We start from the raw sequence: 57671 nt of genomic DNA on the forward strand, positions 1-57671 counted from the left end.
ACGGGCGTGTGCTTGGAACCCCGCGCTACATGTCCCCCGAACAAATCCGTTCGGAGACGACCATCGACGGTCGCAGCGACGTTTTCAGCGTCGGCGCGGTGCTGGTGGAGATGCTCACGGGCCACTCGCCCTTCGCGGCCGAGACGCCCAGCGCATCGCTCGCGAGCGTGCTCGAAACGATGCTCGATCCGGATCCCAGCATCGATCCGAGGCTTTGGCTGGTGCTGCAGCGCGCCCTCTCCAAGCGCGCCTACGAGCGCTACGCACACTGTGCCGAGTTCTCCCAAGCGCTGCGCGACGCCATCGGCGTGAGCGATCACGCCCTCATCGCAAACCTTCGCCGCAGCAAGCCACCGCCCCGCATCTCGACGACCCTCAGCATCCACCGCCCCGACGATCCGGCCGGCGTTCACGCCGCGTCGCTCGGCCTACGCCAAGCGCGCCGTCTCGAGACGGACTACGACGACGAGTCGGTCGACGAAGACAGCAGCGACTACGCCATGGACGTGGTGAGCTCGCAGTCCGACAGCACGGGCAACACCGGCAACACGGGCAGCGAGTCCATCTCCGGCTATCGCGCCAGCAGCGGACTTTCGAGCGCATCCCACGGTGTGCCGATGGCCACGGGGTCCCATGTGCAGCCCGCCCAGGCAGCGCCGGCGCTGCACCATCCGCACGTGCGGCTGTCGCGGGGGCGCGTTCTGGTGTTCGGGGCGGTGCTGCTCACGATTTTGGCGCTCGTGTTCTGCGGGGGCATCTTCTTCCGCGAGGCCGCGGATCGGGTGACCAACCGCAAGCCGACCGCTCCGGCGGAGGCGCCCACCTCACCGGCCGTAGCTCCCGTCACCGAATCACCGGCGGTCGCAGCGGACCCGGGCGCGGTCATGAACAGTCCAGTTCGCTCGGATTCCACGGCGGGAGTTACGGGCACAGCTACGGCCCCTTCGGGTGGCCCGGCTGGCTCGGCTTCGGCGGTCCCCTCCGGTCCGGCAATTCGGGGGCCCCGTCCGGGCACGGTCGTCAAAAAGAAGGTCGCGACGCAGCCGGGCTTCTGATGGGTCTAGCCGTAAGGCCAAGGTCTGATATAGGTTTCTTCCGTCTTTCGGGCATCGTCTAACGGCAGGACAGGAGATTTTGGATCTCCTTATCAAGGTTCGAATCCTTGTGCCCGAGCCCCTGCTTTACACTGGGTGTAAAAGCATTCGCACGACTCTTCGTCGATCCGGTACGGCGTGCCGCGTAGTACGGGACTCGGGCGAATCCTTGTGCCCCGCGCCTCTGCGCTTCGTTTTTGCGGTGCGCGCGCGCGACTCTTCGTCGATCCGGTACGGCGTGCCGCGTAGTACGGACTCGGGCGAATCTTTGTGCTCCGCGCCTCTGCGCTTCGTTTTGCGGTGCGCGCGCGACTCTTCGTCGGTCCGATACGGCGCGTCGCGTGGTACGGGACTCGGGCGAATCCTTGTGCCCTGCGCATCGTTTTGCGGTGCGCGGGCGCGCGACCCTTCGTCGATCCGGTACGGCGCGCCGCGTGGGTACGGACTCGGGCGAATCTTTGTGCCCTGCGCCTCTGCGCCTCAAAACGGTGGGTTCCCGCGCGTGCACGTGAGCGAATCTTTGTCCCCCCTGCGCATCGCACGCGGGGGGGGTTCACGCATCGGTCAGAAGGTGACGGCGGCGGGGAGCTGCGATGTGGTGTCGTCGTTTGACCACGGGTTCGCGCGTTACGGCTTGGGGGGTGCGGCACGGGGAAATCCGCGCCGTTTGCGGGGTGATGCGCTGGCGCACGCTTTGCGATGAGGCCGGACATGATCGCGTTTCGAAGGCGGATGGGCGCCATGGTTCTTAGCGTTGCCGCATTGACGGCTTGCTCGGGTTCGGACGACGGCAGCGTGAACTATTGCGCGACCACCGTCGACGTGAACGTCAAGTGCGACAAGGCAGCCGATTGCCCCGGCGCGGGCCGGCCGAATACCAATGTGGACTGCGTCAATGCAGCATGCACCTTCTCGTGCAAGGGTGACACGTACGACGTCAATGGGAACACGTCCGACGGTTGCGAGGTGGTCGACCCGCGCCCCGGCTACCACTACATGGATAGTGGCTTCAATCTCGGAGACGACTCGTGCCTCGACTCGAGCAGCCGCGAACAATTCTCCGGCGTCATCGCCAGCGATCGGCGACCGCACGAAAACCCTGCCGTCTATGGCTTCGACAGCGAGGTGGGCGCCGCCCCCGACTGGTATGTCATTCGAGCAAATGGCGGCCAGTGCGAAAATGACATCGACTTCCAGATCCAGATCCGAGGCGCCGCCAACCCCGATCGCTACCTTCTGACCGTCGTCACCAATCGCGATCGCTTCGAGTGCCGAACGAACCGCGAAGGCTGGTGCAGGGTCCGCGACGGCAGCGGAAGCTACTCCGACGATTCGTTGGTCCGCATCCGCATCGCCAAAATCCCCGACCGCGACGCCCTCTACTGTGCCCCGGACACAGCCGAGTACACGGTCACCGGACACCTGTGACGATGCGCCGCCGGGCGCCCTCCGAACCGACGGGGGTCTCGGTGAGCGCACGACCCTCCGGCACCAACTCGAGCCTGACGAGGATGGTATCGAGCGGAGTCTCGCGATGACGGGCACGCGGCCCCGTCCCCTCCCGTACGAGGCTGACCCCCGCATCTCGAGATCGGCCACGATGCGATCGAGCGCCGCTTGAATCTCGCTCTCGGTGTGCCCCGGCCCCACGTTGCACGAGATGGTCGTCTCACCCGTTCGCGCGTCGCCGATGACGCTGCTCGGGTACTGCGGTGAAAGCGGCGCGAGGGCAATGGTTCGTGCTCCCGCGCCGCGCGTCCGCCCGAGACCATCCGAGCCGCGCGCTCGGACGCGCGTCGGGCGAGAATCAACGCGCGAACTTGCCCGCGCACCACCGCGTCGAATCCATCCACCCTCCGGCCGGGTACAGCCACTCTTGCTGCACGAATGAGGAGCCGTTGGACTTACGCACGGTGAGCACGTTCTGCTGACCGTAGTTCCATATGGCTGCGACATCCCACTTACCATCGCCGTCGAAGTCGCCCGCGGTCCAATTTGCAGCGTCTATCCAGCCGCCGCCGGAGTAGTCCCATTGCGCCCAACCGTTGAAGGTCGCGCCCGTCGATGGATAGACGGCGACCCTCGCGGTCCCGCCCTCGTTCCATACGGCCGCGAGATCGGTGTAGCCATCACCGTTGAAATCTCCCGCGAGCCACCTCGTCGAGTCCATCCAGCCACCCATGTTGGGCACCGTCGGTTGCTCCACGAACGAGGAGCCCGTCGAACGGCGGATGGCGATGGCGTTCTGCCCGCCGAGGCTCCACACGGTGGCCAGATCCGCTCGACCGTCCTTGTTGAAGTCTCCGACCGTCCACTTATACGAGTCGTTCCATCCCCCCTGCTTCGTCGACCAGGCTTGGTACGCACCGAAGCGAGTCCCCGTCGAGAGAAACACCCCTACGGACGTCCGACCGTGATCGTTCCACGCCACGGCCAAGTCGACCCGGCCATCGCCATTGAAATCACCTGGAAGCCATTCGCCCGCGTCGAGGAATACCCGATTCGTTTGGAGCCACGTCGAGTGCGTGAACCGGGTCCCCGTGGACAACCGTACCGCGATCGTGCTGTTCCCTCCTTCCGTCCAGATCGTCGCGATGTCCGTCAAACCATCGGCGTTGAAGTCGCCCGCTGCATACTTGGAGCGGTTGTCCCATCCACCTTCGGTGAGCCCCTGGTACCAGCCATTGAATTTGCTTCCCGTCGAGGGATAGACCGCGACGGAGGTCGTGTTGCCGTTGGCCCAAGCCGCCGCGAGATCGCTCCGCACGCGCGTGGAGGTCGCGGTCGGCGGCGCCGAGCGACAAGCGCTCTTGATGGATGCGGCGGGGGGGAGGCCATAGAGTTGGGCCACCCCGATGCTGTCGACGGCGCTGAGATACCCCGCGTTGTTCCACGTGGTATTGCAATAGTTCATCACCGAGCGCGCATCCCAGACCCCAATCGTGGTGTCGCCGTTCGTGCCCTGGGGAGCGTCTCGGCAGGTCGTGCGATCGGTATCGGGGCGATTCTGCTCGTGGGAGAAGCCGAGCGCATGACCAAACTCGTGCACCGCGATGCTCCGGATACAGTCCTCGCGGCCACCGCCCGAGCCGTTCTGACAACTGGCGAACGGTTGATACCGATTGCCATGTTCGTCCGTCGCCCAGAAGTTGTACCAAAAGTTGAGGAGCATACCGTTTTGCAGACCATCGATCTGCGTGCCGAGGCCGCCGGTAGCGGGCCAGCCGTCGACGGTTTGAATTCGGATGCCCCTTGCATTGGACGCGCAGACACCCCAACCCGTGAATCGAAGCCTCGATGCGGCCGCCCAGGTGCTCTCGACGGCATCGCGCACCAATTGCTTTTGCGCGTCGTTCCCCGCAGTCTCCCAGCACACCGCGACGTCGGCCGAAGGCCAAATGGAAGACGATAAATAGTATAGCTCGTCGGAGAGCTTGCCGACGGCCTCCGTGGACGAGATCTCGTCGTGGGCACCGCATGCCGTCGCCGTACCAGCAACGACGATTGCCATCATGGACACATAAACGTTGCGCAACATGAGCGTTCGTCCTCCTGAGTGGCATCGCCAATCGACGATGCACGCAATCGTGTTTTTACCTTCGCCACCCCACTCGTTCTCTCGGTATTCCCTGCGGTGCCGAACGACAATTCCCTCAAATGAGGGAGCCCCCCCGTACGGGTCTACACGTCGCGCGCTTCGAATGCCGCGCGGGAGGAGCCCTTCGCCTCATGAACGACCCTCCAACGGGTTGCGCACCGCGAGCGATGCGGTGATGGGTCGTACGCATGCACGGCGCCAAACGTCCCCCTCGGGAAGAGAACTTTTCGTTGCCACGGCATGGTCGTTTCCGGCCTCGCCCCCGAACGCGCCCCCGAGCCGAGTCGCAAACACATCCAAGCTCGCTCCCCCTCCGCCTCGCAGCCCAGGACGATGCACACAAGACGACGCAAACGATGTCGAAGATACGAAAGTTTCCGGCCGCGCAATCGACCCGACAGGCGCGATGCGCCTCATCATTGGCGCAAAGGCCCGCACGAGCACGCGTACGCACCACGCTTTAGGAAGATGTTAAGAAGCGTCGCGGCGCGACACCAAATTGGTAATGGGTCGTCATCAAAACAAACGACACCAAAGGCTTGCACGATGTTTGCCAGATGGCGCAGATCGTTCCATGCGTACGATGGTCGACCCTCGAAGAAACGTGGGATATGTTCGAGGGCAGAAGCAGCGCGCACGCGGAGACGAGCTATGGTTGGTGAAGCGTCTCCGACGCGAGGAGGTCTTATGACGAAGATAATTGGAATCGACGCCTATGCGGTTCATGTACCGCGCCTCTACGTCGATATGGCGAATGAATGGCCGGTGATCCGGGCCCCGCAGCTGGGAGAAGAGTCGCCCGAGAAGCTTCGCGGCAAGGTCATGTCGGGCGTCGGCTTGAGGAAGATGGCGGTGCCGGACGGTCACGAGGACGCCGCGACCATGGCGGCCATGGCGGCCAAGCGGCTCATCGACGAGAGCGGCATCGATCCCGCCGACATCGAGACCTTGGCCATCGGCACGGAGACCACGGTCGACCAGTCGAAGTCGATGGCGGCGTACGTCCTGGGCATGCTCGAGACCCATTATGGAAAGAACCTCCAGCACGTGGGGACGCCGCAGGTGCAGTTTGCATGCATCGGCGCCACCTACGCCCTCGAGGCCGCGGTCAACCAGCTTCGCGCCGGGGAGAACAAGCGTCCTTATTCGATTGTCATCGCAACGGATATTTCGAAGTACCCCCTGCGCTCCGCCGGAGAGTATACGCAGGGCGCGGGCGCGGTGGCGCTCCTCATTTGCGAAAACCCCAGGCTCCTGGAGCTCGAGCCGGGGATCACGGGCACCGTCACCCGCAACGAGCGCGATTTCTTTCGCCCGAATTGGAGCTCCACCGCCGTCGTCGACGGCAAGTACTCGATTGACGTGTACCTCGACTGCATCGAGGGCGCCCTCTCCGAGTACTCCGCGCGAAGCCGCGCGCGGCGCAATGGCTCGGCGCCGAGCAGCATCTACGGCGAGCTCGATCACCTCCTCTTCCACGTACCGTTTCCGCGCATGGCCGAATATGCCGCCGCGCGCGTGTTCGCGACCTTGTGGGAGACCGATCCCGCGTTCGCCCCCGTGCTCCACGAGGTGCGCGCCACCCTCGACTCCCCCGACGACCGCCGCGAGCTGCAACGGCGCTTGGTGAAGACGGAGGCGTTCAAGACGGAGTTCGAGCGGCGCATCGCGCCCTCGCTCGAGCTGTCGCGCGAAATTGGAAATGTCTATTCGGGGTCGCTCTATCTGGCCTTTGCGAGCCTGGTCGAGCAGGCGGCCACGCAGGGGTTGGAGCTCCAAGGCCAGCGCGTTCTCTTCTGTTCGTACGGGAGCGGCGCCAGCGCCAAGGTGTTCAGCGGGCGCGTGGCCCCGCGGTGGCGCGAGGTGGCGACGCGCGTGCGTTATGGCGAGGAGCTTCGAACGGTCGCGGACGGCGGTCGCCGCGTCGAGATCGATGTGGCGGAGTACGAGCGCCTGCACGGCCACGTCGAGGTCGGAAGCGACGCCGCCATCATCGGCCCGCCCCGGAGCGTCGTCCCCCCGCGGGGCGAGTTCGTGCTGGCCCGTCTGGGCGAGACCACGACTCCAAAGCTGACCGATTACGGCTATCGCTATTACGCGTTCACGGCCTGATCCGCTCCTCTTGCGCCGTCGCCACCGCCGCCGGCGGCCGCGCGACGCGAGGAAGAAGAAGGCAAGCACCGGCGGTCACGGCGGCCGAAGCCCAATAGGGCGCGCCGGGACCGCTGCGCGCATAAAGCTGCGTGACCAGAATGGGAACGATGGCGGTGGTCAGCTCGGACAGCGCGTGATTCCCACCTTGCACCCGCCCTTGCGCGCTGGGGCCCGCGGCCTCGGACAAGCGCGCATTGAACGACGAGGTGAACATACCTTCTCCGCCCGCAAATCCCACGATGGCCGCGAGGAAGAGCGGCACGCTCGGATAAATCGCGACCAACGCCATCGACACGAAGCCGAAGAAGGTGAGCCCCAACCCGATGAGGAGCAGCCGCGCCCCGCCGAAGAGCCGCTCCAGGTGCGCCAGCAAAAAGCCTTGGACGAGGATGTCCGTCGCGCCGACCAAAATCACCACGAAGCTCACCCTATCGGCGCCCCAGCCCAATCGATCTTTGGCCAAGAGCGGAAATGTCGTGGGAAGGCATACGAGGGCGGCCGTGCAAAAAACGCCCGCCAGGAGCAGGCGCGAGAGGTATTTGAACTCGAACAACCCCAAGAGCTGCGAAAAGGGATTCAGCTTCGCCCACGATACGCCGTGCGCGCGATTCTCCGGGGAGAGGCTCTCGGGAAGAAAGACGAGGCCCCAGAGCACGTTGAAGGTCACCAGCGCGGCGGCGAAGAAGAACGGCGCCCGCACGCCCCCCAGCTTCACGGCAAGGCCGCCGAGCGCGGGCCCCACGATCAACCCCGCGCCGGAGACCGCCCCGAGCTTTCCGAAGCGCGCGGTGCGCTCCTCGGCGGGTGCGGTATCACCGACATAGGCGAAGAGAGCGCCCATATTTCCTGCGGTCAGTCCATCGATCAGCCGTCCCAAAAATAGAATCGAAAGCGCGCCGGCCAGGCCAGACAGCAAATAGCCGGCGGCCGACCCTGCGAGGCTCAAAAGGAGCACCGGACGTCGGCCCACCCGATCGCTCAAGGCTCCCAGCGCCGGCGCGGCGAGGAAAGCGCCGAGCGAATAGGAGGCGGCCAACCAGCCGACGGCGCTCGCCAGCTTCGCGGGATCCCCGACGTGCCGCTCGGCGAGAAACGGCAGCACGGGGATCACCAGGCCTACGCCCGCGGCGTTGAGGAACGCGGTGGCCTGGAGAAAAAGAAACGTCGCGCGGCCCGATCCACGCGACGGAGTCGTCGTCGTCATCGCGTAAAAACCTAAACGCGGGCGGCGCGCCGGTATTGAACAAATGCGACGCGCGAGCGCCCTACGTGAAGCTCGCCACGTATTTTCCGGGGCTCATGCCGGCGAAGGCCCGAAACTCGCGCGTGAAGTGCGCTTGGTCGGCATAGCCCAGCTCGAAGGAGAGCGCGGTGAGGCTCACCCCCGGATCGAGCTCCAGCCGCTCGCTCGCCCGCGTAAAGCGCATCAACCGCGCAAACGCCTTGGGCGCAAAGCCCGTTGCGCTCTTGAAGCGCCGCTCGAGCTGCCGCATGGACAGCCCCTGGGCGGCCGCCAGCGACGCGATGCGCGCGGCTCCATGCGTGCGATCGAGCTCGAGGCCCACGACGTCGACCTCGTCGAGGGATTGCCGCTGAACGCGCTGCCGCTCGAGCAACGCCGCCTCGACCCGTTCGAGCGCCAGCTCGGTGGCGCCTCGTTCGAGCAAAGGCCGAACCCGTTCCCCGAGCTCCCGCAGCTCCGCGCCGACATTCACGTAATAGCCATCCACCGGCGTACCGAGCTCGGGGAGCAAGCCGATGCGCCAGGGACGGAGCTTCATGCCCACCACCCGCGCCAGCCCGCACAGCTCGAAGCTCGAGGAGGTCGAGCGTGGTCCCCGCACGAACACGGGCGGCAAGGGCATGAGCGGCCCGCCGGGGAGGCCGAACCATCCGTCGCCCGTGTAGAAGACCAGCTCCACGTCGGCGTCCGGAAGCACGAGGTGCCGCTGGTTCTCCGGCGTGTGCATCTCCACGTGCGTCCCATAGCTGCGCACGGCAGCGTCCAGTCTTGGATGCGGTCGGTACTCGCGCGACTCTTGGTGCATACGCGTGGCAATGTGAGGCACCGAGGGCGCGCCGTCCACTGCCGCGCGCGCTTCTTACTTGAAATACGGGTGCGTCGCCGCGTCGATGCGGGCCACCAGATCGTCCCTCAGCGCCGCCTCCGGGCTCCCGGCCGGGTAGGTCGCCCCCGCGATCGATGCGCGCGCCGCCAGGAGCGCATGGTAGGAGGGCTGCGCTTGCAGCTTCTCGAGCACGTCGACCGAGGTACGGCGCGTATTCCAACCTCGGTATTTGTCGCTGTTGGTGATCACGCCCTGGAGCTCGTTCACCACCGCCGTCAGCGCGGCACCCGTCAAAACGGGATCCGCGACGATATCCCCGCGCATGTCCGCTGGGTCGAAGAAGAGGCGCTGGAGCAGGCGATTCTGGAGCTCGCTCACGCGATCCGTGTAGCCGGGATAATTGAGATTGTCCGCCGCGTGGTCGGCGCCGAGCGCGAGCTGCTTGTCGAGCTCGGCCCATGCGCGCGCTTGGTCGGCCGCGGTGCCCGCGCGAAGGAACGCGGCCGTCCCGCTCAAATCGCGATCGAGGCGCTGCTTCGCGATGCCGCCCGCGTCTTGTCCGCGCAGAATCACGGTGAGCCGCGCGTTGTACGCGGGCCCCCAGTATTTGCCGAGGGGATCGCCCGTGCGATCGTAGGTGGCGCACATCGGGTCGACCGCCAGATCTTCGTCGGTGCAAAACGGCTGCGCAGGATCGCCCTTGGCCATGCCATAAAGGCGCTTGATGGCGTCGTGATCGTAGGGACCGGGGAGATCGCGGTTCGCGGCCACCGCGTCGGGGTCGATGATGTACTCCATGACGGAGCTCTGCCCGGCCAGCAGCGATCCTTTGAAGTTGTGGCGAAGGCCGAGCGTGTGGCCAATCTCGTGCACGGCCACGTGGGTGATGAATTTCTCCACCTCCCGCGGGCCATGTTGCTTGACCCCGCGGGGCGCACCCGCGGGGTCCAAGTCGTCATGGGCTTTGCCCGACGCGGGCGCGGCGAAGGTGCACAGCCGCGCCGAGCGGAGGCCGCCCCACGTGACGCGCGGGACCTTCGGGCGCGCGGATCGCGCGGGCGCGTGCGCGGCCACGCCGGCGGGCGGGTCGAACTCGTCGATGGCGTCCTGCAAGGTCGCCGCGTTGTAATATACGCTGGCGCCGCGGATTTCCCCGGTGTTGGGGTTTACGCGCGCGTCGGCGAACGCATAATCGTAGGTAGGGTCGCCGTCGTAGATGAAGTAGTTCTTGTCGTCGTCCGCAAAGGAGTCGCGCGGGGCCGCAATTTGCGTTTCGAACACCTTGAACCCGAAGACGGCATTCCAGTTCTCCACGCCGGCTCGAACGGCGCCCACGATATCGTATTTTGGATTTTCCTTGGCGACCTGAACGAGCTTATCGGAGATGAGCCACGTGATGGGCTTCATCCCGGGGTGAATGTTCCATTTGGTGGCCCAACTCACCGCGCCGCCCGTGTTCTTTTCCATCGACGGATCGGCGACGAAGTAATAATCCTTCGCGACCTTGGCCACGTCGAACGGCTGAAACCCCTCCCCTTCCGAGTACCGGCGCAAGGCCAAGCCGAGGGTGCCCGACGCGGTGTACGCGTTGCCCGCGCCGGAGCCGGTTCCGGGTAAGGTATCGTTCACCGCCCCCGTGAACACCTGCTCGAAGGTGGTGCCATCGTCGATGCGGCGGCGCGAGACCATAGCCACCACGAAAAACGACGCTAGGCGGATCTTCCGACCTCCACCCGCCCGGCGCGCGGTGCGCGCGAATTCATTTGTTGCTCAAACAACAAATAAATCGACGTATTCGTGCACCGGGGTAACGTCGAGCCGGCCTGGGTCGACGGAGAGGGCGAGGATGGCGTCGCGCGGTTTGTCGGCGAACCGTCGAGACAGGTTGTTTCGGAATTTCTCGTGCAGCAGCGGAGCGCTCTCGGCGCGGCGGCGCGCGTGCCCGAGGGGGTATTCGACGACCACCTCGGGGAGCACGGTCCCGTCCTTCAAGGTGACGGTGATCCCATTGGCGATCGAGCGCTTCTCCGGATCGTGGTAATCGCGGGTGAACGCCGGGTCCTCGGTGCACACGATCTTCGCGCGCAGCGCGTCGATGCGCGGATCGGCCGCCACGGTGTCTTCGTAGTCGGCCGCGGTGAGGCGCCCGAAGAGCAACGGCACGGCCATCATGTATTGGATGCAGTGATCCCGATCGGCGGGGTTCCGGAGCGGCCCCTTTTTGTCGATGATGCGAACGCACGCTTCGTGGGTGCGCACCGCGATGCGCTCCACGTCCTCGGCCGCGCTCTTGCCGCGCCGCGCGAGCTCGAGGTGCAGCGCCATGGCCGCCTCCACCGCGGTCTGCGCGTGAAACTCGGCGGGCGCCGCGACCTTGAAGAGCACATTCTCCATGACATACGAGCCATAAGGCCGCTGAAACGTGAACGCCTGCCCGCGAAACGACGCATCGTAGAAGCCCCACGTCTTCGCGGTCAGCGCGGACGGATACCCCATTTCCCCCGTGCGGGCGATGAGCGAAAGTCGCACGCCGCGCGCGGTCGCATCGCCGGCCGCCCACGATTTGCGCGACCCCGTGTTGGGCGCGTGCCGGTACGCGCGCAGGCTCTGACCGTCGACCCACGCGAGCGATACGGCATTGAGAATTTCGTCTCTGGAGAGACCGAGCATGCAGGACACCACCGCGGTCGTCGCCACCTTCACCAGCACCACGTGATCGAGGCCGACCCGGTTGAACGAGTTCTCCAGGGCGAGGCACCCTTGGATCTCGTGGGCTCGAATCATCGCGGCGAGCACGTCGCGCATGGTGAGCGGCGCCTTGCCGGAGGCCACGGCGCACCGCGAGAGCCAATCGGCGGTGGCGAGGATCCCGCCGAGGTTGTCCGAGGGGTGCCCCCACTCGGCCGCGAGCCACGTATCGTTGAAGTCGAGCCAGCGCACCATCACCCCGAGGTTGAAGGCCGCCTGCACGGGATCGAGCTGGAACGAGGTGCCCGGCACCTTGGCGCCGTGCAGAACCATGGTGCCCGGTACGATGGGGCCGAGCAGCTTGGTGCACGCCGGGTAATCGAGGGCCAGAAGACCGCAGCCCAAGGTATCCATCAGGCAATGGCGCGCGTTCGCGTAGGCGAGCGCGCTCAGCTCCTCCGCGCCGTGAGGGCGGGTCACGTAGTCGACGATGTCGACCATGACCCGATCGAAGGGAGGCCGGTCGGTGGAGAAGGCGGTGCTCATGTTCGATGTTCCAATGCAATGAAGGGGCGATTCGCGGGGCCGACGTAGCGCGCGCTGGGCCTTATGATTTTGGCGTCTTCGCGCTGCTCGAGGACGTGCGCGCTCCAGCCGGTGGTCCGCGCGATCACGAACAGCGGTGTGAACATGGCCGTGGGAATACCCATTTGCGCGTAGCTGACCGCGCTGAACCAATCGAGGTTGGGGAACATCGTTTTCAGCTCCCACATCACCGCCTCGAGCCGCTCGGCGATGGCGAACATCCGCATCGAGCGCGCCGATTGCGAGAGCGAGCGGGCGACCTCTTTGATGATCGCGTTGCGCGGATCGGCGACGGTGTAGACGGGGTGGCCAAAGCCGATGATGACCTCCTTGCCAGCCACCCGCCGCCGGATATCGGCCTCCGCCTCGTCCTCCGAGCCGTAGCGCTTTTGAATCTCCAGCGCGATCTCGTTGGCGCCCCCGTGCTTGGGCCCCCGCAGCGCCCCGATGCCGCCGCCGATGGCCGAATAGATATCCGACCCGGTTCCCGCCACCACGCGGCACGCGAAGGTCGAAGCGTTGAACTCGTGCTCCGCGTACAAAATCGAGCTGGTGTGCATGGCCCGCACCCACTCGGCGGGCGGTCTGCGCCCGTGCAGCAACCGCAAAAAGTGCCCCCCGATGGAGTCGTCGTCGGTCTCCACCTCGATCCGGCGGCCATTGTGGGCATAGTGATGCCAATAGAGGAGCATCGCGCCGAGGGACGCGAGCAACCGATCGGCGATATCCCGCGCGCCCGGCGCGTTGTGATCGTCCCGCTCCGGCTCGTTGCAGCCGAGCACCGACACGCCCGTGCGCAAAACGTCCATGGGGTGCGCGGACGGCGGGAGCTGCTCGAGGGCGGCGCGCACGGCGGTGGGCAGCCCGCGCAAGGACGCGAGCTTCGTTTTGTACGCGCGGAGCTCGGCCACATTGGGGAGCTTGCCGTGGATCAACAAATGCGCGATCTCTTCGAACTCGCAGCGGGTCGCGATATCGACGATGTCGTAACCGCGGTAGTGCAGATCGTCCCCCGTGTGCCCCACGGTGCAGAGGGCGGTCGTCCCCGCCTCCACGCCGGAGAGCGCGACGGACTTCTTCGCTCGGGCGAGCTTCGCCTCGGGCCGCTCGGCGCTCACGGCCCCGTTCCTTTCGGGTTCGCGGCGCTCGAATCGTTCGGACGCTGCGCGAACAACGCGTCGAGCTTTTGCTCGTAGGCGTGGTAGCCAATGACGTCGTACAGCTCGGCGCGTGTTTGCATGCTGGAGAGGACGTGCTTTTGCGTGCCGTCGCGGCGGATGGCGCGGTAGACGTCGTCGGCCGCCCGGTTCATGGCCCGAAAGGCGGACAGCGGATAGAGGGCGATGGCGACGCCGGCGGAGGTGAGCTCGCGGGTCGTGAACAAGGGGGTCGCGCCGAACTCGGTGATGTTCGCCAGAATGGGGACCTTTGCGAGATCAGCGAAGCGCCGATACTGCTCCAAATGCGTTATCGCCTCGGGAAAGATCATATCGGCGCCGGCCTCCACGCAGGCCACGGCGCGCTCGAGGGCGCCCACTTCGCCTTCCACCGCCAGCGCATCGATGCGCGCCATGATGACGAAGCTCGCGTCGGTCCGCGCGTCGACCGCCGCCTTGATGCGGTCGACCATTTCGTCCTTCGAGACCACCTCCTTGTTGGGGCGGTGGCCGCAGCGCTTGGCGCCCACTTGATCCTCCAGGTGCATGCCGGCCGCACCGGCGCGGAGGAGAGCCCGCGTGGTGCGCGCCACATTGAAGGCGCTGGCGCCAAATCCGGTGTCGGCGTCGACCAAAAGCGGAAGATCGCAGACGGCCGTCACCCGACATGCATCGGTGAGGACGTCGTCGAGGGTGGATATGCCGAGATCGGGCAGGCCGAGGGAGCCGGATGCGACGCCGCCGCCCGAGAGGTAAATGGCTTTGAAGCCCGCACGACGGGCCAAAAGCGCGTGGTTTGCGTTGATGGTGCCGACGACTTGGAGCGGCGTCTCCTGGGTGACGGCCGCGCGAAATCGTGCGCCGGGCGTGGGGAACGAATGAGCCATGGTGCTGTCGCAAAGTACGCAGCTCACACCGCGTCCGCCATGACTGAAATAGCGTACGTTTGCGGGGTATTTACTGCAAATTTGCGAATCTTGCGAACACCCGCCCGCGCTGCGCGGGGGTGGCGCAGCCCACTATGATGGGCAGACGTCCATGGAAAACCCTCAATCGGCCAAGGAAGATCTCGGCTATTGCGTTCCACTGCGCCGCCCATACACCACCGCGCGGGGAGCGCCGGCGATCACCCATGTGGCGCCGCGCATCTTTACGCTCACGTATTTTCAGACGTGCATGGAGTGCACCTTCTGCAACGACACGTGCTGCCAATACGGCGTCGGGATCGACCTCGACAACAGGGCGCGCATCCTCGCGCACGCGGAGGGCCTTCGTCCTTATGTCGCGGCCCCCGCGTCCGAATGGTTCCTGGACGAGGAGTACACCGATAGCGACTTTCCTGGTGCGCGCGCCGTCGATTCGAAGGTCGTCGGTCGCGGTTGCGTCTTTTTGCGGCCCGATGCGCGCGGGTGCGGCATTCACGCCTATTGCCTCGACAACGGGATCGATCCGTATTCCGTGAAGCCCGTTTACTGCTCGCTCTTTCCGCTGACCGTCGATGGCGATTGGCTCGTCCCCTCGATCGAGGTGGACGAAAAGAGCCTCATTTGCGTCGATCGCGGGACCACCTTGTACCGCGGCAGCCGCGACGAGCTCCTTCGCTACTTCGGCGAGGAGCTCATCGCGGAGCTGGACGAGTTGGAGGCCGCGACGCTCGGCGGCCGGGTGGCGAATCCCCACTTCACCCCGCCGCCATACGAGTGGCCGTAACGGCCTTTTATCGCTACTTCAGCTTATCGACCCACGGTTTCCAGGTGCCGTCCTCGTTGACCATGCTGAAGACGTTCCGATCGTAGTATTCCCACCACGCGTAGCCCACGCCCTTGGACTTGTAGAGCGCCACTTTGTCGGCGATGAACGCATCGTGCCCGGGGGCCGTCCGCCCGATGCCGAGCTCGCCGACCCAGAGGGTCATTCCCTGCTGCTTGGCCGTATCGAGGCTCACTTGCAGCCCCGCCGCCATATCGCGCCGGCGCTGCGCCGACGGCTGGTAGCCGCGGGTGCCATCCCATGTCGCATAGTTGGCGTCGCCCAACCCGTCCGACTTGAAGCCGTCGCCGGCGCCGCCCGCGTAATAGTCGTGAATGGACCAAATGAGGTTCGCGCGGCTCCTGGGCTTGAACGACGCGAAGTGCTCCGGCTTCACCTTCGAGAGGCCGCCGGTCGGCTCGATCATGATGGGCGTGGCCGTATCCTTCTCCCGAATGGCATCTACGATTTTCGTGTAATCTGCAAGCACCGACGCGCTGTCGATCGGATAGCGGAATGGCTCGTTGACGGGATCGTACGCGCCCATGGCCGGGTGCTTTCCAAAGCGGACCGCGAGTTGCTGCAGGAACGGACGGCCGTGGAGGGTGACGGCGGTCATGCCATCGTCCTCCCGCGCCCACTGCGGCACGCGCGACTGGCCCTCGGGCTGGCCGTAGAGGTGAACGGCGTCGACGATGACCTTCAACCCCGCGGTGCTCGCGCGATTGAATCCGACCTCGAGCGACGCGAAGGCGTTCTCGTTCCACCTCCCCTGCGCGGGCTCGAAGTCGTCCCAGAAGAGTACGAACCGAACACACGTAAACCCCTTCTGTCGGATATTCGTGTAAACGGACTGCCCCCACGTTCCATCCGAATCGTTCGGATCCCACACGGGTTGAAGATTGGTACCGGTGCACGTCGAGAGATCCGCCGCGCGCCCGTTCAAACCGTCGCTGCGCGTGCCCGTTTCATCTTCGGGGGCCGATGAATCTCGGGCTTGCGAGGAGCAGCCAGCCGCCAATACTCCCAGACCGAGCGCTGCAGCGATCATCGGGCTCTTCACGACCGAGAAGTTTCGTTGGAATAGCATGCGCGGCGCTCTGCAAAGGATATGCACCGCGCGACCATCGACGGGCATTTCTCAGTGCATACTTGCATGAAGCCGTTTCATGGTAAAAATGGTGAGCAACGAGGTATCCCTGGATCGAGGAGAGTATCGGCCGCGATCCAGCGATCGTACGATTCTCATGTGCGACCGCCTGAAATAAGGCCGATTGCTCGTTTCGAGATCCCACCCGACCGCCGGTGCGATCCAGGGAACGCCCTGTTCTCGCGGCGGCCGCCGCGCGCTCGGAGATCTCCTCCCGCGCAGCGTGGACTTATTTGGCCACCCGCCACACGGAGCCATAGGTCCTGAAGAACGACGTTACATAGTAGATGGCGCGATCGTCGAGGGCGATCCCGACGACGCCTCCGATCTCGGGGGTGGCGAGCGTGGTTGGCCTGGAGCCGTCGAGGTTGGCGCGCATGAGGCCACCCATTGGGTAATTGCCCCAATAGAGCGTGTTCCCCTCGATGGTGAGCGCGCGCGCGTTTCCGACGAACTCCGAATCGACGACGACCTCCGGGCACGTCGTTTTGCCAGGACATTGGCCGTCGTGGTTGGTGCGAACGATGGCCTGCGGCGTCAGCGTCGAAAAATAGAGCTCCGTCTTCGTCACGGCGAGGGTCAAACCCGGCGAGGGCGAGCCCGCCGAGGATACGAGCTTCGGCTCGGCGCCATTTTTTTCGATGCGGTGAACGCCATCGCTGTCGAGCCAGAAGAGACGTTCGCTCGGCCCCGGCTCCGCCACGAGCGCCGTGAATGTGCGCGCCCCCGCGTCGCTCGTCTTCGCGTCGAGCCACCAGGTGGCCATGGTGGACGCATCACCGCCGAGTGGCCAGCGCCGGACGGCGGCCCGCGGATGATAGACCGTCCAATACATGGCCGCCCCATCGTGCGCGACGGCGCCCGCCGAACCTTCGACCTCGAAGCGCTGCGAGGACGTACCGTCCTTGTTGGCCCAGTTCACCTTGGTGCGGTGCGCGCTGGTGGTTTGCTCGTCCGTGAGCCAATACAGGCGGCCCCCCTGCATCCCCATGCGCGGGGAAAAGAACGGCGCGCCGCCGTCCGCGACGATCTCGGGGGGTTTTCCGAGGGATTTTGCGCGGCGCATGATCCGGGAGCGCGCGGGTTCGGAGCCCGTGGCCCAATACACGTACCCTTCGGGCTCGGGCTCGACGAGCACGTCCACCGGGTATTCCTCCTGCGAGACCAGCACGGGCGTGCACCCGCCGTCGACGCACTTGCCCCCCAGGCACGAACGTCCGCACCTCCCACAATTGTTGTCCGGATCCGTGACCATCGCGTCCCCGCAGTCGACGATGCATGGCCCATCGCACGCGTCTTGGCCGCAGGTGCCTCCGTCGCAAAGGTCGAAGGTCGGGCCCTTCCCGCCATCGGTCCGACCATCGCGCCCAGGTGGATCCCAGCGAGTCGGCTCCTCATTTCCTACAATCTCGTTGCACGCCGCCACCGCGAGCACGACCCCCGCGACGATGAGGCCTGCCAGCGCGGCGCGCATCTATTTGGCCATCCGCCACACGGAGCCCTTGCCGGACCGAGACCCCGATAGAAAATAGATGGCGCGATCATCGAAGGCGATGCCGACCACGCCTCCGTTGTTGACCTTGGCCAAGGTCACCAGATGGGTCCCATCGAGGTCGATCCGCATGAGATAGCCATCGGGGTAAACGCCCCAATAGAGCTTATCGTCATCGATCGTCAACGCGCGCACGTTCTTGGGGGAGTACGACGGGACGATGACCTCCGGGCACACCTTCTCACCGGGGCATTCGCCGTCATGGTTCATGCGCACGATCTGATTGTCACTGGTCACGAAATAGATATCGCTCTTCGTCACGGCGAGGTACGAGCCCGGCGCGGAGTAGAAATCGTGAGCCAAGAGCTTCTGCCGGGTTCCGTTCTTCTCGATTCGGTAAACGCCATCGCTCTCGAGCCAAAAAATTCGCTCGTTCGGCCCCGGCTCCGCTTCGATCGCCAGGAACCTGCGCGATGCGGGGTTACCCGGGCCCGGCTCCAGCCACCAAGCTGCGACCTTGGAAGGATCCGCGCCGAGCGGCCAGCGCCGGATGGCGGGCTTCGGCTCCAAGGCCGTCCAATACAATGCCGCCGGGTCCTGGGCTACGGTCGTCCACACGTTGCCCTCGGGCTCGAACGACTGCCACGATGAACCGTCCTTGTTGGCCCAGTTCACCGTGGTGCGACCATTCGCGGATGGGCCGTGCATGAGCCAATACAAATGATCGCCCGCCATGCCCAAGGGCGGAGAAAAGAGCTGCGTGCCGCCCTCGAACACGGTCTCGGGCGGGCTCTGGAGCGACTTCGGCCGCCGCAGAATGCGGGATGGCCCCGAATTGTTGCCCGTTGCCCAGTACACGTACCCGTCACTCGCCGGATCGACCAGCACGTCCAGGGGGTACGAACCCTCGGAGACCTCCACGGGCGTGCACCCGCCATCTTCGCACTTGCCCCCCAAACACGACCGCTCGCAACTTCCACAATGGTTGTCCGGATCGGTGACCATCGCTTCGCGGCAGTCGATGACGCACGGACCGTCGCATGCGTCCTGGCCGCAGGTGCCCCCGTCGCAACGGGCGACGGGCGCGTCCACCTCGCCATCGGGCCCAGATGGATCCACCCGGGTCGGGCTCTCATTTCCGACGATCTCGTTGCACGCCACCCACGCCGCCGCGATCCCGATCCCCAGCACGGCGACGCCCACCATCGCCACGCGTTGCGCGCGACGTTCAACGCGGCGCGTGACGTCTACGTTGCGCCCGGTCGCCATACGGCCCCCGATTCGCAATCGATGTGCTTCATCTCCACGCGATGGCGATTGATATGAATCACGCCAAAGAGAATGGGCAACTGAAAGCGGCGCGGCCCGATCGAGCCGGGGTTGAACATCACCAGCCCGCGATCGCGACCCAAGAACGGTACATGCGAGTGCCCGCAGACCACCACCGATGCATCTTCGGCTTGCGCCAGCCGCACGGCGTCGGCGCGGAGGCGGGGGCCGTTGACGGCGATGTGGAGCAAGAGGAGCTTCAACAGAACCGCGTCGCCGTCGCAAATGTCGAGAATTCGAACATCGGGGATATCGGCCCCATGGCCGTCGATGTTTCCGCGCACCGCGGAGACGGGCGCGATGGTGGCGAGCGTTTCGAGGACGGACATGTCACCAATGTCACCCGCGTGCAGGATGCGATCCGGCCGCTCCTTGGAAATGAGCTCGGCGCTTCGCGGATGGGGTTTGCCATGCGTGTCCGCCACCACCACCAGACGCAACGCTCCTTCCTCGAGCCCGCCGCCGAACGCGATGGACTCGCGCACGGTCGATGGCTTCGGTTCGGTGTTCGTTCTACCCATTCCAAACACAGTAGATCGTGCGCCTCGAAATACCAAACGGCCCTGTCGATCTCTTAGACGGCCCGCCTTCGCCGGTGTGCTCCTTTTCGACGCTCACCACGAACATCCTTGGGCATTCTCGAAATGCCCGCGCGGGCCCCCCGATGGCGTCCGTTTTGCTCGCGATACGTCCATCGTGCGCCAGCATCCCTGCGGGCGCACCCGATCTCGCGTTGCGCGAGGCCGATCCCAATTGTCCATCCATCAGTACGAGGAAAATGTCATGCCTGTTCTCGACATTCAGACATTGACGGCGGACCTCTCGCACGCGCGCGCGCGGTGGCAGCCCCGACACACCGGTCACTCCAACTTGAGCGACGCGGCCAAGAAGAACCTGCTCGGGGTCGTGGTCGACCCGGCGGCCCTGGCGGCAGCCATGGCACCGCAGGCCTCCGCCGCGCCCAACTTTGCGCCCGCCGTCGATTGGCGGAATCGCAATGGAAATCATGTCACGCCCGTAAAGGACCAAGGCGGCTGCGGCTCGTGCGTCTCGTTTTGCACGACCGCCACCGTGGAGTCGATGGCCTCGATCGAGAAAGGGCAGCGGCTCGATCTCTCGGAGGCCGATTTGCATTTCTGTTCGAGCCATGGCGCGAACTGCAACGGGTGGTGGCCGGACCAGGCCATCGCGCAGGTGAAGGTGCGCGGCATCCCCGACGAAGGCTCGTTCCCGTATTCGGCCGCCTTCGAGGCGCCGCCGCCCAACCCCAAGTGCATCGTCGTTCCGGGCCGGGACGAGAAGGCTGTCAAAGTCACGACCTCGGGCACCCTCTCCAATGTGGTGGATCGCAAGAATTACCTGACCAACGTGGGGCCGTGCTGTGCGGTCATGCACGTGTTCAATGATTTCTTCTCCTATGCGAGCGGCGTTTATCATCATGTGAACGGCGCGGACATGGGGCTGCACTGCGTTCAGGTGATTGGCTATTCGGAGGCCGAGAGCTGTTGGATCTGCAAAAACTCCTGGGGCTCGAGCTGGGGCAACGGCGGCTATTTCAAAATTGCGTACGGCGAGGCCGGCATCGACACCGAGTTTCCCTTCTGGACGGCGCAGGGCGTCGTGCTGCCATCGGGGCGCGGCTGGCAAGGATGGGAGAACCTGGGCGGGCAGATCACCTCCAAGCCCAGCGCGGTGTCGTGGGGACCGAACCGCATCGATGTGGTGGCGCGCGGCCTCGACTCCGCGGTGTGGCATCGCTGGTGGGATGGCTCCGCGTGGCGAGGTTGGGAGTCGCTCGGCGGCCAGATCCAGGGCGCCCCGGCGATTTGCGCGTGGGCCAGCGGCCGGCTCGATATTTTCGCGGTGGGGCTCGATCATCGCCTCTACCACAAGTGGTATCAGGGCGGCTGGAGCGGATGGGAGAGCCTGGGCGGGACCTTGTCCTCGGACCCCGCGGCCGTCTCGTGGGGACCCAATCGCATCGATGTATTTGCCAAAGGCATGGATCAGGCGATGTGGCATCTCTGGTGGGACGGCACCGGCTGGCACGGTTGGGAGAGCCTGGGAGGCGGCTTGAGCTCGGCCCCCGCCGTCTCGTCGTGGAGCGCCAATCGATTGGATACTTTCGTGCGCGGCTGCGATATGCACCTATGGCATAAATGGTGGGACGGCTCGCGCTGGAGCAACTGGGAAGATCTGGGCGGCGTTCTGTCCGATGGACCGGGCGCGGAGTCGTGGGGGCCCAATCGCATCGACGTATTCTATCCCGGTCAAAATTCGCATATGTGGCACAAGTGGTGGGATGGCTCGCGCTGGAGCGGCGAAGAAGACCTGGGCGGCACGTTGAGCTCGGGCGTTGGCACCAGCTCGTGGGCGGAGGGCCGGCTCGATTGCTTCGTGGAAGGCACGGATTCGGCCATGTACCATAAGTGGTACGTTCGATAACCTGCTCCCGAGGAGTCATCCCGTGACACCGCAGACCGTCACCGCGGCCGCCGGCGAGGAGTTCGCCGTGCGCGTCGAATCGAACCCCACGACGGGATACGTGTGGAAGGTGCACGCGCTCCCGGACGGGGTCGAGCTCCTGTCGAGCGAATACGAGCACGAGGTGGGCCCGGGTCATCCGGGCCGGCCCGGTACGCAGATCTTTCGATTTCGTGCCCTCGAACCGGGGGAGCATGCCATCGATTTGACGCTCGAGCGGCCTTGGGAGGCCAAGGCCATCGATTCGTTGGCGGTGACCGTAAAGGTCATTTGAGCCGGCGTCGAATGGGCAGCGCGTTCGCCGGATTCGCCGATCATGCCATTAAAATCGAGCACCGATGGCGATGCCGCTCGCGTGGGGCAAGGCGAGCGGCGTCACCATCCAGCGGACGGATTCGCGCGCCTCGTGCGAAGAGCTCAGGTCGCCCGTGAAATAGCGCTTGCGGGCGCGAATGGCGCCCACGGGCTGCGTGAAGAGCTGTGACTCGACCAGGACGATGGCGGCGCCGGCGGAGATGGAGTTGTCGACCCAGTCGTCGAGCGCGTACCCCAAGGTCACGCCGATGGCCACGTTGAGCCCGATCTCGAGGGCGTGGTTGTACCAAGCGATGCCCGACTCCTCTTGCTCGGCGTCGCGCTCGAGGAGGGCTTCGGCGCGCCCCACCGTGGCGCAGGTTCCTAGATCGCTCGAGGAAACGCCATCGAGCTCGCGCGAATCCTTCATGACGGAGAGCGGAAAGAACACGATCAGGGCCGGCGGGATCAGCGCCGCGCCCGCCCATATGAAATCCCATGTGCGCTTGGTTTTATCGGTCTCGAACACGCCGAGCGTAAAGCTCGCCGCGCCCGCCGCCACATTGCCGAGGCCCCAGCCCCACGACCAGATGCGCGCGTTCGCGGCGTCGTGATGCAAGCGATCGCGAATGAACCGCGTGCGCTCGGCGGGGTCGATGTCGGCCAGCGCGGGATTCGCACCCGCCGGTACCTCGCACTTCGCTGGAACGGCGCTCGCCGCGGGAACGGGATCCGCGGGACTCGCTTGGTCGGCCGCCCACGCTTGACGGGAATGAACGCACGTCCAGGCCAAGGCGAGGGCACTTACCGCTCGAAAGGTCGCTCGCTTCATACCTGGTACGCATGTTCGGTCGAAGCGGTCAGGAGTCATGTCACCCCAAGGGGTGACGCGGTGCGCGTCACACGCGACTACGAACGCTCACCCAACGAGGCGGCGACCCCGAGCTGCCCGAACGATTTGCAAGCACGCAGGATTTCATCCGAAAGGCGCGTTCCTGCGACCGCGCGCGACAGGCAGAGGCCTCCGAACATCACCGCGATGAGCGCGAGGCCCAGGTGGCGCGGGGAAATTTGGTCGACGGTGGGCGCTCGATCGCCCATTTCAGCGGCCCACTTCGAGAGCTCGTCGGCGAGGCATTCGCGATGTTCGGGCACCGCCGCGGTGGTGGAGAGCTCGCTCGCGACGGCCGGGAGCGGACAGCCCATTTCGGGATTATCGCGATGTTTGGGGGTCAAATACCGCCGGAGCATCTTTTTGAGCCGCTCGGATGACCCGTCCTCTTCGAGCCCATCGAAGAGGAGCGCGCTCATTTCCCCCAATGCTTGACGGAGCACGTCGGCCACGAGGGCGTCTTTCGACGCGAAATGGGCATAAAAGCCCCCGACGGTCAGACCCGTCCCTTTCATGATGTCGACGATGTTGGCCCCTGCGATTCCGCGGGTGCGCAAAAGCTTCGAGGCTGAGGCGAGTATCGCGTTGTGCGTACGCTCTTTCTGCACCGCTTTTGCATTCATTAAGTCGAAAATATGACGCTCATCTCGCGCTCGTCAAGGATTCCGCTCGCCGATTGCAACGAGAAAAAACCGCGATTGACCATTGTGCGATTGACACTGCCAAATCGACCAAATGTGCCGTTAGATGTGCATTATGCACGGATCTCGCGGCCGCGTGCGACAAACTCGATTGCCGCGGCTATCACCGCGTCGTCTTTCAGGATTCGCCGGTGTCCCAGGCTGGGCGGCGCCAACAACTGGGCACCTGGCCACGCCGCCGCGATCGCCTCGCCCTCTTCGAAGGGAATCATCCGGTCGTTTTTGGCGTGGACGATCAACGCGGGCTGGGAGCGATCGCGGGCGCGCAGGGCGACGTCGAGCGCCTCGAACGATCCGATGCGGCCGCGCACCAGCTCGAGCATGCCATGGCGGCGCGCCGGCGCGAGGCCGAGGGAGTCGGCGATGCGGCCGAGGACCCCGCCCGGCTCACGAACCGGTGCGATCAAAGCCACGCGATCGACACGCAAGCCATCGGCGACGGCCAGCGCCGAGGCGGTGGCCCCCACCGAGTGGCCGACGATGGCATGCAACGCGCCGAGGTGCTCGCCCATGCGCCTCACCGCGTCGCGAAAGTCGACCACCGACGCATGTTTGCCCGAGGACAGGCCGTGCGCCGGCTGATCGAAGCGCACGATGCGAAAGCCGGCGCGGAGGAGCGGGCCCACGAAGGGATCCAATTGACGCGCGTCGGCCTCCCAGCCGTGCACCAGCAAGACCACGGGCGCGTGGGCGGGCCCCTCTTCCCAGGCCGCGATGAAACCGGATTGAAAGGGCACGCGGAACGCGCGCGACTCCCCGTTCGGGAGCTTCGACTTTCGCCGTTTGGGCCGCGGGGTGAAGAAGAACGACGCCGCCTTCTTCTCCACGAAGCGCGGCGCCACCGCGCTCAATCCGCGGACGCCGAGATGGACGAGGGTGACGGCCGCTCGGGTGGCGAACGGGTTCCGGTTGTCGGTGGCCATGGGACTCCGAGTTCAGGCGGGCGGACGAAACATGGATGCGAATTGCCGCTCCACGGCCTTCGAATCGCGTTGGATTTGAGCCACGATATCACTCGCCGCGCCGGGGTACACTTCCTCTTTGCCCTCGCGAATCGCGGTCAGGACGCTTTCGGCTACGGCCTGGGGCGACAACTTGGGGAGGGTGACGCGTTTGGCCATATCGGTGTCTACGAAGGCGGGCAGAATGCCGGCCACGAACGTCCCTTGACGCGCGAGCTCACCGCGAATGCCCTGGGTGAGCGAGAGCAGCGCCGCCTTCGACGTGCAATACGAGCCGACGTGCGGCATGTTCATATGCGATAGAATCGAAAGCAAATTGACGATGGCGCCGCCGCCATTGCGCTTCAGGACCGGCGCGAACGCGCGGGTCACATAGAGCGTACCGAAATAATTGGTGCGCATTTCGCGCTCGGCCGCCTCCGGATCCGTCGCTCCGAGGAGCGGCTGCGCGGCCAGGATCCCCGCGTTGTTGATGAGGATCTGCGTGTCCCCCGCCTTCTCCGCGGCCGCTTGGATGGCCTTCGAGTCGGTGACGTCGAGCTCGATGGGAACGACCTTGGGGTTGTCCCCCGCCTGCGGGCTGCGCGTCGCCGCGTAGACGCGCGAGGCGCCCGCCTGCACGAACGCGTCCACGACGGCACGGCCGATGCCACGATTGGCCCCCGTTACGAACACCACGCTGCCTTCGATATTCATCGCTTCACCTCCACTCGAGCCACGACGGCGCCTTCAGCGCACGGTCAACATATTACCATGATAATATGTCCGTCAAGTCGCGCATCGCCCCGCGACGCGTCACGGGCCGGACGTACCGTGTTCGCCCGACACCAAGTAGCGTTTGGTATCGGTGCGCGTCGCATTTTCGCGGGTGTAGAGCCGCTCCAGGATTTCGCGCGCGGCGAAGGCTGCCCGATCGACCGCCAGGTGGATGAGGGGCGCGTCGTTCTTCCAATTGTTCTGCAGGTGCTCGGTCACGTCCTTGTCTTCGAGCACCGTGACGATGACCTCCTTGGTGATCGCCTCGGTGAGCTTGGGGTGCCCGAGCGCGAAATCGCGGTGCATGCCCACCCACGCGTGGATCGAGTCGTTCGTCTCGGGGGTGAACATGGACGTGGTGAAGAGGCGCAAGACGGGGCCCTCGGGGCGGCCCGGCGGGTGCGCGAAGGTCTCGACCCGGGTGTTGGCGACGGGCCAATAGACGACCTCTTGAACGCGGTCGATGTGGTCGAGCCCCATCATCTGCTTGAGCAGCGGCGGCGTGGTCTCGTTGCGGAGGGTGCGGCGGACGCGCACCTCGTTCTCCTTGACGGTGATCTCCGGGGTGGCCTCGGCCACCGCCTGAGACACGATGGTCTTCGGGTGCACATAGGCGATGTGCGAGAGGTCGAGCAGGTTGTCGACGGCGAGCCGGTAGTCGGTGTTGATATGAAAATAGCTCATCTCACCGGCGAACTCGGGCGACGTGCACGGCCAATGGTCGGGCACCAGCGCCTCATCGGCCTGCGCGGGATCGCCCATCCAGAGCCACACCCACCCGTACTTCTCGGCCACCGGATACGTTCGCACGCAGGCGCGCGCCGGGATGGTGCGCTGGCTGGGAATATGAACGCACTTGCCGCTCGGCTCGTAGCGCAGCCCGTGGTACCAACACTCGATTTGATCGCCCTTGAGGCGGCCTTTGGAGAGGGGCACCTGGCGGTGGATGCAGCGATCCTCCAGGGCGGCCACCTTTCCCTCGGAGGTTCGATAGAACACGATCTTGTCATTCAAGAGCGTGCGCGCGAACAGCTCCTCCGATTTGATTTCGTTGCATAACGCCGCGGCGTACCAAGCGTTCCGAATGAGCATGGGATTCCTCGTGGGCGGATGAACTTTTTGGGACGGTCGCGGCCTCACGCCGCGCGAGGCGCGCCCGCGCTCAGCGAGCCTCCGATTCTTCGAGGGCGATCCGGGGGGTGAGCTGCGCCATGCATCGCTCGGCCAAGGCCGTGATGAGCAAGGTGGGGTTGGCCACCGCGGAGGCCCCGGGGACGATGGCGCCATCGACGGCGTACAAGCCGCGGTAGCCGCGAAGTCCGCAGTAGGCGTCGGTGGCCAACCCGAGCGGTACGCCGCCCAAGGGGTGGAACGACGTGCCCTGCGAGCGCGCCTGCGGCAGGATGAAGGGCGTGCCGGGGAACGCCGGATCGGAGAGGAGGCCCGTCACGCGATTGTAGACGTTCGCCGCGCCGTCCGCGGGCCAGTCGAGGACCACGGTGTCGCTCGAGGGCTCGTAGTGAAAGGTTCCTTTGCCGGTGGGGACGCCGAACGCGATGGTCAGCATGGCGCCGAGGAAGGGTTGAAAGCGCGGATCGGAGGCGAAGAACGAGGGCGCGCGCAGCGGGGGTGCCTCGATGACCACGGGGTTCTGCGCGTCACGGAAGTCGGTGATCTTTTCGCCGGCGGGGCCGCCCTGCGGCAATGGCGTGGAGCTGACGAAGCGGAAATGCGCCATATCGCCGTTGGTGTTCCAGCGCGTGCCGACGTGCGCGTTCAGGTTGGGGAGCGCGCCGGTATCGCGTGCACGCACCAGGAGCTTGGTGGTCCCCACCGAGCCCGCCGCCATGAACAGGTGGTGCGTGGTGAAGGTCCGCGTCTCCAAGACGTTGTACGCTTCGTCCGTGCGGGTGACCGCGACCGAGTAGACGCGCGTGCGGGGATCGTAGGTGATTCCGGTCACGGTGTGGAGCGGCTTCACCACCACGTTTCCAGTGGCGACCGCGCGCCCCAAGTACCCTTGCGGCTTGTCGAGCGACTTCTTCGCGCCGCTGTTGTTGCCCCAGTACGTCTCGCCTTGGATGAACGCCGGCACGCGGCTGCCGGAGATTTCGTCGCGGACTTTGTTCCAGTCGACGATGGTGGGCGCGTTGGTGTGGCCGAAGGTCAGGGTCGAGGGATCGCTCGCCGTCTCCTGCGGGTAGCCGGCGGCGCCGGCGAAGGCCGACATGAGCCGGGTGCCCCGGTAGTACTCGGTGTCGAGGATATCGCCCGGGGTCGGCGAGGCCCCGAGGCGCTGCGATGCGCGCTGAAAGTGGCGCGCCGCGAGATCGGACCAGACCTGCTGCATGAACGGCAGCTCGCTGGGGGGAAAGGCGGCGTCCCAGCCTTGCTTGGTGGGCTCGAAGGTCACGCCGTTGTTGACGAGCGAGCCACCGCCCACGCCGGACGCCACCAGGACCTTTACGCCGTTCACGCGGAGCGCGGGCGAGGCATCGCGGTGCGCCGTGGAATCGTCGAGCTCCTCGAGGATGCCGGTGCCGACCGGACACGTGAATGGGCCGCCGAACGCCAGGTACGAGTTGCCGACGCACTTGGTGTTCATCCAGGTGCTGCGGACGTCGCCGCCGGGGGCGGTGACCGTGTCGAGGGTGGCGAAGGTGGCGTTGGTGGTGGGATCGCGCACCGTCCAATCGCGGCCGCGCTCGAGCACCAAGGTCTTGATGCGCGCTTGCCCCAGGTACGCGGCGGCGACCGAGCCACCGTAGCCGCTCCCGACGACGATGGCCGGGTAATCGACGGACTCACACGGCTCGGCGGCTGCGCCATCCGTCGCTACCAACACACATACGGCCGCGGTCGCGGTCATCCAGATCGAACGCACCATTCATTCCTCATTTGTCGTCGTCGTTGTCGTCGTCATCATTGTCTTCGGCGATTTTTGGTGCGAGGTGCGCCATGCACCTCTCGGCCAACGCCGAGATCAACAAGCTTGGATTGGCCACCGCCGAGGGCCCCGGCAAGATGGCGCCGTCGACGGCGTACAATCCGCGGTAGCCGCGAAGCCGGCAGTGGGCATCGGTGGCGAGACCGAGCGGCACGCCCCCGAGCGGGTGAAAGGACGAGCCTTGCGAGCGCGCCTGCGGCACGATGACCGGGGTGCCCGGAAACGCGGGATCGGTGAGGATGCTCGTGACGCGCTGGTAGATGTTGGCCGCGCCATCGGGCGGCCAGTCGAGAACGACGGTGTCGTTCGGGGCATCGTAGCGAAACGTCCCTTTTGCCGTGGGCACGCCGAACGCGATGTTCAAGAGCGCGCCGAAGAACGGCTGCAGGTTCGGATCGGAGGCAAAGAAGGCCGGCGCGCGCAGGGGCGGCGCCTCGATGATCACGGGGTTGCTCGGGTCGCGAAAGTCGGTGATCTTCTCGCCCGCCGGACCGCCCTGGGGCAGGAACGTCGAGCTGACGATGCGGAAATGCGCCATATCGCCGTTGGTCGTCCAGCGCGTTCCGACGTGCGCGTTCAAGTTCGGCAGCGCACCGGTGTCGCGCGCACGAACGAGCAGCTTGGTGCTCCCCACCGAGCCGGCGGCCATGAAGACATGACGGGTCGTAAAGCTTCGCGTCGAGAGGACGTGGTACGATTCATCGGTGTGCGTCACCGCGACCTTGTAGATGCGCGTGTGCGGGTCGTAGGTGATCCCGGTCACCGTGTGCAGCGGTTTGACGGTCACGTGGCCGGTCGACACCGCGCGACCCAGGTAGCCGTCGGGCTGCTCGAGCGACTTTTTCGCGCCGCTGTTGCTGCCCCAGTAAACCTCGCCGCGGATCATGCTGGCCACGCGGCGGCCGGCGATCTCGTCGCGCACTTTGTTCCAGTCCGCGATGGTCGGCATATTGGCGTGGTTGAAGGTCCACGTCGCCGGATCGGCCGGGTTCTCCTCGGGGTACCCTGCGGCGGCCGCAAAGGCCGCGAAGGTACGGGTGCCCCGGTAGTACTCGGTGGCTAAAATGTCACTCGGCGTGGGCGAAGCACCGAGGCGGATGGTCGCGTTTCGAAAATAGCGCGCCTTCAGATCCGCCCACACCTGCTGCATGAGCGGCAGCTCGTTCGGGGGAAACGCCGCGTCCCAGCCTTGCTTGGTCGGCGCGAACGCGACCCCGCCGTTCACCAGCGATCCGCCGCCAACGCCGGCCGCCACGCGAAGCTTGACCCCGTTCACCTTCAGCGCCGGAGACGCGTCGCGGTGCGTCTCCGGCGAGTCGTCCATTTCCTCCAAGATGCCCGCGCCGACCGGACATGGAAACGGGCCGCCAAACGACAGGTACGTGTTGCCGATGCACTTGGTGTTCATCCAGGTGCTGCGCACGTCGCCGCCCGGCGCGGTCACCGTCTCCAAGGTGGCGAAGGTGGCGTCCTTCGTGGGATCGCGCACCGTCCAATCGCGGCCGCGCTCGAGCACCAGGGTCTTGACCCGCGCGTTCCCGAGGTAGAAGGCCGCCACCGATCCCCCGTAGCCGCTGCCCACGACGATGGCGGGGTAGTCGACGGCGCCGCACGACTCCGCGGCGCGCAGGTCGGTCGATGCGAGCAGGGAGAGGGCCGCGGTTGCAGCCGTCAAGGCCGGGCCGAGCGCGCGCATCACGCGGCCTGAGCCCCGGCCACGAAGTCCGCCACCAGCGACGTGGTGCGCTGATCGGCCAAGATGCGCGCGTGACCGAGCCCCTTCGTGAGCTCGATGCGCGCCGTGCTGCCGAGCGCGTTGGCCACGATGTCGGCCTGGGCGAAGGGCACGAAGGAGTCGTCCTGATCGTGCAGCACCAGGGCCGGAAAGCGATCGCGGCTCGCGAGGGTCCGCACGTCCCAGTGCTCGATGGGCACGCCGTGGCTCCTGGAGAGCTCTTTGCGTATCTGCTGCTCGATGCGGCTGGAGATGCCCCAGAACCCGACGAAGCTGCGCAGGGCTTCGTTCAAGCAGCTCGGCGCCGAGAGGAGAACCATGCGCTCGGGGACCCGCTGCGAGAGCTTGGAGGCCGCCACCGCCGCGAGGCCGCCGAGCGAGTGGCCCACGATGGCGCGCACCTCGGCCGCGGGATCGAAGCGCTCGAGCACCTCGCGAACGGATGCCACGAACTCGGTCATGGTCGTGCGCCGCCCTTGGTTCGAGCCGTGCGCGGGGCCGTCGAACGCCACCACCCGGTAGCCGCGCTGGCGGAGGGGCCGCACCAAGCTGCACATGGCGGCGCTGTCGGCCCCCCAGCCATGAACGAGGACCACCATGGGCCCGCTCTTGCCCCACACGTAGACGTTGCGGACCTTCTCACCGTCGCGCACGGGCTTGGCCGTGGCGCCCGCGGGGATGCCCACCGGGAGATCGCGCCCCCCGCGGCGCGTCTCCATGAACAAGTTGGTGGCCCACTTCCCTGCTATTTTTCCTGGCAGCTCGCCGGCGAGGGCGGGCGGGGATCGATCGAGCAGCGCGAACCCCCACCGCGATGCGAAGACCCGCGCCTGACTGGTCAGCGATTCGAGGCTATTCATGATGCGCGCGCTCCTACGATGCGCCCCGATCGAGCGCCTTGTCCGCCAGCGGAGGGGATCCGCCGTCTTCGCCGAACGGGCTATAGAAACCCGTCTGCGGATTGTACAAATGGCACCTTCGAACGGCCGTGTAGAGCTCACGCCACGAGAAGGGCTTCTCCCGCATCATCCCCGGCAGCGCCGCCCTCAGCGCGGCGTTGGCCTGGGGCAGGTTGTAGAACGGGACCTTCGGCGCCACGTGGTGCGCGGTGTGGATGGAGATGTTGTGCGTGAAGAAATGGAGCAGCGCCGAATACTTGTAATCGGTGGTGAGCAAGAGCTTGCTCGCGTTGCGCGTCCATTGTTTTCCGCCCAGAAAAGGGACGTCTTCGGACGTGTGGTGCATGAGGGTGGTGGCGCTGAACCATGCGTGCATGCCCAGCCACGGCAGCAGCACGAACTTCACCAAGCCGAGCCAGCCCGTGAAGTGCACCACCAACGGGAACGCCACCAGGGCGACCAAGACGACGAACAGGATCGAGCGGCGCACCTCCTCGCGCTCTTTGCGGCCGGGGAACATGTTGGTGCGAAAGCCCGAGATGAGCTCGTAGTGGGCGGTGCCCAGCCAGAAGAAGATGGATCGCGTGCCGAAGTAGATGCTCTTGTCCTTCAGCGGCATGCGCTCGTACATGGCGCGACCCACCGGGCGCCAGTCGGTGTCCTTCTCCAGGTTGTTCGTGTTGGCGTGGTGCAAATTATGAACGTGGCGCCAGCCGTGGAACGGATAGAGCATCGGCAAGAGCGCGATGTGGCCAATGGCATAATTGAACCGGCGCGAGGACGAGAAAGAGCCATGGCCGCAGTCGTGGGCGATGCAATGAAGGCCCCATCCGCCGAGCCCCGCGACCAACGATGCCGGGAGCCACAGGAGCCAATGGGGCGAATAGGCGATGAGGGCGAGCCCGGCTGCCCATAGGGCATAGCTCGCGAAGAAGCCTACGAGCCCGCGCGCGGAGTTGATGGTGAAGCACGAGCGCGGAATGATGTCCGCCAGCCGTACGCCCTCGAGCTCGCGCGAACGCCTCAAAAGTTCTTCCAGGGGCGTCTCGGGCTTTTGCTCGTTTCCAACGACGAGTTGCAGCATGGTCGTCTCCCGTCAGTCGTCTTTGTTCTCGTGCGATAGCTCGCGCGCAAGCTCCCGAGCGACGCTGTCGATCGTCGGGTGCTCGAACAGAAGGGCGGGCGAGAGCCTGCGCTCCACCGCCTTTTCGAGCTCGCCCGACACCTGGATGGCGGTGCGCGAGTCGAGCCCGTAGGAGGCGAACTCGCGCGACGTGTCCACGTTGTCGACGGGAATTTTCAGCTGCGCGGCCAAACGATCCGTCATCCAGCGACGGATCTCGGCTTCGCTGCGCAGAGGGGCGCCGCGGGGGGCCTCCTTGAGGCCGAGTCGCTTCGCAACGGACGACAACAAACTTTCTTTCATAGCGAACACTATTCCTTTCGACTTGGGCGGATCGTGACGCGCTCGATCACGGCCGGTGAGGGATGCTTCAAACTCCAGACGAGCTTCATCTTCGCGAGCAAGGCGATGCACCAGCCGCTCAGATCGGGCTCCCACCAGCGCACGGCGTGCCGGTACGAGCTGGGAAAGGCGTGGTGGTTGTTCTGCAGTCCCTCGCCGAACGTGAGGATGGCGACCCACCAGCTGTTGGCGCTGGAGTCGTTCGTTCGAAAGGGCCGGCTGCCGAACATGTGGCACACGGAGCCCACGCACCACGCCGCCTGATTGGCGAGGAACATGCGCGCGAGGCCCCCGACGATGAAGCCCACCCAGGCGCCGCGCGCGCTGCCCGCGAGGAGCCCGCCCGCCACCGCGGGGATGACGAAGCCCAACGCGAGCCAGATGAAGTAGCTCTCGTTCAAGCGCACCAGGGTCCGATTGCGCAGGAGATCGCGCGCAAAATGGCCCGGGCTCGCCACCCTTCGCGAGAGCATCCAGGGCATGTGGGCGTACCAGAGGCCCTTCATCTTGGCGGCCCAGCCTTCGCCGTGGAGCTGCGGGGTGTGCGGATCGCCCTCCGTATCGCTGTACGCGTGGTGGGCGCGATGGGTCGAGACCCAATAGAGCACCGGCCCCTGCCCCGCCATCGATCCACAAACGATGAGCAGCACCTCCAGGGCCTTGCTGGTGGAGAACGCGCGGTGGGCGAGCAGCCGGTGGAGGCCCATCGTCACCCCGCCCATGTGGACGAAATACATGACGGCGAAGAGGATCCATTGGCCGGCGCCGACTTCGTGGCGCAGGGCGAGGCGCGCCGCCTCGATCGTCCCCAGGGCGGGGACGATCATGATGGCCAATGCGATGCGCGCCTGCAGCCGGTGCGCGCTGGGTGTGACGTCCGCCATGCCGAGCACGGTGGACTCCTGCGGCGGGATGGCGTCGGCCATCGTGGTCTGGGTCATGGTCCGTTCCTCAAGGCTTGCGGGGCGCGCGCCGCGCTGAACGTCGGGGTTGATTGACGTCGCGGACGAGGCCCACGCGGGCGAGCCCTTCGATGAAGAGCCCTGACAAATCAATCTGGTAAAGGTGATGATCGTTGCGCGCCGACGAGGGGAACGCGTGGTGGTTGTTGTGCCACGATCCTCCGAACGAAGGCAGCGCGAGCAGCGCGATGTTTCCGCTGTGATCCTTGGACGGGTACGGCCGCCGCCCGAACACGTGCCCGAACGAGTTGATCGCCCACGTCACGTGATCGAGCAGAAAAATCCGGACGAAGCCGCCCCAGAGCATGCCGCGCCACAGGCCGGGGATGCCCATGGCCAGCGCGCCGGCGATGGCCGGCAGGAGCAGGCCGGCCGCCAGCCAGAATGGATATTGCGCGTTGATGCCGATCACGTCGCGGTCGCGGAGCAGATCGGGGGTCAATCGCGCCCAATCGGTGCGATCGGTGCGGAACAGCCAACCGAAGTGCGCGTGGGCGAGGCCGCGCAGCTTTCGCGTGAACCCCTCGCCGTGGAGCCAGGGCGAGTGCGGATCGCCGTCGCGATCGGTGGCGCCGTGATGACGCCGGTGAATGGCGGCCCAGAAGAGAATGGGCCCCTGCCCGGCCATGGATCCCAGCCCGCCGAGGAGGTAGGTGACGAAGCGGCCGCCGCGAAATGCGCGGTGGGAAAAGTAGCGGTGAAACCCCGCCTCGATGCCCAGCGCCGTGCCGGCGTACATCACGCCGAAGAGGATCCACTCGGCGCGGGTCACCCCGTGGACGAAGGCCGATACGATGGCGGCGATGAATCCGAGGGTCGGAACGCCGACCGTCAAGAGCGCGTACGTGCGCTGAAGCCGCTGGCGATCGTCCGAGGCGGATAGATCGGGGGATACTTCCGACTCCGGCGGTCGTGAGCCGCCGGGATCAGGTGAATGGACATATGCGGGCTGCATCGAACACCGTCTCGCTTCCATGGTTGAGTGGGGTATCGGTCGGCTACGCGACCTGTTGCAGCCCGCCCGCGAGGTAAAGCGCGCGCGATGCAGCCCGGCGCACCTTTCCGCTCGTCGTCCGCGCAATCGAGCCGCGGCGGCACAAGACCACCTCTTTCGGCGCCACCCCGTGCACCTGTGTGACCTGCGCGATGATCGTCTGGGCGATGGCGCCGATGTCCCGCCGATCGCGCTGGACGCGGACCTCGGCCAGGATGATCACCGCCTCTTCGCTCCCTGCCTCGACGGAGAATGCCACGGCGCCGCCGCGATAAATCGAGCCGTGCGCCGACTCCACCGTGTGCTCGATGTCCTCGGAATAGTGATTCTTCCCGGCGATGATGATGAGATCCTTCGAGCGGCCGGTCACGTACAGCTGGCCGTCCTGAAGAAATCCGCGATCGCCCGTGTCGAGGAAGGGTCCTTTTGCGCCGGGGAGCTGGCAGCCGAACACGCGCTGCGTCTCCTCGGGCCGGGCCCAATACCCATGGGCGACGCTGGGCCCCGACACCCAAATTTCGCCGATTTGGCCTTGGCCGAGCTCCGTGCCGGCAGCAGGATCGACGATGCGGAGATCGTAGCCCGAGGTGACTACGCCGCAGCTGGTGAGGCCAATGGCCTCCTTCGAGCCGTCCGTCTCGGCGGCCTCGTCGTGCTCGCCGCGCGCGTCACAATCGACGGCGGCGCCTGCCTCCAAGCGCTCGCGATCGAAGCGGCGGTAAATGGGGTTTTGCCCCGGGGGTTTACCGGACACGATGAGCGTGGACTCCGCCAGGCCGTAGCATGGATTCACGGCGCGTACGGAGAACCCGCTCGGCTCGAAGCGCTTGCAAAATGCGGTGAGCGTGTCGGGGCGCACGGGCTCCGCGCCGCAGAAGGCCTCTTTCCAACACGAGAGATCGAGCCCTTCGAGCTCCTCGTCCGGAATGTCCGAGGCGCACATTTGATAGGCGAAATTGGGGCCGCCCGACAAGGTGATGCGGTGCTGGCTGATCGCCTGGAGCCACCTCACGGGCTTCTGGACGAAGTGCATGGGTGAGAGGAAGACCAGCGGAAAACCCGCGAAGAGCGGCTGGAGGATGCCGCCCAAGAGCCCCATGTCATGGTACGGCGGGAGCCAAATGCAGCCGCGGCGGTGGGGATCGGGGCCGAGCCATTCGTAGACGGCCGCGCAATTGGCGACGATGTTTGCGTGCGAGAGCATCACCCCTTTGGGCGATCCCGTCGAGCCCGAGGTGTATTGGAGCATGGTCAACGCGTCGCGATCGGCCGTCACCCCGTCGAAGGAGGCCTGCGGCAAGGCGTCGGTGGCGATCCACGAGGCGTGGGTGACGTCGGGGAGCTGCCCTTGAAACACGGCCGCAAAGGCCGCGCTGGTGAGGACGAAGTCGGGCGAACAATCTTGAATGACGCCGCGGAGGCGCTCGGCCATGCGCTTGGAGGCAGGCGGATAGGCGGGAACCGCGATAGCACCCGACGCCATGGTCCCGAGGAACGCTGCAATGTACTCGAGACCCGGTTCATAAAGGAGGACGGCGCGTTTGCCCGCCGCCCCGCGCGCGCTCAAATCGGCGGCGACCCGCGAGACGGCTTGCCAGAGCTGCGCATATGTCCAACTCTCGGCGTCATTTTCACCATCGTGGAGATAGGTGAGGGCGAGCGCGCCCCCCTGGATGGCCGCGCGCTGCCCAACGATTTCGGCGATCGGTCGACACAAGTCGACGGTTTGATTCGTTCCCATTGCTTTTGCCGGGGGACCCGAGCCCCCTCGTATCCTAAGTGGTTTCCGCCGCTTCGGCGCTGGCACTCGAAGCGTGCAAGCTACCGACGAGCCGGAACGACCGACATATTATGTACATGATATTATGCCCGTGATTTGTCAAGAGAGGCCCGGAGCGATTTCCGGTGGTCGCCGGCGCGGCGCAGCATGATGGCCCAAACGAGAAACACATTCGAAACGCGCGCCGGCGCCCAACACTCGAAATTGTCTCGAGATCGTGTCTGCGCACTGCACGGCGTGGTCGCAAAATATGTTACGGAATATATTATTCGCGCAGCCCAGCACCGGCGCGCAGAAGACAACCGTGCACTGTCACCCATTCAGTGGACACGTGATTTGTCATAGATAACAAATTTCGAAAATTCGAAGGGAAAACGATTTCCACCACGACCATTTCCGGCCGCGCATCGAACGTTCGAAATAACCTATTCCACCTGCTGGCAATAGGTCAACCGATCGTTTGGCAACAAACGGATGTCTAAGTGACATATTGCTTTGTGGCGCACGAAAGCCCGAAGTGGAGCGAACATCGTAAGCTCGCGGAGCTCGGGTCGAGAACGTCCAATCGCTTCCCCACCTGGCGCGCAACCGCCCACCCGCCAATGAAAGGAACGAGAACTTTTCAGTATGGCCGGCGATGGAAGGCCTCGCTCCACGAGGGCACCTCGAGGCGCAGTCCGGCGCGATCGCCGCCTTCACATGAGGAGAGCCGGCGGGCTCGAGGCAGCGCGGGAGGGCGTCGCCATGGCCCCGCATCATCGTCTGAAGATAGGAAGGAGGCGAAAGTCAGAAGCTATCGACGCGATCGGTTCCCGGAGACGTGCCACCCCGGACCCAAGACACGAACTCGTGCAGGACGAGGTCTCCCGACGAAACGCTCCGGAGAGAGGCGCTCTTGCAGCTCCGCGGCCGGTACGTGGTGAAGCATCGCAAAGCACGCGACGCCCGAGAAGGAGGCGTCGGAGATGGGCATTCGCGTACCGTCCCCCGGGACAATTCGAACATTGTCGATTTTTTCATAAAGCGCCGCGCGAGCGTTTTCGTCGAGCTCGATGGCGGGGAGAGACTTCACCCGTTTCGAGAGCTCGCGGGTGGTCCCACGGTCGTCACCGCCACACCGCTCGTCCGCGAGCTCATTCTACCCATCGCGCAGACCTTCTCGGCCGCCGGCCGGGCGCGGCGGTTGGCGCGTATTTCAACCGTCGATCGTGATGTCGGAGGTGGGCACCGCGCAGCAGAGAAGCGCCGTACCTTCATTGGGCGGCGCGAGCAGATCGAGGAGGTGCGCGACGGTGCCCCCGGAGACACGATGGCGGCAGGTCTGGCAAACGCCGCTTCGGCAGCTCGAGGCGAGGGCGATGCCGGAAGCCTCCCCCAGCTCCAGGAGCGATCCGGCGCCCTCGTGCCAGGTCGCCTCGACTTTGCTTCGCAGGAATCGAACGCGGTAGGGGCCGGGCGAAGGCGCCTTGGGGCTCGCGGCCGACGCGCTTCGCGGCGAGACGAATACTTCGTAGTGAATCCGCTCGGGGGCGATATCCAATTTTGCAAAAGCCATTTTGGCGTCGCGTAAAAAGGAGTCCGGCCCGCAGAGATAAATATCCGCCTCGCGGAGCGGGATGGTCGCCGCGAGGTGCTCGAAGTCGATGCGACCGTGGCGGGCGCCGCGGCGCGCGAGATCGCCCTCGGCGGGGCGGCTGAAATAGAGCTCGGCGGTGGCGTTTTCGAGCTCGGAGACGACGTCTCGAACCTCGTCCCAGAGCGCGAGCTCCGCGTCGCACCGGGCGCCGTGCGCCACGTGGACGGAGGGGGCTTTGGCCGCGCCTCGGCCGCGCAGCATGGCGATGGTGGGCGTGATGCCGATCCCCGCGCTCAAAAAGACGAGCGGGCGCCGTTCGGGCGCTTCGTCCGGCAAGGTGAAGTCGCCAAAGGGCCCGGAGAGGACGAGGGAGTCACCTTTTTGTACCGATCGGTGCAAATGGGACGAGAGCACGCCCTCGTCCTCGCGCTTGACGCTGATGCGAACGAGGCCATCATCGCCGACTTCGGAGACGGTGTAGCAGCGCCAGACGGGCGCGGGGTGCGCGACGGCGTTCGCCTGGGCAGCGCCGTCCGCCTGGGCAGCGCCGTCCGCGCCTCGCGGCACCGCGGTGTGGATGCGGACGTGTTGACCGGGCTGGGGCACGCGCAGAGGCCGCAAGGGATCGCGGAACCAGAAGCTGACGACGGTGGCGCTCTCCTCTTCGCGGGCCTCGACCCGCGCGGCGCGCGGCCACTCGTGCGGCGGCGGGGCGGTGTCGACCAGAGGGTGTCCGGCGGTCTCCGAGGCGGCGCCGATCTCGACGAACGGCGCGTTGCGCGCGACGCGGCCGGGGCGGACGACGCGCGCGTAGACGCCGCAAAAGACGTGTCCAAACGAGCGCGCGAGGACGAGCGGGACGTGCACGTCGGCCTCCGAGGTGCTCGGATTGATCGACGTCGCCTTGCATCGGTCGATGGGTCGCAGGATCTCGAGCTCGGCGTCGCCGATGCGGATGCGGCGCCCCAGGAGCCCCAGCTCGGCCCACGCCGGCAGGCCGTCGAGGAAGAAATTGCCTCGGAAGCGGAGCGGGTCGAGCTCGGTGCCGGCCGCGCGGGAGAGGGCGCGCACCGTCTCCAGGTTGATGAGCGAGATGGTGGCGTCCTGGTGATCCCAGAAGCCGAAGGAGCTCGCCTCCACCAACCCGGGCGAGCCGTGCGGGCCCTGCGGAAACCACGCGGTCAAGGTGGCGTTGCCGCGCGCGACGCTCTCGGGATCGTTCAGATCGACGGAGACGCGATCGCCTTTGGGGGCGCGAATGGAGAGCAGGAGCTGCTCGTCGTCGAACTCGAAGGCGTAGAGCGGGAGATCCTGATTCTGCGTGAGCCGAACGAAGTTGCCGCATGGCATCCAGCGCGGGGCGCTGCGCACGGCGCGCTCGCCGGGCGGGAACGATGCGTCGAGGTCGACGCGCGTCTGGCCGTTGGTCACGGCAAACCGCCGGTCGTGCTCGAGCCCGAACCCGCGACGGAGCTCGGCGAACGACAGCATCTGCGGTCCGAAGCCCTTGATCGGATAACGGGCGATGCTCGCGAGGTGGGCCGCGCTCATGGTGCACCCGCCGCCTCGGTTCCGAAGAGAAGCACGCGCGAGCCCGCGTCGAGGCCGAGCGCCGAGCGCACGCTCGCGTCCTTGCACACCGCCATGAGCCCTGCGCCGCCGCTGGCACCGCACGGCGAGAGCGCGACGCCATCGTGCGCCATCTGCACGGCCGCTTGGCCCGCAGCCGCGTCGGTCACGGTGACGAAGCCATGCGCCACGCGCGAGAGCACGTGGAAGGCGAGCAGCGAGGGCTCCCGGCAATCGAGCCGCCCGAGGGTGGTCCGTCCGGGTGCGATGCGCGTGGGCGCGCCGAGCCGCACGCTCTCCAGCACGCACGCGGCCCCCGCCGGCTCCACGACCACGAGGGTAACGGCCTCGCCCCATCGCTCGAAGAGGTACGACGCCGCCACCGACGCAAGACCGCCGACGCCAGCTTGAACGAACACGTGCGTGGCCGGGCCGCCTTGCTCTTCGCACGCGCGCGCCGCCTCGTCCATGAGAACGGAGTAGCCCTGCATCACCTCGCGCGGCCCCGTGGCGCGCGCCTCCCAGACGTCGCGGGGCTCGGAGGCGACCGCCGGCGACAAGGTGTCCGAGATGAGCGCCCAGCCCTCGCGCGCGGCGCGGGCCTCGGCCAGCTCGAGGCTCTCCTCGTAGTCGTGTCCAGCGCGGACCGTCTCCGCGCCCTGCGCTTGCAGCCGCTCTTCGAAGCTCGAAGGCACCGTCTCGTTCAGGTACACCACGCTCCGCGCACCGACGGCGCGCGCCCCCGCGGCCACCGACAATCCGTGGTTGCCGGCGCTGGCGCATGCGACGGTCACCGGCTTGCCCGGCTCGCGCTCCGTCTTCCGGCGCGCATGGCGAATCACGGCGTGGGCGCCGCCGAGCGCTTTGAAGCTGCCGAGGCCCATGCGCTTTCCCTCGTCCTTGATGAGGATGGCGCCCAACCCGAGCGCGCGTTCCAGCTGCGAGAGGCGGCGCAGCGGCGTGGGCGCGTATTTCATGAACGCGGAGAGGAGCTCGCGCGCGGGGGCCACGTCGCGCAGCCCGACCCACGCCAGCTCGGCGAGCTCGGAGGGGCCGTGCACGGGGCCCGGATTGGGAGTGGAGCGAGAACGAAGGTGAAAGCGCATGCTCCATGCGTCCAGCGGCGTATCGGACATGGGTTTTACTATAGCGATCGCGCGCGCGGAAAAACCGCGTCCTTGGGCCGATGCACGCGTGGAAACCGCGTATTCCGTGCCAATATGCAGGCCATGCGCAAAGGCCCGAATGGCGCTCTCGACCGCATCGATCGCACCATCCTCGCGCGCCTCCAAGAAGACGCACGGGTGACCGCCGAGGCCATCGCGACCAAAGTCGGCCTCTCCCCCGCCGCCGTGCAGCGGCGCATCAAGCGGCTGCGTGAGACCAACATCATCGCGCGCGAGATCGCCGTCGTCGAACCGACGGCCGTCGGTCAGGCGATGACCTTCATCGTCTCGGTGGAGCTGGATCGCGAGCACCAGACCGACATCGACTCATTCCGGCGCGCGATACGCGCCGAATCACGCATTCAACAATGCTACCAAGTCACCGGCAGCACCGACTTCGTCCTCGTGGTCATCGCGCGGGACATGCCCGACTTCGAAACGTTCGCGCGACGCGCGCTGTACGAGAACCCCAACGTGCTCCGCTTCACGACCCAGGTGGTGATGAACCGGGTCAAGGTGGGTTTGACGGTGCCCATCAAGGACGGGGCTTGAGGCGCCGCGCGCCCGATCAGCGGGCGCGGTCGCAGAGGGCGCGCTCCGTCAGCTCGAAGACCGCGCGATCCGTCGATGCGAAGTCGACCGTGCTGGTCATCGATACGATGATGCTGCGGCGCCCATCCGCCGTGATACCCGTGCGGGTATGCGGCGCAACGGGGCTATCGCCCGCGTGCTGCCAAAAGCCGCCGCATGACGTGGGGCTCCAGAAAATGCCGAGGCCCGCGCGGGTGCCGGCCGGGTAGTCGCCCTCGGGCATGGGCACCGTTCGTTGCATTTCGGTGAGCTCCGAGGCGCGGAGCACCTTTCCGGTGACCAGCTCGCGGAAGAATCGATTCAAATCCGCCGTGGTGCTGATGACCGCCGAGTCGGCGGTGTGCTCCAGCGTATTTTCGGTGGTCTCCAGGGGCGAAGGCGCGCCTTCGACCCGCAGGTACGTGCGGGCATAGGGCACGGGGACCTTCGGATCGGTGGTCGTCACGGACGTCTGCGTGAGGCCGAGCGGCACCGCGATGCGGTTCACCACCTCGTGCGACCAGTCGTGGCCGGTGATGGCTTTGATGATCATCCCGGCGACCAAATAACCAGTATTCGAATAACTCCAACCCTGGCCGGGGGCGAAGGCCGGCGGGTGTTTCATGGCGATGGCCACCAGCTCCTCGGGGGTCATGAGGTTGTAACGAATACCCTCGAAATCTTGGCGCATGGCGCTCTGCAGCCCTTCGTCCTCGACATAGTCGAAGAGCCCGCTCGTATGTTGAAGCAGCTGCCGCACCGTGACCTTGTTTCCATCGTTGCCCTGCCCGCGGACCACCCCGGGCAGCCATTTTTCCACCGGATCCTCCAAGGAGAGCTTCCCCTCTCCGACCAGCTGCAACACCACGGTGGCCACGAAGGTCTTGGTGGTGCTCGCCACGCGAAAATGCGCGTCCCAGGGCACGGGTTGGTTCGTTCCCAGCTCCGCGGCGCCCGCGCGCGCCCGCAGGGGCCCTTCCGGGGTGACCACCTCCGCCAGCACACCGACGATATCGGCCGTCTTTTGCACGGTCTCCACGTCCGCACGGAGCGCGGCTTCATCGAATCGAGGCGATACATCCTTATTGTCGTCCGAGCACGCGGCGGTCAGGAAGGCCGAAGCCGCCACGAGCGCGTGCGAACGACGTCGCAGCATAGAATACGTGTTCATACGCCCAAGGTGCCCGACCCCACCTCCAGCGTTCATGCCTTGCCGCTCGAACGTCGCTTCCGCGTTTTGGGACGATTTGCGCCGCCGATCGGGATCGGCGGGATCCCCCGCCCGCGGCGCTCGCTCGCGGCGGTTGACAACTTAGGACTCCTAAGTTATGAGAGGTGGAATCATCGCATCCCTCGCGGGCGGGCGGCTACGTACGGGCTCCTGCTGCGCGCGGACGAAGGCGGTGCATTGTCCGCGGAAAGGAAAGTCGACCTATGAGCATTCATGGATATACGTATGGAACGACGGCCGTTGCGCGATCGCCCATCTCGCTGGCGGAGTTCGAGGAGATGAAGAAGAGCGCGCTCTTCGGAGAAGAAGATACGCACTATTTGAAGTTGTCCCACGACATCGTGAAAGACCATGTCGAGGCCATCCTCGACGTGTGGTACGGCTTCGTCGGCGCAAATCCGCACCTCCTCGCGTCATTCACGGCAAAGGACGGCGGCGCGCCCGTGGGCGAGTATTTGGGCGCCGTGCGTAAGCGCTTCGGCCAATGGATCCTCGACACGTCGCGCGCCGAGTACGATCAGAGCTGGCTCGATTACCAACACGAGATCGGGCTTCGCCACCATCGCATCAAAAAGAACGCGATCGACGGGGCGCCATCGACGGACATCGTGCCATTTCGTAACTTGTTTGCGCTCATCTTCCCCGTCACCTTCACCTTGAAGCCGTTCCTCGCCAAGAAAGGGCACTCGCCGGGCGACGTGGACAAAATGCACGCCGCGTGGGTGAAATCGTGCCTCCTGCAGCTCACGCTCTGGAGCCATCCCTACGTGAAGGACGGCGACTTCTGAGCCTCGGGTCGTAGCGTGGTGGCGTAAGCGCATGGTGGCATAAGCGCGTCATGACGTGACGGCGGCACGGTGTGAAGGAGACGCCGTGGGACGGCGGCGCGGCCCGCGGGCGATGCATCCACCTCGTCGATGACTCCCATGAATACGATCCATTCGACGAATGGATCGCTCCGGCTTAGCTTCAGCGGCCGAGGTCTTCGTTCATGAGGCATTTGGCGGTCTTCTCCCCCGCGGCCATCGCCATCGCGGTGTCCGCGCTCGTGCACCCTGCGTGCGCGCCCCCACCGAAAACGCAGCAGCCCGGCCAGGTGGCGCCGGCCAAAGGTTACTCCGTCAAGGAGCTCGGCGAGCGCCTTTATTGGGTGACCGACGGGTCCTACAACACCATGTTCGCCGTGTCGAACGAGGGCGTAATTGCTATCGATCCGCTGCCAACGCTCGGAGAACACTATCTCGATGCGATCCGCGAGGTAACGGACCAACCCATCACGTATGTCGTTTACAGCCACGAGCATACGGATCATATCGGGGCCGCCGGCCTCTTTCCGAAGACTGCAAAGTACGTCGCTCACACCGAAACGGCCGCCTTGCTCGCCAGCCGGCGCGATCCCAGGCGGCCGGTGCCCACCGTCACCTTCGACCGAACGTACCGCCTGGAGCTCGGGGATCAGACCCTCGTCCTCGACTACCATGGAGTGAACCACGAGGCCGGAAACCTCTTCATTTACGCGCCCAAGCAAAAGGTCTTGATGCTCATCGACGTCGTCTACCCCGGGTGGATGCCGTACAAGAACCTGGGGATAGGGGTGGATATCCCCGGATACATCGACGCCCACCGCCTTGCGCTGCAATACGACTTTCACACCCTGGTGGCCGGACACGTCGATCGCCTCGGCACGCGCGAGGATGTGCAAACCTCGCTGGCCTTCGTCACCGAATTGCAATCGACGGTGGCGAGGTCGATGGCCAAGACGACCTTTCCTGCTTACTTGAAGGCGACCGCGAGCACGAAGACATCGTGGGAGCGGCACAACGACTACGAGATGGCCCTGGTCGATGCGTGCCATGCGCAGATGTCGCCCAGGTGGGGCGCGCGGCTCGCGGGGAGCGAAAGCTATTTGAAAGACAACTGCTGGGCGATGCTGGAGAGCCTGGTGGTGCAGTTCCCGCCCGTGGAGGTGAAGTGATGGCGGACGTCTCGCTCACGGTCAACGGCAAGGCCGTGCGGGTCGACGTCGATCCGCGCACGCCGCTTCTTTGGGTGCTCCGGGAGCAGCTGGGGCTGACCGGAACGAAATACGGCTGCGGCATCGCGCAGTGCGGGGCGTGCACGGTGAGCCTCGATGGAGACGCGGTGCGCGCGTGCGTCACGCCGGTCTCGAGGGCCGCCGATCGCCGAGTGGTGACCGTCGAAGGGCTCTCCTCCGATCGAAGCCACCCCGTGCAGCGCGCGTGGCTCGAAGAGCAGGTGCCCCAATGCGGTTATTGCCAATCGGGGCAGATCATGGCCACGTGCGTGCTTTTGACCAAAGTTCGCCGGCCGACGGACGAGCAAATCGACCAAGCGCTGGCCGGGAATCTCTGCCGCTGCGGCACCTACCATCGCATTCGCAAGGCGGTTCATCGGGCGGCCGAGCTCACCGAAGAAGGCGGGGGGCCGCGATGAGCAAGCTGTCGCGCCGAAATTTTTTGGCCGTCAACGGGTTCTTTTTGGTCGGTTGTTTCCTCGATTCGATCGTCAGCGGCGCGGAGGTGCTGGCCGCGCCGGGGGGGCCTGCCGCGACGGATGCGCAAACCATCGATCTCAACGCGTGGCTCAAGATTGGCACCGATGACACGGTGACCATCGTCGTCTCGCAGGCGGAGATGGGGCAAGGCATCATGACGACCCTCCCCGCCGTCCTGGCCGAGGAGCTGGGCGCGCGCTGGGATCGGGTGAAGCTCGAGACGTCGCCGGCCGCGGTGGCCTACCGCAACCCGCGGCTGCAATGGCAGTTCACCGGGAACAGCGAGAGCATTTCGTCCTTCTTCGATTTGATGCGCAAGATGGGGGCGAGCGCGCGGGCCATGCTGGTCGAGGCGGCCGCGCAGAAGTGGGGTGTTCCGGCGGCGAGCTGCCAGGTCGAAGAGGGATATGTCGTTCATGCCGGATCGCAAAAGCGGGAGAGCTTTGGCGCGCTCGCGCCACGGGCGAGCGCGATCGCGCCGCCAAAGGAGGTACGGCTCAAACCCGAGAGCGAGTGGAAGCTGCTCGGAAAGCCCCTTCCACGCGTGGACAACCCCGCCAAGGTCGATGGCTCGGCCGTCTTTGGCATCGACTTCACCTTGCCGGGGATGGTTCACGCGGCGGTCCTGAATTGTCCGACGTTCGGGGGAAAACCTTCGCGCATCGATCGCTCCTCCGTCGCGTTGAGTGCGGCGAGTGCGTTGAGTGCGGCGAGTGCATCGAGCGCGGCGGGCGCGGCGGGCGCGGGCGAAGAGGGGCTCATCGACGTGGTCGAGGTGCCGGGCGGGGTGGCGGTGGTGGCGGCCACGTATTGGCAGGCGCGCAAAGCGCTGGAGGCGCTGCGGGTGGATTGGGACGAGGGCCCTCACGCGCAGCTCGACAGCGCCAGCCTGATGAACCAATACCGCGAGGCGATGGCGGGCGATGACTGGGTGCTCGTCAAAGCGGTGGGCAACTACGAGGCCCTTCCCCATCCTTACCCCAACGGTCCGCTCCCAAACCTACACGGGCGCGCGGGGCGCGCGGCGGTACTGAAAACGGAGTCGTTCGCGGGCTTCCACTCGGCGGAGTACGAGAGCCAATTCCTCGCCCACGCGACCATGGAGCCCATGAACGCGACGGCGCACGTCAGGGCCGACGGGTGCGAAATTTGGGCGCCGACGCAAGGGCAGGAGCTCGCGCAGGTGGTGGCCGGGGCGGTGCTCGGGCTGCCGAAGGAGAAGGTGCAGGTCCATCGCACGTTCCTGGGCGGCGGGTTCGGCCGGCGCTTGCTCGTCGATTACATCGTGCAGGCGGTGGTCCTTTCCAAGGCGATTGGCCGGCCCGTCAAAGCGATTTGGTCGCGCGAAGAGGACATGCGCCACGACCATTACCGGCCCGCCGTGCTCCATCGCATCACGGCCGGTCTCGACAAAGAGGGATATCCGGCGGCGGTCGCCCATCGGCTGGTGTCGCCCACGATCCTCAAGCCCGTCTTCCCTCCGGCGGTGACCGACAAATTCGATCCCAGCTGCCTGGAGGGGTTGATGGAGACGAGCTACCGGATCCCCAACGAGCGCATCGACTTTCGTCTGCTCGAGGTCGGGGTTCCCACCTCGGTGGCCCGCACCACCGGCTACGGACCGAACCTGTTCGCGCTGGAGAGCTTCCTCGACGAGGCGGCGCACCTGGCAAAGAAAGATCCGTACGCGTATCGGCGGCGCCTGCTCGAGGGGAACGTGCGGGCGCTTGCCGTCCTGGATCGAGCGGCCGAAAAGTCCGGATGGCGCGAGGCGCCCAAGGTGGGCGTGCACCGGGGTATGGCGTTCGCGGACGCGTTCAACACCGTGATCTGTCAGGTGGTCGAGCTTTCGGTGCAGGGCGGGGTGGTGACGATCCATCGGGTTGTTTCGGTGGTCGATTGCGGTACCGTTTTGAACCCGAACATCGCGGAGAACAACATCGAGGGCGGGGTGGCCTGGGGGCTCTCCAACGCCTTCAAGTCGGAGATGACCTTTGCGCGCGGCCGGGCGGTGGAGGGCAACTTCGATGGCTTTCAGGTCCTGCGCCTTCCGGAGATGCCGCGGTGCGAGACCCACTTCATCGACAGCGGCGCGCGGCCCCTCGGCGGCACCGGGGAAGTGGGACCCGTCACGGTCATTCCGGCGGTGACCAACGCGATTTTCGCGGCCACCGGCCGGCGGATTCGGTCCTTGCCGCTCCGCCGTCATGGCCTGCGCCTGGGATGACCAATCGAGCTCGCTGACGACATTGACAACGACGAGATGGATGAAATCGATGCGTTCGATTTGGATACTGGCTATTTGTCTCTTTTCCGCATGCAAGCCCCAGGGCGAGGCGCCTTTGGGCACCGCGCCGCCGTCGCAGGGTTTTGCGGCTTTTCGCGCGGCGTCCAGCGTCCTTTTGCACCCGCGTTGCCTGCACTGCCACGCCAAGGACGATGCGCCGCTGCAGGGGGACGATCATCACGTTCACGATATGAACGTCAAGCGGTACACCGATGGAAAGGGCAGTCCCGCCATGCGGTGTACGAATTGCCATCAGACGGCCAACTCGCCCCTGCCCCATAGCCCTCCGGGCGCGGACGATTGGCATATGCCGCCCGACGATATGCGAATGTCGTGGCATGGGCTGACTATCGCCGAGCTGTGCGAGTCGCTCAAGGATCCGGCGCGAAATGGGCATCGCAAACTCGAAGACGTGATCGATCACCTCGATACGGGGCTCGTCAAATGGGCGTGGGAGCCGGGGCCCGGGCGGGAGCGACCGCCGCTCGAGTATGGCGATTTCGTCGCCAAGATGCGCGCGTGGAAAGAAGCCGGCGCGCCGTGCGCAGACCGGTGAGGGGGCGCGCGACCTCGGCGATCGCGCAACTGTTCGCATTACTCGTCGTACTGCTGCGCCCAGGCTTGGCACGGGCGGATGAACCGATCGCGCCCGCCTCCTCCGCGACTGCGACTGCGTCCTCCGCGACTGCGCCGTCCTCCGCGACTGCGCCGTCCTCCGCGACTGCGCCCGCCTCCTCCGCGACTGCGCCCGCCTCCTCCGCGACTGCGCCCGCGTCCTCCGCGACTGCGCCCGCATCCTCCGCGACTGCGGCAACAACCCCGGCACCGCCCGCAACGGAGCCCCCCGCGTCGCGTGCACCGGCGGCGCCGGAGCCGGTGGTTGCCGTCGCGGGCCCCTCGGGGTTCGGCGTGGAGTCGGCCGATGGCGATTATCGACTTCGTTTGCACTGGTTGCTCCAAACCGACTATCAAGCGTTCCTCGTCGACCGGCCGCCGGGTGTGACCGCATCGAGCACGTTCAATGTGCGCTTTGCCGCCTTGCAGATGAGCGCCGTGGTGGCGCGACGGTTTCGTTCGCAGATGTTCGTGGATTTCGCCCAAGGCCGCCTGACCTTGCTCGACGCGTGGCTCGAAGTCGATCTCGCGCGACCGCTCACATTGCGCGTCGGCAAGTTCCTTTATCCCATCAGCGAAGAGCGCCTCACGCCGGGCATCTGGCTCCCCTTCGTCAGCACGACCTTGGCCAGCGTGCTCCTGCCGGCCCGCGACACCGGGTTGCAACTTTACGGCGAGCCCATCCCCGGCGTCCTGAAGTACAATGTCGCGCTCACCAACGGCGGATCCGCCGGCCTCTTGGGCGACGCTGACATCGACGCGCATCGCGAGCTTACGGCGCGCGTCTTCGGACGGCCCTTCGCGTGGCTCTCGCCAGGGCCCCTCACCAAGCTGGGCCTCGGAATCGGTGCAAGCTACACGGAGCACGATGGAACGGTGGCGGCACCGGAGCTGCCCATTTTACGCACGTACGGCGGCCAGACGTTCTTCGCGTACAAGAACGATCGCACCGCGGCCGGTACGATGACCGCCCGCGGAGCCGCCTGGCGGATCGTGCCCCATGCCACGTGGGCGTTCGGCCCCGTCGCCGCCTATGTGGATTGGGTGCACGCGAGCGACGATATCGGGACAGCGACGGTCTCCTACGATGCGCTCGGCGCCGTCGCCTCCCTCGTCTTGACCGGTGAGGACGCCGAACCGCTTTCGTACATCGTGCCCAAGCGCCCTCTCGATCTGGCCAAGGGCCACCTCGGCACCTTTCTGCTCGTCGGCGGCGCAGGGCGGCTCATCGTCGGCTCGAGCGCCTTTCGCGCTGGCGCCGTCGATCCATCGGCTGGGTCACGGATCACCACGGTGTACGGGGGTGGGCTCAATTGGTATCCCGTGCGCGGCATCGCCATGCTTGGCTCGTTCGGCCACATGTTCTTCGAGAGCTTCGCCGGCGCGCCGATCCGTCCGGACGAAAATGTGCTCATTGTCCGGATGCAAATGGCCATCTAACATGTTGCCCAAGGCGAGGTACGGATGAACGAAACGCAGGAGCTCTTGCGATCCTGGCATTCGCTCGAGGACGGCGGCGAGCGGATGATCCTCGCGACCTTGGTCCGCACGGGGGGCTCGAGCTACCGCCGCGCCGGCGCGCGCATGCTGATGACCGAGCAGCGCTGGCTCGCGGGCGGCATCAGCGGCGGGTGCCTCGAAGGCGATCTGCTCCGCAAAGCGTGGTGGCACACCGAGGGCGGTCGAACCAGCCGCATCGCCTACGACACCACGGGCGACGACGACGACGTGCGCGGCGGCTTCGGCCTCGGCTGCAACGGCAGGCTCGAACTGTTGCTCGAGCAGCTTTCAACCGACGATCCGGTGCACCCGCTGCGCTTCATCGAGCGCTGCTTCACCGCGCGGGAGCCCGGGGCCATGGCGACCATCGTTCGCACCGGCCACCTCGAATCGAACCTCGGCCAGCGTCTGCTCTACGATGGTACCGGGCGGATCGCCTGCAACATCGCCGATTCCAAGCTCGCGGCGAGCATCGAGCGCGCGGCCGCCTCCGCGCTGGAGCGGGAGCACTCCGTGCATCTTACACTCGATGCGGCGGGCGCGCCGTGCGCCGATGGGGAGATCGACGTCTTCGTCGAGGTGATCCTCCCGCCCCGGCCGCTGGTCGTCTTTGGCGCCAATTACGACGTTCGAGCCGTCGTGCGGCAAGCGAAGTGCGTGGGCTGGGAGGTCACGGTCGTCGCGCGCCGCATGTCCGCAGAGGCCCGCGAGGGGCTCGCCCTCGCCGACCGCATCGTCATGGGCTCCCCCGCGGACGTCGCCATCGGGCACCGCACCGCGGTCTTGGTCATGACCCACAATTACGAATCGGATCGCGCGATCCTGGAGTCGGTCCTCCCCTCGCCGGCGCCGTACATCGGCATCCTCGGGCCCCGCGCGCGCGCCGAGCGGCTTCTTTCGGAGATCCTGCGCGCGGGGGCCGGCGTGACCCGAGCCCAGCTCGCCCGCGTGCGCGCGCCCGTGGGGCTCGATCTGGGGGCGGACGGGCCGGCGGAGATCGCGCTGTCGATGATCGCCGAGATTCAATCGGCGATGGCGGATGGCTCGGCCCGCCCGTTGTCCGAGGTCAAACGCGCGGAGCTCAAAAGCTCCCACGAACCTCGAGTCGGAGTTGCCGAGGTCCCCGATACGGGGGCGCGCCTCCGAAAGCTGGGTTGACCTCCGATCGCGCTAATGAATCACGGGCCGCGATTTGACCTTGGGCTTGCGCGACGCGAAATAGGTAACCAAGAAGAACGCCAGACCAAACGCGCCTAAAATGCCGGCGGAGATCACCAGGTTCTTTACCAAATCCGATTGCGCAAAGGGTTTGACGGCCGGCTTGTCGCCCAAAGCCTCCAGCATCTTTTTGGGCACCTCGGCGGGCACTGCAAAGTTCAGATTCTGGCCTGTCGCCATCATGCCGACGGCCACGGCAATGACCTGCCCATCGCGCGTCATCACCGGTGAGCCGCTCGAGCCCGCCGAGATCTGCGCCGTGATTTGAATGGCCCACGATGAGCCAATGGCCGCCGTGTCCGCGGCACCGCCAAAGCTGGAGACGCCTTTTTCACGGATGGCCGATACGATCCCGAGGGACAAGGACGCCGAGAGCCCATTGGGGCTCCCCAGCACCACGATCTCGTCGCCCGGGCTCACGTCGTGGCTCTCGCCCAGGGCGAGCGGCACGTAGTCGTCGCCCGGAAAGAGGATGATGGCGATGTCCTGAACGGAGTCCTCGGCCAAAATGCCTTTGGCCACCACGTCGCGGCCATCGGCCAAGGTGGCCACCACCTTGGAGGCGTGGTCGATCACGTGCTGGTTGGTGACCACGCGGCCATCTTTGGAGACGAAAAACCCGGTGCCGCGCGCGACCGGGCGATCGCCGCGATCGTGGATCGTGAGGAGGACGACCGAGGGGCGCGCTTTGGCGGCGAGCTCCTTGGTTTCGAAGGCGGCGGCCGTGCGCGAGGGGAGCGAGACCGCGGCGGCGAGGGACACGTGCGGAAGGAGGGCAAGCACGAAGCTGGCGAAACGTTTGGCCGCGATCATCGCCCGAGGCATCTTAGCCGAGCAAGGGACAGGAGGCGCGCGTTCTCGGGGACGCGCTCGAGAAAGGAGGCGCGGAGGCCCGCGTCGGTGAGCCTGCTGGCGAGGGCGAGCAGTCGGGTGCGGCCGGAGTCCAGCGCGCCGGCAGCGGCTTGGCTTTCGCCGTTCGCCTCGAGGGCCTCCGCGTAAACGAGGCGCAGTCGAATTTCGCCGACCTCCACGCCGCCCATGGAAGCCAAAAGATCCATCCCTTCGCGCGCCATGCGGAGCGCTCCGCGGCGCTCGCCGCGCGCGAGGAGGACGACTCGGCCAAGGTCGCCTCGAGGATTTGCATCTCTCGCGCGCGCCCGACGAAGGGGCTCTGCTTTCCGAGGAGGGTCCGCCCCGCGCCCGAGGGCGAGCGCGGCTCGCCGAGCCAAGCGCCTCCCGCGCCGCGCGCGACGTCGAAGCGGCCCTCGAGCAACGCGGCGGTGACGTCATCGAGGCGGATCGCGGGCGCGGGCGCGGGTGTGGACTCGGCCGCACCAAGGAGGCACACCGCGCGATCGATCGACTCGCCGGTGGGTCCGAGGCCACGAAAGACGGCGCGCCCGGTGGCGATGGCGAGCGGCGCGAGCGCGAGCTCTCCGCGCAGCGCCAGGGCGGTGTGCGCGGCGCGCGCGGCTTGGTCGGTGGCGCTGCCGTGCACATCGGCGGTGGCCACGATGCGCCTGTTCGAGAACGAGTCGAGCCTCACCCCGTGCGCGCGGGCGATCTCCATGGCGCGCGCGAGCGCGCCGGGGCCGAGCGGCTCGCGGGCGCCCGCGAGCACCACCGAGACCAGGCGCTGCTCGGCCATGAGCCACTCCGCGGGCGGATGCGCGCGCAAGGTCTTCGAGGGCACGTCCATCGCCGCCAGGCGCCCGAGGAGCTCCGAGCCATCGCGCGGCCGTGCCGCCGGATCTTTGGCCAGCATCTGCGCGATCAGCTCGTCGAACGCACGCGGCACGTCGGGCTTCGAGGTCGAGACGCGCGGCGCCTCCTCCAACGTGATGTTGAGCGCCAGCGCAAACATATTTTCGCCGGTGAACGGGGCGCGCCCGGTCATGCATTTGTAAAGAACGACCCCGAGCGAAAAGACGTCCGACGCGGCATCGAGCGATGTCGATTGCATCCCGCGCGCCTGCTCCGGAGACATGTAAGCCGGTGTACCGAGCAGTACATCACGCGAGAGGCTCGTACACGGGCCATGCGAGGTGCTGACCAATCCAAAGTCGAGCAATTTGGCGCGCGCCGGATCCCCTTCGACCAGGAAGATATTGGCGGGCTTGATATCGCGATGCACGAGCCGCTCGCGGTGCGCCGCCGCCAGCGCGCCCGCGATGGCGCGTGCGAGGGCCACGGTATCTTCCGTACCGAGCGGTGCGCGTGCGAGGCGCGCCGCGAGATCCTCACCCTGGAGCCACTCCATGACCAAGTACGGCCGCTCGGACGTGCCATGACCGACATAGCGCACGATGCGTGGGTCCTGAAGCCGCGCCAATGCATGAACCTCGCGCTCGAAGCGCGAGGTGACCTTCGGGTCGAGCTCCAGCATCAATTTGACCGCGACCGCGGAGCCGGTCTCCAGATCGCGCGCACGGTACACCGCGCCCATACCCCCTTCGCGGAGCAGACGGTCGAGCAACCATCGGCCATCGAGCACCCGGCCGACGTGCGTTCCCCCACCCTGCGCAAGATTGGTCAATGACAGACCCCCGATCGCACGATGCGATCGTATCAAAAGTCTGCCATCGCGAAAAGCGCATGGGCTTCCGCAAAGGTGGTGAGTGCAAACGATAGACCTACGACAGACCGGCATTCACGTCACGCGAATGGGCGCTCCGATGCTGGGCAGTCGGTGCGACAATCGTGTCACACGTCGAAATTATCGCAACGCATCATTCGAACATCGAATTAACGATTACGCCAAACTCGGTTATCGTGCGGGGGTGTCCGAGGCAGTCGATTTCGAGCGGACGGTGATGCAGAAGCAAGACGCCCCAGCGGGCGAGTGCGTCTTCGTGGCCAAGGTCATCGATGGGCCCGATCGAGGCCGAACCTTGACCCTCGATGGCGCGCAGCCATCGAGCGTTCTGGTCGGCCAGAGCCCCGCGTGCGCGCTGCAGCTCACCGACCGCGAGGTGTCGCGGCGCCATATTGCGCTCGAGCCGCGCGCCGGCCGGCTTCACCTGCGCGATCTGGGCTCCACCAACGGCACCTACCTGGAAAAGCTTCGGATCATCGAGGCCGAGCTCTCCGGCGGCGAGGTGGTGCGCATCGGCTCCACGTGCCTGCGCTTCGACCGGATGCCCCTCGCGCCCGCGTCCGCCCCGCCGCCGCCGTTGAATGCGTTTGGGCGCTTGCTGGGCGCGAGCCCCGAAATGCGGCGGCTCTATCCTTTGTGCGCCCGTCTGGCGCGGGCGAGCATCGCGGTGCTGGTCGAGGGCGAGACCGGCACGGGCAAGGAGCTTTTGGCGGAGTCGCTGCACGAACAAGGGCCGCGCGCGCAAGGTCCTTTCATCGTCTTCGACTGCACCGCGGTGCCGGCGAACCTGGTGGAGTCGGAGCTGTTCGGGCACGAGCGCGGTTCGTTTACGGGCGCCGTGGCGAGCCGCCGGGGCGTCTTCGAGCAGGCCGACGGCGGTACCCTCCTCATCGACGAGATCGGCGAGCTGGATCTGGCGCTGCAACCGAAGCTCCTGCGGGCCTTGGAGCGCTCGGAGGTGCGGCGCGTGGGGGGCGACCGCGCGCGCAAGTTCGATGTTCGCGTGATCTCGGCCACCCGGCGCAACCTCGACCAAGAAGTGCAAGCGGGGCGCTTTCGCGACGATCTTTTCCATCGCCTGGCGGTCGCGCGCATCGAGCTTCCCCCGCTGCGCCGCCGCACGGGCGATATCCCACGGCTGGCGCGCGCGCTCTGGAGCTCCATGGGCGGCGACGAGGGCGAGCTCCCCGAGGCGCTGGTCCGACAATGGAACGATGATGCCTGGCCGGGCAATGTGCGCGAGCTCCGCAACGCAGTGGTGCGCCGCTTGGCGCTGGGCGAGGTGGAGCTGCTCGAGCCATCCGATGCGGCAGCGACGGACGATGCGGTCGACCCCGCCGGGGCCGCGCAGGGAGCACACGGCGCGCACGACGCGCACGGCGCTACAGGGATCCTGGAGCACATCATCTCCATGGGATTGCCCTTCGGGACCGCGCGCCAGCACGTGCTCGACGCGTTCGAGCGCCGCTATGTGGAGCGGACCCTGGCCGAGCACGGAGGAAATGTCATGCGCGCCGCCGCTGCGTCCGGGGTCGCGCGGCGGCATTTTCAGCGGGTCAAGAGCCGCAGCTTGAAATAGCGGCAAATCGAGGCGCTAGAAGAGCTTCAATTGCCCCTCGGTCGAAGCCCCGGGCGGCGTTTGCGTCGGGGGCGTTGCACCTCCAGGTGGCGCTCCGGCCTCCGACGTGGGCGCTCCCTTTGGCGGCGCGACGTCGAACGACGCCATCACGGGCGCGTGATCGCTGGTGCCGAACTCGGGGAACACCTCGCAACCCGACGCGTGCTCGGCGAGCGCCGCGCTGGCGAGCACGTAGTCCAAACGCCAGCCGATGTTGCGCGCGCGCATGTTCCGCCATGGCGCCCACCACGTGTAGAGCTGGTCCGCGTCGGGGTGGAAGCGACGCGACAAATCGACCAATCCCTCGCCGATGATGTGCTCCAGCTGCGCGCGCTCATTGGGCGTTTGCCCGATCTCCGTGGGCCTGCGCAGGGTGGGATGCACGTCGCGCTCCTCGCGCGCCACGTTCATATCGCCGACGAGCACCAAGGATCGCCCCTCGGCATGGACCGCGTGGGTGAAGGTGGCGAGCGCGTTCAAGAAGCGGGTCTTGGCGCCGAAATCCTTGCCGCCATTGGGCACGTAGACCGAGGTGAACACGGTGGTGCCGAGGGTCGCGGTCACGATGCGCGTCTCGTGGTCGAACTCGGGGTGCGCGAACACGGGGCGCTCGGGGAAGCTTTGACGCGAGAGCAGGAGGGCGACGCCGGAATAGCCTTTGTGGCCGTGCCAGTAGCACCAGTAACTGTCGAGATCGCGCAGCGCCGCGGGGACCTGATCGGGGGAGGCCTTCACCTCCTGCAACGAAAGAACATCGGGCCGATGTCGATCGATGAAGGTGAGGACTTCGGGCTCTCGCGCCCGAATGCCGTTGACGTTCCATGTGGTGACGGTGAGCATCGCGCGCCCATTCATGCCGCGAGGACGCGGCCGCGGCAAGGGGTCACAGCCAGCGCGCGATGCGCTCGGGCAGCCCCTCGGCGCCGATCTTCGCGCAGAAGGCGCGGAACTCCGGCGGGGTACCCTTGTATTCCAGGTCGTCCAAGGTCTCCGTCAAGGGCACGTCCGTGCGCAGCAGCGCCAATTGTTTGTAGAGCAGCGCCTCGGCTTTGCTCGCGGCCAAGGTGGTCGCCAGGCGGTCGGCGCCGCGCACCAGGTTCGCCGGCCAATCCTTGGAGCTCTCGGGGATGCGCTCGATCGAACCGAACACCTCGAGCACGCGCGCCGCGGACTTCTCGCCCCATCCGGCGAGCCCGGGATAGCCATCGGCCGCATCGCCGACCAGCGCGAGCCAATCGGCGATGGAAGCCGGCAGCACACCGTATTTGGCGCGCACGGCGTCCTCGTCCAAGACGGTGTTGCGGCGGCGATCGAGCATGACCACGTGCTGGCCGCGCACGCACTGCGCGAGATCTTTGTCCGGTGTGGCCAGGAGCACTTGCTCGGCCTCGGGCGCAAAGCGTTTTGCGCCCGAGGCGAGGGCGTCGTCGGCCTCGAACTCGACCATGGGCCATACGACGAGGCCCAATGCGCGAATCCCTTCTTCGACCAGCGGGAACTGACTCAGGAGCTCCGCGGGGACGCCGCTCTCGGTTTTGTATCCGTCATAGAGGGCATTGCGAAACGAGCGTATGACGTGATCGGTCGCGCACGCGACATGGGTCGCGCCCTCGTTCTGTACGAGCTTGATGAGCGTCCCCAGAACACCCCGGGTGGCGCCGACCTCGGTGCCATCGGGCAAACGCGACGACGGCACGGCGAACCATGCGCGGAACAACTCGTAAGTAGCGTCGACCAAATGAACACGGGGCATTGGCGTACTTTACTCCTCTCGCGCAAAAGGCCAATCGGGACCAACCGCGCCACGCATCGTGGGGTTCACGCGGCTCATGTCCACGGACTGGACGTGGCACGGACCATCCTCCCATAGCCTTTTTGCCTGACGAATGCGGGAAGATCTGCAACACTGTATCCGTGCTCGCGTCTTTGACTGAGCACCCTTATTCGGTAATCCAATTAGGAGGAACCTTTATGAAGAACCTGGCTTTCATCCGCCTTCTCGCGGCTGCCTTTGCCGCGGTGGCGCTTGCATGCACGACCGGCTGCAGTGGAGACGCAAGCTCCGAACCTACCGACCTCAATGACAGCACCGGGACCGAGCTCACCACGCTGGGAGCAGGCTCGGATCGCAAACCCGTACCACCCCCGCCCGAACCCGTAACGCCGCACGCCGCCGCCCCCGGTGGCGGTGGAGACGTGCCGCCCCCGCCCGAGCCCGTATCCCCGGGAGTCGAGCACTAGAACGCGGCTTTCAGCCACGCGCACGCACCAAGGCAATGACATGCGCGGCGACCGTGACGACGATGGCTGTCGCGGTCGCCAGGTGCGCGCGCCGCTTCCGAGCGCGGCCTCGCAGGCGAACGTCGCGCAGCTGCAACCCCAGGCCGGCATGGGCCATGAGAAGAAAGAACGCGATGCCGCCCGGCAACAGGGCGAGCATACCGCCGCCGACCGCGGCCGGCGAACCAAGCATTTGAATGATGGCCATGGTGTGAACGAAGGCGATCCCGACCACGCTGACCCCGAAGACGACGTGCAAACGCGTCCACGGTGAGTCGGGCGCCGCGCGCCGTTTGGCGTACAGGTGATGGCCAAGCGGCAACATGGCCGCGGCGGCGATGAGAACGACGGCGATCCATCCGCTCCAAGCGGTCATTTCGCGACCGAAGCTACCAGCAAGGACGGGGGTTGCGCACCTGGTGTGAGCGCCCCCCAGGCTGCGCAGCCCGCCGCCGGCATTTTGCGACCGCACCGCACGGCCTTTTCCGAGCCGAACGAGCCCGCCACGTTCGGGCCGGCGTTTTCGAGTACCATGCCCGAGGCGCCCCATTGGAGTCTTGGCCGGGGCGCTCCTCGGAGACGAACGAAAATTCGCGATGAAGGACGACGACGACTCGCAGGGAACGTTGTTCGACATACCGCCGCACGATCTCGAGCCGGCGGACGCTCGCCTCGAGCATGAGCCCACCGCGCGGGACCTTCCGGACACCATCGCGATGGGCGGGATGACCTGGTCGTTTCCAGGGTGGATCGGCATCGTCTACGCCCCCGGCACACCGGACAAGCTGCTCGCCGCCCGCGGGCTCACCGCGTACACGAAGCACCCGCTCCTTCGCGTGGTCGAGATCGACCGTTCCTATTACGATCCGCTGCCCTCGAACGTGTTTCGATCGTTCGCGGAGCAAGCGCCCGACCATTTTCGATTCTTCGCCAAAGCGCACGAAGAGTGCGTCGTTTATCGCTTCCCGGAGCACGCCCGATACGGCAAAAAGCG

General features: G+C 66.2%; 49 protein-coding genes and 1 tRNA gene (2 of these 50 only partly in view). 18 read left to right on the forward strand and 32 right to left on the reverse strand.

Going from position 1 to position 57671, the window contains the following annotated elements; genetic code table 11:
* The 3 genes from LZC94_41230 to LZC94_41240 form a co-directional block, all read left to right on the forward strand.
* Positions 1 to 1055, forward strand: partial view of a protein kinase gene (locus tag LZC94_41230; protein WXB14237.1) — the 3' portion only. 529 nt of this gene lie to the left of the window's left edge; 1055 of the gene's 1584 nt are visible here — the last part of the coding sequence; its start codon lies off the left edge, out of view; its stop codon occupies positions 1053 to 1055.
* Between the two features lie 47 nt (positions 1056 to 1102).
* A tRNA-Gln gene (locus LZC94_41235) sits at positions 1103 to 1173 on the forward strand.
* A 662-nt stretch (positions 1174 to 1835) separates the two neighbouring features.
* Positions 1836 to 2522 carry a hypothetical protein gene (locus tag LZC94_41240; GenBank protein WXB14238.1) on the forward strand — a complete coding sequence of 229 codons (687 nt, stop codon included), beginning with the start codon at positions 1836 to 1838 and terminating at the stop codon, positions 2520 to 2522.
* 379 nt (positions 2523 to 2901) lie between these two features.
* Here the strand turns inward: LZC94_41240 and LZC94_41245 are convergent, their stop codons facing one another.
* Complete coding sequence (locus LZC94_41245; protein ID WXB14239.1) at positions 2902 to 4632, reverse strand: FG-GAP-like repeat-containing protein; 1731 nt, start codon at positions 4630 to 4632, stop codon at positions 2902 to 2904.
* A gap of 747 nt (positions 4633 to 5379) precedes the next feature.
* Here LZC94_41245 and LZC94_41250 point away from each other — a divergent pair.
* On the forward strand, positions 5380 to 6804 hold the full coding sequence (locus LZC94_41250) for a hypothetical protein (GenBank protein ID WXB14240.1): 1425 nt from the start codon (positions 5380 to 5382) through the stop codon (positions 6802 to 6804).
* On the opposite strand, the gene LZC94_41255 is transcribed toward LZC94_41250, so the two are convergent.
* The 6 genes from LZC94_41255 to prpB all read right to left on the reverse strand — a co-directional run bounded on the left by LZC94_41255 (position 6794) and on the right by prpB (position 14232).
* Positions 6794 to 8050 carry an MFS transporter gene (locus LZC94_41255; GenBank protein WXB14241.1) on the reverse strand — a complete coding sequence of 419 codons (1257 nt, stop codon included), beginning with the start codon at positions 8048 to 8050 and terminating at the stop codon, positions 6794 to 6796. The two genes, LZC94_41250 and LZC94_41255, sit on opposite strands and share 11 nt — an antisense overlap.
* A gap of 61 nt (positions 8051 to 8111) precedes the next feature.
* Positions 8112 to 8843 carry a helix-turn-helix domain-containing protein gene (locus LZC94_41260; GenBank protein ID WXB14242.1) on the reverse strand — a complete coding sequence of 244 codons (732 nt, stop codon included), beginning with the start codon at positions 8841 to 8843 and terminating at the stop codon, positions 8112 to 8114.
* Positions 8844 to 8948: 105 nt separating this feature from the next.
* Positions 8949 to 10604 (reverse strand): zinc-dependent metalloprotease, encoded by a 1656-nt coding sequence (locus LZC94_41265; GenBank protein WXB20315.1) that lies wholly within the window; start codon positions 10602 to 10604, stop codon positions 8949 to 8951.
* Positions 10605 to 10685: 81 nt separating this feature from the next.
* Positions 10686 to 12149, reverse strand: a complete 1464-nt coding sequence (locus LZC94_41270; GenBank protein WXB14243.1) for a bifunctional 2-methylcitrate dehydratase/aconitate hydratase — start codon at positions 12147 to 12149, stop codon at positions 10686 to 10688.
* Positions 12146 to 13306: a 2-methylcitrate synthase gene (gene prpC / locus LZC94_41275; GenBank protein WXB14244.1), complete on the reverse strand. Its 1161-nt coding sequence runs from the start codon at positions 13304 to 13306 to the stop codon at positions 12146 to 12148. The genes LZC94_41270 and prpC overlap by 4 nt, the downstream gene beginning before the upstream one ends.
* A complete protein-coding gene (gene prpB / locus LZC94_41280; GenBank protein ID WXB14245.1) occupies positions 13303 to 14232 on the reverse strand; it encodes a methylisocitrate lyase in 930 nt (309 codons plus the stop codon). Before prpB ends, prpC begins: the two co-directional genes overlap by 4 nt.
* Before the next feature lie 151 nt (positions 14233 to 14383).
* On the opposite strand from prpB, the gene LZC94_41285 reads away from it, so the two are divergent.
* Positions 14384 to 15055: a DUF3109 family protein gene (locus tag LZC94_41285; protein WXB14246.1), complete on the forward strand. Its 672-nt coding sequence runs from the start codon at positions 14384 to 14386 to the stop codon at positions 15053 to 15055.
* Positions 15056 to 15068: 13 nt separating this feature from the next.
* On the opposite strand, the gene LZC94_41290 is transcribed toward LZC94_41285, so the two are convergent.
* The 4 genes from LZC94_41290 to LZC94_41305 all read right to left on the reverse strand — a co-directional run bounded on the left by LZC94_41290 (position 15069) and on the right by LZC94_41305 (position 19550).
* Positions 15069 to 16145, reverse strand: coding sequence for a glycoside hydrolase family 5 protein (locus LZC94_41290; GenBank protein ID WXB14247.1), 1077 nt, complete (start codon positions 16143 to 16145; stop codon positions 15069 to 15071).
* 328 nt (positions 16146 to 16473) lie between these two features.
* Positions 16474 to 17718: a hypothetical protein gene (locus tag LZC94_41295; protein ID WXB14248.1), complete on the reverse strand. Its 1245-nt coding sequence runs from the start codon at positions 17716 to 17718 to the stop codon at positions 16474 to 16476.
* Positions 17719 to 18942, reverse strand: coding sequence for a DUF5050 domain-containing protein (locus LZC94_41300; GenBank protein WXB14249.1), 1224 nt, complete (start codon positions 18940 to 18942; stop codon positions 17719 to 17721).
* Between the two features lie 41 nt (positions 18943 to 18983).
* On the reverse strand, positions 18984 to 19550 hold the full coding sequence (locus LZC94_41305; GenBank protein WXB14250.1) for a metallophosphatase family protein: 567 nt from the start codon (positions 19548 to 19550) through the stop codon (positions 18984 to 18986).
* Positions 19551 to 19848: 298 nt separating this feature from the next.
* On the opposite strand from LZC94_41305, the gene LZC94_41310 reads away from it, so the two are divergent.
* Both LZC94_41310 and LZC94_41315 read left to right on the forward strand, forming a co-directional pair.
* Positions 19849 to 21510 carry a C1 family peptidase gene (locus LZC94_41310; GenBank protein ID WXB14251.1) on the forward strand — a complete coding sequence of 554 codons (1662 nt, stop codon included), beginning with the start codon at positions 19849 to 19851 and terminating at the stop codon, positions 21508 to 21510.
* 22 nt (positions 21511 to 21532) lie between these two features.
* Positions 21533 to 21823, forward strand: coding sequence for a protease inhibitor I42 family protein (locus LZC94_41315; protein ID WXB14252.1), 291 nt, complete (start codon positions 21533 to 21535; stop codon positions 21821 to 21823).
* 48 nt (positions 21824 to 21871) lie between these two features.
* Here the strand turns inward: LZC94_41315 and LZC94_41320 are convergent, their stop codons facing one another.
* From LZC94_41320 to LZC94_41390, 15 genes are all read right to left on the reverse strand, one after another.
* Complete coding sequence (locus LZC94_41320; protein ID WXB14253.1) at positions 21872 to 22636, reverse strand: hypothetical protein; 765 nt, start codon at positions 22634 to 22636, stop codon at positions 21872 to 21874.
* Between the two features lie 116 nt (positions 22637 to 22752).
* Positions 22753 to 23358, reverse strand: a complete 606-nt coding sequence (locus LZC94_41325) for a TetR/AcrR family transcriptional regulator (protein WXB14254.1) — start codon at positions 23356 to 23358, stop codon at positions 22753 to 22755.
* 131 nt (positions 23359 to 23489) lie between these two features.
* Positions 23490 to 24359 (reverse strand): alpha/beta hydrolase, encoded by an 870-nt coding sequence (locus tag LZC94_41330; GenBank protein WXB14255.1) that lies wholly within the window; start codon positions 24357 to 24359, stop codon positions 23490 to 23492.
* A gap of 12 nt (positions 24360 to 24371) precedes the next feature.
* On the reverse strand, positions 24372 to 25094 hold the full coding sequence (locus LZC94_41335; GenBank protein WXB14256.1) for an SDR family oxidoreductase: 723 nt from the start codon (positions 25092 to 25094) through the stop codon (positions 24372 to 24374).
* 99 nt (positions 25095 to 25193) lie between these two features.
* Positions 25194 to 26246: an aromatic ring-hydroxylating dioxygenase subunit alpha gene (locus tag LZC94_41340; protein ID WXB14257.1), complete on the reverse strand. Its 1053-nt coding sequence runs from the start codon at positions 26244 to 26246 to the stop codon at positions 25194 to 25196.
* A 70-nt stretch (positions 26247 to 26316) separates the two neighbouring features.
* Positions 26317 to 28041 carry a GMC oxidoreductase gene (locus LZC94_41345; GenBank protein WXB14258.1) on the reverse strand — a complete coding sequence of 575 codons (1725 nt, stop codon included), beginning with the start codon at positions 28039 to 28041 and terminating at the stop codon, positions 26317 to 26319.
* Positions 28042 to 28048: 7 nt separating this feature from the next.
* Positions 28049 to 29776 (reverse strand): GMC oxidoreductase, encoded by a 1728-nt coding sequence (locus LZC94_41350; GenBank protein WXB14259.1) that lies wholly within the window; start codon positions 29774 to 29776, stop codon positions 28049 to 28051.
* Positions 29777 to 29796: 20 nt separating this feature from the next.
* Positions 29797 to 30696, reverse strand: a complete 900-nt coding sequence (locus tag LZC94_41355; protein ID WXB14260.1) for an alpha/beta hydrolase — start codon at positions 30694 to 30696, stop codon at positions 29797 to 29799.
* A 13-nt stretch (positions 30697 to 30709) separates the two neighbouring features.
* Entirely contained in the window at positions 30710 to 31819 is a 1110-nt protein-coding gene (locus LZC94_41360) for a fatty acid desaturase (GenBank protein ID WXB14261.1), read from the reverse strand.
* A gap of 12 nt (positions 31820 to 31831) precedes the next feature.
* Positions 31832 to 32161, reverse strand: a complete 330-nt coding sequence (locus tag LZC94_41365; GenBank protein ID WXB14262.1) for an acyl carrier protein — start codon at positions 32159 to 32161, stop codon at positions 31832 to 31834.
* 8 nt (positions 32162 to 32169) lie between these two features.
* A complete protein-coding gene (locus LZC94_41370; GenBank protein ID WXB14263.1) occupies positions 32170 to 33141 on the reverse strand; it encodes an acyl-CoA desaturase in 972 nt (323 codons plus the stop codon).
* A 10-nt stretch (positions 33142 to 33151) separates the two neighbouring features.
* Positions 33152 to 34117, reverse strand: a complete 966-nt coding sequence (locus LZC94_41375) for an acyl-CoA desaturase (protein WXB14264.1) — start codon at positions 34115 to 34117, stop codon at positions 33152 to 33154.
* 43 nt (positions 34118 to 34160) lie between these two features.
* Positions 34161 to 35873, reverse strand: a complete 1713-nt coding sequence (locus tag LZC94_41380) for a fatty acyl-AMP ligase (GenBank protein ID WXB14265.1) — start codon at positions 35871 to 35873, stop codon at positions 34161 to 34163.
* Between the two features lie 1258 nt (positions 35874 to 37131).
* Positions 37132 to 39063, reverse strand: a complete 1932-nt coding sequence (locus LZC94_41385) for an MOSC domain-containing protein (GenBank protein ID WXB14266.1) — start codon at positions 39061 to 39063, stop codon at positions 37132 to 37134.
* Positions 39060 to 40217 (reverse strand): pyridoxal-phosphate dependent enzyme, encoded by a 1158-nt coding sequence (locus tag LZC94_41390; protein ID WXB14267.1) that lies wholly within the window; start codon positions 40215 to 40217, stop codon positions 39060 to 39062. Before LZC94_41390 ends, LZC94_41385 begins: the two co-directional genes overlap by 4 nt.
* A gap of 93 nt (positions 40218 to 40310) precedes the next feature.
* On the opposite strand from LZC94_41390, the gene LZC94_41395 reads away from it, so the two are divergent.
* Complete coding sequence (locus LZC94_41395; GenBank protein WXB14268.1) at positions 40311 to 40799, forward strand: Lrp/AsnC family transcriptional regulator; 489 nt, start codon at positions 40311 to 40313, stop codon at positions 40797 to 40799.
* Positions 40800 to 40815: 16 nt separating this feature from the next.
* On the opposite strand, the gene LZC94_41400 is transcribed toward LZC94_41395, so the two are convergent.
* Positions 40816 to 41988 (reverse strand): beta-lactamase family protein, encoded by a 1173-nt coding sequence (locus tag LZC94_41400; protein ID WXB14269.1) that lies wholly within the window; start codon positions 41986 to 41988, stop codon positions 40816 to 40818.
* 263 nt (positions 41989 to 42251) lie between these two features.
* Here LZC94_41400 and LZC94_41405 point away from each other — a divergent pair, with 263 nt between their 5' ends.
* From LZC94_41405 to LZC94_41435, 7 genes are all read left to right on the forward strand, one after another.
* The gene (locus tag LZC94_41405; GenBank protein ID WXB14270.1) at positions 42252 to 42836 is read left to right on the forward strand and encodes a protoglobin domain-containing protein; all 585 of its coding nucleotides are present in this window, start codon (positions 42252 to 42254) and stop codon (positions 42834 to 42836) included.
* Between the two features lie 203 nt (positions 42837 to 43039).
* Entirely contained in the window at positions 43040 to 44023 is a 984-nt protein-coding gene (locus LZC94_41410) for an MBL fold metallo-hydrolase (protein WXB14271.1), read from the forward strand.
* Positions 44023 to 44502 carry a (2Fe-2S)-binding protein gene (locus tag LZC94_41415; GenBank protein ID WXB14272.1) on the forward strand — a complete coding sequence of 160 codons (480 nt, stop codon included), beginning with the start codon at positions 44023 to 44025 and terminating at the stop codon, positions 44500 to 44502. Before LZC94_41410 ends, LZC94_41415 begins: the two co-directional genes overlap by 1 nt.
* Positions 44499 to 46790, forward strand: a complete 2292-nt coding sequence (locus LZC94_41420; protein WXB14273.1) for a molybdopterin-dependent oxidoreductase — start codon at positions 44499 to 44501, stop codon at positions 46788 to 46790. Before LZC94_41415 ends, LZC94_41420 begins: the two co-directional genes overlap by 4 nt.
* 49 nt (positions 46791 to 46839) lie before the next feature.
* Positions 46840 to 47406 (forward strand): hypothetical protein, encoded by a 567-nt coding sequence (locus LZC94_41425; GenBank protein WXB14274.1) that lies wholly within the window; start codon positions 46840 to 46842, stop codon positions 47404 to 47406.
* Positions 47407 to 47726: 320 nt separating this feature from the next.
* Positions 47727 to 48905 carry a hypothetical protein gene (locus LZC94_41430; GenBank protein ID WXB14275.1) on the forward strand — a complete coding sequence of 393 codons (1179 nt, stop codon included), beginning with the start codon at positions 47727 to 47729 and terminating at the stop codon, positions 48903 to 48905.
* A 24-nt stretch (positions 48906 to 48929) separates the two neighbouring features.
* The gene (locus LZC94_41435) at positions 48930 to 50123 is read left to right on the forward strand and encodes an XdhC family protein (GenBank protein ID WXB14276.1); all 1194 of its coding nucleotides are present in this window, start codon (positions 48930 to 48932) and stop codon (positions 50121 to 50123) included.
* 12 nt (positions 50124 to 50135) lie between these two features.
* On the opposite strand, the gene LZC94_41440 is transcribed toward LZC94_41435, so the two are convergent.
* Positions 50136 to 50996 carry a S1C family serine protease gene (locus tag LZC94_41440; GenBank protein WXB14277.1) on the reverse strand — a complete coding sequence of 287 codons (861 nt, stop codon included), beginning with the start codon at positions 50994 to 50996 and terminating at the stop codon, positions 50136 to 50138.
* A 13-nt stretch (positions 50997 to 51009) separates the two neighbouring features.
* The gene (locus LZC94_41445) at positions 51010 to 52719 is read right to left on the reverse strand and encodes a serine/threonine protein kinase (GenBank protein ID WXB14278.1); all 1710 of its coding nucleotides are present in this window, start codon (positions 52717 to 52719) and stop codon (positions 51010 to 51012) included.
* Positions 52720 to 52963: 244 nt separating this feature from the next.
* Between LZC94_41445 and LZC94_41450 the strand changes: the two genes are divergently transcribed.
* A complete protein-coding gene (locus LZC94_41450; protein WXB14279.1) occupies positions 52964 to 54358 on the forward strand; it encodes a sigma 54-interacting transcriptional regulator in 1395 nt (464 codons plus the stop codon).
* 15 nt (positions 54359 to 54373) lie between these two features.
* Here LZC94_41450 and LZC94_41455 read toward each other — a convergent pair whose 3' ends face one another.
* Together LZC94_41455 and LZC94_41460 are read right to left on the reverse strand one after the other, a co-directional pair.
* Positions 54374 to 55252, reverse strand: coding sequence for an exodeoxyribonuclease III (locus LZC94_41455; GenBank protein ID WXB14280.1), 879 nt, complete (start codon positions 55250 to 55252; stop codon positions 54374 to 54376).
* Positions 55253 to 55280: 28 nt separating this feature from the next.
* Positions 55281 to 56150 (reverse strand): flap endonuclease, encoded by an 870-nt coding sequence (locus tag LZC94_41460; GenBank protein ID WXB14281.1) that lies wholly within the window; start codon positions 56148 to 56150, stop codon positions 55281 to 55283.
* Positions 56151 to 56368: 218 nt separating this feature from the next.
* On the opposite strand from LZC94_41460, the gene LZC94_41465 reads away from it, so the two are divergent.
* Entirely contained in the window at positions 56369 to 56638 is a 270-nt protein-coding gene (locus LZC94_41465; GenBank protein ID WXB14282.1) for a hypothetical protein, read from the forward strand.
* A 10-nt stretch (positions 56639 to 56648) separates the two neighbouring features.
* On the opposite strand, the gene LZC94_41470 is transcribed toward LZC94_41465, so the two are convergent.
* Complete coding sequence (locus LZC94_41470; GenBank protein ID WXB14283.1) at positions 56649 to 57053, reverse strand: hypothetical protein; 405 nt, start codon at positions 57051 to 57053, stop codon at positions 56649 to 56651.
* A 220-nt stretch (positions 57054 to 57273) separates the two neighbouring features.
* On the opposite strand from LZC94_41470, the gene LZC94_41475 reads away from it, so the two are divergent.
* Positions 57274 to 57671, forward strand: partial view of a DUF72 domain-containing protein gene (locus LZC94_41475; protein ID WXB14284.1) — the 5' portion only. It continues 595 nt past the right edge of the window; the window shows 398 of its 993 coding nt (coding positions 1-398); the start codon lies at positions 57274 to 57276; its stop codon lies beyond the right edge, outside the window.

This window comes from Sorangiineae bacterium MSr11954 (assembly GCA_037157815.1).
GTDB lineage: Bacteria > Myxococcota_A > Polyangia > Polyangiales > Polyangiaceae > Pendulispora > Pendulispora albinea.

Bases quoted from the DNA above. Each gene is read 5' to 3' on its own strand.
- LZC94_41250 (WXB14240.1), top strand. From the start codon at position 5,380: ATGACGAAGATAATTGGAATCGACGCCTATGCGGTTCATGTACCGCGC.
- prpB (WXB14245.1), bottom strand. From the start codon at position 14,232: ATGGCTCATTCGTTCCCCACGCCCGGCGCACGATTTCGCGCGGCCGTC.
- LZC94_41265 (WXB20315.1), bottom strand. From the start codon at position 10,604: ATGGTCTCGCGCCGCCGCATCGACGATGGCACCACCTTCGAGCAGGTG.
- LZC94_41355 (WXB14260.1), bottom strand. From the start codon at position 30,696: ATGAATAGCCTCGAATCGCTGACCAGTCAGGCGCGGGTCTTCGCATCG.
- LZC94_41270 (WXB14243.1), bottom strand. From the start codon at position 12,149: ATGAGCACCGCCTTCTCCACCGACCGGCCTCCCTTCGATCGGGTCATG.
- LZC94_41440 (WXB14277.1), bottom strand. From the start codon at position 50,996: ATGATCGCGGCCAAACGTTTCGCCAGCTTCGTGCTTGCCCTCCTTCCG.
- LZC94_41420 (WXB14273.1), top strand. From the start codon at position 44,499: ATGAGCAAGCTGTCGCGCCGAAATTTTTTGGCCGTCAACGGGTTCTTT.
- LZC94_41375 (WXB14264.1), bottom strand. From the start codon at position 34,117: ATGCAGCCCGCATATGTCCATTCACCTGATCCCGGCGGCTCACGACCG.
- LZC94_41425 (WXB14274.1), top strand. From the start codon at position 46,840: ATGCGTTCGATTTGGATACTGGCTATTTGTCTCTTTTCCGCATGCAAG.
- LZC94_41435 (WXB14276.1), top strand. From the start codon at position 48,930: ATGAACGAAACGCAGGAGCTCTTGCGATCCTGGCATTCGCTCGAGGAC.
- LZC94_41245 (WXB14239.1), bottom strand. From the start codon at position 4,632: ATGTTGCGCAACGTTTATGTGTCCATGATGGCAATCGTCGTTGCTGGT.
- LZC94_41400 (WXB14269.1), bottom strand. From the start codon at position 41,988: ATGAACACGTATTCTATGCTGCGACGTCGTTCGCACGCGCTCGTGGCG.
- LZC94_41300 (WXB14249.1), bottom strand. From the start codon at position 18,942: ATGGTGGGCGTCGCCGTGCTGGGGATCGGGATCGCGGCGGCGTGGGTG.
- LZC94_41330 (WXB14255.1), bottom strand. From the start codon at position 24,359: ATGGCCACCGACAACCGGAACCCGTTCGCCACCCGAGCGGCCGTCACC.
- LZC94_41290 (WXB14247.1), bottom strand. From the start codon at position 16,145: ATGATCGCTGCAGCGCTCGGTCTGGGAGTATTGGCGGCTGGCTGCTCC.
- LZC94_41285 (WXB14246.1), top strand. From the start codon at position 14,384: ATGGAAAACCCTCAATCGGCCAAGGAAGATCTCGGCTATTGCGTTCCA.
- LZC94_41405 (WXB14270.1), top strand. From the start codon at position 42,252: ATGAGCATTCATGGATATACGTATGGAACGACGGCCGTTGCGCGATCG.
- LZC94_41415 (WXB14272.1), top strand. From the start codon at position 44,023: ATGGCGGACGTCTCGCTCACGGTCAACGGCAAGGCCGTGCGGGTCGAC.
- LZC94_41455 (WXB14280.1), bottom strand. From the start codon at position 55,252: ATGAATGGGCGCGCGATGCTCACCGTCACCACATGGAACGTCAACGGC.
- LZC94_41360 (WXB14261.1), bottom strand. From the start codon at position 31,819: ATGCTGCAACTCGTCGTTGGAAACGAGCAAAAGCCCGAGACGCCCCTG.
- LZC94_41460 (WXB14281.1), bottom strand. From the start codon at position 56,150: ATGCCCCGTGTTCATTTGGTCGACGCTACTTACGAGTTGTTCCGCGCA.
- LZC94_41295 (WXB14248.1), bottom strand. From the start codon at position 17,718: ATGCGCGCCGCGCTGGCAGGCCTCATCGTCGCGGGGGTCGTGCTCGCG.
- LZC94_41410 (WXB14271.1), top strand. From the start codon at position 43,040: ATGAGGCATTTGGCGGTCTTCTCCCCCGCGGCCATCGCCATCGCGGTG.
- LZC94_41240 (WXB14238.1), top strand. From the start codon at position 1,836: ATGGTTCTTAGCGTTGCCGCATTGACGGCTTGCTCGGGTTCGGACGAC.
- LZC94_41390 (WXB14267.1), bottom strand. From the start codon at position 40,217: ATGTCCGATACGCCGCTGGACGCATGGAGCATGCGCTTTCACCTTCGT.
- LZC94_41365 (WXB14262.1), bottom strand. From the start codon at position 32,161: ATGAAAGAAAGTTTGTTGTCGTCCGTTGCGAAGCGACTCGGCCTCAAG.
- LZC94_41465 (WXB14282.1), top strand. From the start codon at position 56,369: ATGAAGAACCTGGCTTTCATCCGCCTTCTCGCGGCTGCCTTTGCCGCG.
- LZC94_41325 (WXB14254.1), bottom strand. From the start codon at position 23,358: ATGAATGCAAAAGCGGTGCAGAAAGAGCGTACGCACAACGCGATACTC.
- LZC94_41470 (WXB14283.1), bottom strand. From the start codon at position 57,053: ATGACCGCTTGGAGCGGATGGATCGCCGTCGTTCTCATCGCCGCCGCG.
- LZC94_41345 (WXB14258.1), bottom strand. From the start codon at position 28,041: ATGGTGCGTTCGATCTGGATGACCGCGACCGCGGCCGTATGTGTGTTG.
- LZC94_41340 (WXB14257.1), bottom strand. From the start codon at position 26,246: ATGCTCATTCGGAACGCTTGGTACGCCGCGGCGTTATGCAACGAAATC.
- LZC94_41255 (WXB14241.1), bottom strand. From the start codon at position 8,050: ATGACGACGACGACTCCGTCGCGTGGATCGGGCCGCGCGACGTTTCTT.
- LZC94_41385 (WXB14266.1), bottom strand. From the start codon at position 39,063: ATGAGCGCGGCCCACCTCGCGAGCATCGCCCGTTATCCGATCAAGGGC.
- LZC94_41335 (WXB14256.1), bottom strand. From the start codon at position 25,094: ATGAATATCGAAGGCAGCGTGGTGTTCGTAACGGGGGCCAATCGTGGC.
- LZC94_41310 (WXB14251.1), top strand. From the start codon at position 19,849: ATGCCTGTTCTCGACATTCAGACATTGACGGCGGACCTCTCGCACGCG.
- LZC94_41395 (WXB14268.1), top strand. From the start codon at position 40,311: ATGCGCAAAGGCCCGAATGGCGCTCTCGACCGCATCGATCGCACCATC.
- LZC94_41370 (WXB14263.1), bottom strand. From the start codon at position 33,141: ATGACCCAGACCACGATGGCCGACGCCATCCCGCCGCAGGAGTCCACC.